The 57,099-nt window shown below is 62.6% G+C and carries 51 protein-coding genes (1 of these 51 only partly in view); 20 read left to right on the forward strand and 31 right to left on the reverse strand.

Annotation, left to right across the window (positions count from 1 at the left end):
• The first annotated feature begins 73 nt into the window (after window positions 1-73).
• The 4 genes from KY379_RS13890 (at window position 74) to KY379_RS13905 (ending at window position 8,254) form a co-directional block, all read left to right on the forward strand.
• Window positions 74-2,929 (forward strand): HD domain-containing phosphohydrolase, encoded by a 2,856-nt coding sequence (locus tag KY379_RS13890; RefSeq protein ID WP_261240485.1) that lies wholly within the window; start codon window positions 74-76, stop codon window positions 2,927-2,929.
• A gap of 215 nt (window positions 2,930-3,144) precedes the next feature.
• A complete protein-coding gene (locus KY379_RS13895) occupies window positions 3,145-4,512 on the forward strand; it encodes a carbohydrate porin (protein WP_306466516.1) in 1,368 nt (455 codons plus the stop codon).
• A 58-nt stretch (window positions 4,513-4,570) separates the two neighbouring features.
• On the forward strand, window positions 4,571-6,976 hold the full coding sequence (locus KY379_RS13900; RefSeq protein ID WP_261240487.1) for a glucose/quinate/shikimate family membrane-bound PQQ-dependent dehydrogenase: 2,406 nt from the start codon (window positions 4,571-4,573) through the stop codon (window positions 6,974-6,976).
• Between the two features lie 258 nt (window positions 6,977-7,234).
• On the forward strand, window positions 7,235-8,254 hold the full coding sequence (locus KY379_RS13905) for an AraC family transcriptional regulator (RefSeq protein ID WP_243744036.1): 1,020 nt from the start codon (window positions 7,235-7,237) through the stop codon (window positions 8,252-8,254).
• Here KY379_RS13905 and KY379_RS13910 read toward each other — a convergent pair.
• On the reverse strand, window positions 8,232-10,145 hold the full coding sequence (locus tag KY379_RS13910; RefSeq protein ID WP_261240488.1) for a tyrosine-protein phosphatase: 1,914 nt from the start codon (window positions 10,143-10,145) through the stop codon (window positions 8,232-8,234). The genes KY379_RS13905 and KY379_RS13910 overlap by 23 nt on opposite strands.
• A gap of 279 nt (window positions 10,146-10,424) precedes the next feature.
• On the opposite strand from KY379_RS13910, the gene gcvA reads away from it, so the two are divergent.
• Both gcvA and KY379_RS13920 read left to right on the forward strand, forming a co-directional pair.
• Complete coding sequence (gene gcvA, locus KY379_RS13915; protein ID WP_261240489.1) at window positions 10,425-11,318, forward strand: transcriptional regulator GcvA; 894 nt, start codon at window positions 10,425-10,427, stop codon at window positions 11,316-11,318.
• A gap of 90 nt (window positions 11,319-11,408) precedes the next feature.
• On the forward strand, window positions 11,409-12,113 hold the full coding sequence (locus KY379_RS13920) for an SDR family oxidoreductase (protein ID WP_261240490.1): 705 nt from the start codon (window positions 11,409-11,411) through the stop codon (window positions 12,111-12,113).
• Window positions 12,114-12,170: 57 nt separating this feature from the next.
• Here the strand turns inward: KY379_RS13920 and KY379_RS13925 are convergent, their stop codons facing one another.
• The 9 genes from KY379_RS13925 to metH form a co-directional block, all read right to left on the reverse strand.
• Entirely contained in the window at window positions 12,171-12,944 is a 774-nt protein-coding gene (locus KY379_RS13925) for an AraC family transcriptional regulator (RefSeq protein ID WP_196172674.1), read from the reverse strand.
• A 37-nt stretch (window positions 12,945-12,981) separates the two neighbouring features.
• Window positions 12,982-14,217 carry an MFS transporter gene (locus KY379_RS13930; protein WP_133326983.1) on the reverse strand — a complete coding sequence of 412 codons (1,236 nt, stop codon included), beginning with the start codon at window positions 14,215-14,217 and terminating at the stop codon, window positions 12,982-12,984.
• A gap of 119 nt (window positions 14,218-14,336) precedes the next feature.
• Window positions 14,337-14,801: a DUF1348 family protein gene (locus tag KY379_RS13935; protein ID WP_196172676.1), complete on the reverse strand. Its 465-nt coding sequence runs from the start codon at window positions 14,799-14,801 to the stop codon at window positions 14,337-14,339.
• Between the two features lie 110 nt (window positions 14,802-14,911).
• Complete coding sequence (locus KY379_RS13940) at window positions 14,912-16,360, reverse strand: alpha/beta hydrolase (protein WP_196172677.1); 1,449 nt, start codon at window positions 16,358-16,360, stop codon at window positions 14,912-14,914.
• A 48-nt stretch (window positions 16,361-16,408) separates the two neighbouring features.
• On the reverse strand, window positions 16,409-17,212 hold the full coding sequence (dkgB, locus tag KY379_RS13945; protein ID WP_261240491.1) for a 2,5-didehydrogluconate reductase DkgB: 804 nt from the start codon (window positions 17,210-17,212) through the stop codon (window positions 16,409-16,411).
• 214 nt (window positions 17,213-17,426) lie between these two features.
• A complete protein-coding gene (locus KY379_RS13950; protein WP_133326975.1) occupies window positions 17,427-17,921 on the reverse strand; it encodes a DUF934 domain-containing protein in 495 nt (164 codons plus the stop codon).
• Entirely contained in the window at window positions 17,905-19,557 is a 1,653-nt protein-coding gene (locus KY379_RS13955; RefSeq protein WP_133326973.1) for a nitrite/sulfite reductase, read from the reverse strand. Before KY379_RS13955 ends, KY379_RS13950 begins: the two co-directional genes overlap by 17 nt.
• A gap of 412 nt (window positions 19,558-19,969) precedes the next feature.
• Window positions 19,970-20,188 (reverse strand): DUF2970 domain-containing protein, encoded by a 219-nt coding sequence (locus KY379_RS13960; RefSeq protein WP_261240493.1) that lies wholly within the window; start codon window positions 20,186-20,188, stop codon window positions 19,970-19,972.
• A gap of 116 nt (window positions 20,189-20,304) precedes the next feature.
• Window positions 20,305-24,012 (reverse strand): methionine synthase, encoded by a 3,708-nt coding sequence (gene metH, locus KY379_RS13965; protein WP_261240494.1) that lies wholly within the window; start codon window positions 24,010-24,012, stop codon window positions 20,305-20,307.
• Window positions 24,013-24,149: 137 nt separating this feature from the next.
• Here metH and KY379_RS13970 point away from each other — a divergent pair, with 137 nt between their 5' ends.
• From KY379_RS13970 to KY379_RS13990, 5 genes are all read left to right on the forward strand, one after another.
• On the forward strand, window positions 24,150-26,489 hold the full coding sequence (locus tag KY379_RS13970) for a fatty acid cis/trans isomerase (RefSeq protein WP_409977273.1): 2,340 nt from the start codon (window positions 24,150-24,152) through the stop codon (window positions 26,487-26,489).
• A gap of 108 nt (window positions 26,490-26,597) precedes the next feature.
• Complete coding sequence (locus KY379_RS13975; RefSeq protein ID WP_133326967.1) at window positions 26,598-27,632, forward strand: acyltransferase family protein; 1,035 nt, start codon at window positions 26,598-26,600, stop codon at window positions 27,630-27,632.
• Between the two features lie 57 nt (window positions 27,633-27,689).
• The gene (nfuA, locus tag KY379_RS13980; RefSeq protein WP_133326965.1) at window positions 27,690-28,274 is read left to right on the forward strand and encodes a Fe-S biogenesis protein NfuA; all 585 of its coding nucleotides are present in this window, start codon (window positions 27,690-27,692) and stop codon (window positions 28,272-28,274) included.
• Between the two features lie 232 nt (window positions 28,275-28,506).
• On the forward strand, window positions 28,507-29,115 hold the full coding sequence (locus KY379_RS13985) for an SCO family protein (RefSeq protein WP_133326963.1): 609 nt from the start codon (window positions 28,507-28,509) through the stop codon (window positions 29,113-29,115).
• The gene (locus KY379_RS13990) at window positions 29,115-29,603 is read left to right on the forward strand and encodes a copper chaperone PCu(A)C (RefSeq protein WP_261240497.1); all 489 of its coding nucleotides are present in this window, start codon (window positions 29,115-29,117) and stop codon (window positions 29,601-29,603) included. Before KY379_RS13985 ends, KY379_RS13990 begins: the two co-directional genes overlap by 1 nt.
• A gap of 42 nt (window positions 29,604-29,645) precedes the next feature.
• Here KY379_RS13990 and KY379_RS13995 read toward each other — a convergent pair whose 3' ends face one another.
• The 8 genes from KY379_RS13995 to KY379_RS14030 form a co-directional block, all read right to left on the reverse strand.
• A complete protein-coding gene (locus KY379_RS13995) occupies window positions 29,646-29,873 on the reverse strand; it encodes a hypothetical protein (protein ID WP_133326959.1) in 228 nt (75 codons plus the stop codon).
• Between the two features lie 74 nt (window positions 29,874-29,947).
• A complete protein-coding gene (locus tag KY379_RS14000) occupies window positions 29,948-30,781 on the reverse strand; it encodes an AraC family transcriptional regulator (protein ID WP_133326957.1) in 834 nt (277 codons plus the stop codon).
• A complete protein-coding gene (locus KY379_RS14005; protein WP_196172690.1) occupies window positions 30,778-31,092 on the reverse strand; it encodes an AzlD domain-containing protein in 315 nt (104 codons plus the stop codon). Before KY379_RS14005 ends, KY379_RS14000 begins: the two co-directional genes overlap by 4 nt.
• Complete coding sequence (locus KY379_RS14010; RefSeq protein ID WP_133326953.1) at window positions 31,089-31,790, reverse strand: AzlC family ABC transporter permease; 702 nt, start codon at window positions 31,788-31,790, stop codon at window positions 31,089-31,091. The genes KY379_RS14005 and KY379_RS14010 overlap by 4 nt, the downstream gene beginning before the upstream one ends.
• A gap of 102 nt (window positions 31,791-31,892) precedes the next feature.
• Complete coding sequence (locus KY379_RS14015) at window positions 31,893-32,570, reverse strand: sel1 repeat family protein (RefSeq protein ID WP_133327216.1); 678 nt, start codon at window positions 32,568-32,570, stop codon at window positions 31,893-31,895.
• 173 nt (window positions 32,571-32,743) lie between these two features.
• Window positions 32,744-33,838, reverse strand: coding sequence for a hypothetical protein (locus tag KY379_RS14020; RefSeq protein WP_133326951.1), 1,095 nt, complete (start codon window positions 33,836-33,838; stop codon window positions 32,744-32,746).
• Window positions 33,839-33,878: 40 nt separating this feature from the next.
• Window positions 33,879-34,508 carry a LysE family translocator gene (locus KY379_RS14025; RefSeq protein ID WP_133326949.1) on the reverse strand — a complete coding sequence of 210 codons (630 nt, stop codon included), beginning with the start codon at window positions 34,506-34,508 and terminating at the stop codon, window positions 33,879-33,881.
• 2 nt (window positions 34,509-34,510) lie between these two features.
• Window positions 34,511-35,287 (reverse strand): YqcI/YcgG family protein, encoded by a 777-nt coding sequence (locus KY379_RS14030; protein WP_133326947.1) that lies wholly within the window; start codon window positions 35,285-35,287, stop codon window positions 34,511-34,513.
• Between the two features lie 160 nt (window positions 35,288-35,447).
• Here KY379_RS14030 and KY379_RS14035 point away from each other — a divergent pair, with 160 nt between their 5' ends.
• The 4 genes from KY379_RS14035 (at window position 35,448) to KY379_RS14050 (ending at window position 44,255) form a co-directional block, all read left to right on the forward strand.
• On the forward strand, window positions 35,448-36,368 hold the full coding sequence (locus KY379_RS14035) for a LysR substrate-binding domain-containing protein (protein ID WP_133326945.1): 921 nt from the start codon (window positions 35,448-35,450) through the stop codon (window positions 36,366-36,368).
• Between the two features lie 106 nt (window positions 36,369-36,474).
• Window positions 36,475-38,835, forward strand: a complete 2,361-nt coding sequence (locus KY379_RS14040) for a DNA polymerase II (RefSeq protein ID WP_261240498.1) — start codon at window positions 36,475-36,477, stop codon at window positions 38,833-38,835.
• Window positions 38,836-38,910: 75 nt separating this feature from the next.
• Complete coding sequence (locus KY379_RS14045; RefSeq protein WP_261240499.1) at window positions 38,911-43,485, forward strand: NEL-type E3 ubiquitin ligase domain-containing protein; 4,575 nt, start codon at window positions 38,911-38,913, stop codon at window positions 43,483-43,485.
• Between the two features lie 215 nt (window positions 43,486-43,700).
• On the forward strand, window positions 43,701-44,255 hold the full coding sequence (locus KY379_RS14050; protein WP_133326939.1) for a DUF4174 domain-containing protein: 555 nt from the start codon (window positions 43,701-43,703) through the stop codon (window positions 44,253-44,255).
• A 102-nt stretch (window positions 44,256-44,357) separates the two neighbouring features.
• Here KY379_RS14050 and KY379_RS14055 read toward each other — a convergent pair whose 3' ends face one another.
• The 5 genes from KY379_RS14055 to KY379_RS14075 all read right to left on the reverse strand — a co-directional run bounded on the left by KY379_RS14055 (window position 44,358) and on the right by KY379_RS14075 (window position 48,484).
• On the reverse strand, window positions 44,358-45,644 hold the full coding sequence (locus KY379_RS14055; protein ID WP_196172696.1) for a sensor histidine kinase: 1,287 nt from the start codon (window positions 45,642-45,644) through the stop codon (window positions 44,358-44,360).
• Entirely contained in the window at window positions 45,641-46,381 is a 741-nt protein-coding gene (locus KY379_RS14060) for a response regulator (RefSeq protein ID WP_261240501.1), read from the reverse strand. Before KY379_RS14060 ends, KY379_RS14055 begins: the two co-directional genes overlap by 4 nt.
• Before the next feature lie 184 nt (window positions 46,382-46,565).
• Entirely contained in the window at window positions 46,566-47,672 is a 1,107-nt protein-coding gene (locus KY379_RS14065; RefSeq protein WP_261240607.1) for a phage integrase Arm DNA-binding domain-containing protein, read from the reverse strand.
• Window positions 47,653-47,895: an excisionase gene (locus KY379_RS14070; protein ID WP_261240502.1), complete on the reverse strand. Its 243-nt coding sequence runs from the start codon at window positions 47,893-47,895 to the stop codon at window positions 47,653-47,655. The genes KY379_RS14065 and KY379_RS14070 overlap by 20 nt, the downstream gene beginning before the upstream one ends.
• Before the next feature lie 37 nt (window positions 47,896-47,932).
• A complete protein-coding gene (locus KY379_RS14075) occupies window positions 47,933-48,484 on the reverse strand; it encodes a hypothetical protein (RefSeq protein WP_261240503.1) in 552 nt (183 codons plus the stop codon).
• Between the two features lie 111 nt (window positions 48,485-48,595).
• On the opposite strand from KY379_RS14075, the gene KY379_RS14080 reads away from it, so the two are divergent.
• On the forward strand, window positions 48,596-48,850 hold the full coding sequence (locus KY379_RS14080) for a hypothetical protein (protein WP_261240504.1): 255 nt from the start codon (window positions 48,596-48,598) through the stop codon (window positions 48,848-48,850).
• A 382-nt stretch (window positions 48,851-49,232) separates the two neighbouring features.
• Here KY379_RS14080 and KY379_RS14085 read toward each other — a convergent pair whose 3' ends face one another.
• From KY379_RS14085 to KY379_RS14110, 6 genes are all read right to left on the reverse strand, one after another.
• Window positions 49,233-49,643, reverse strand: a complete 411-nt coding sequence (locus KY379_RS14085; RefSeq protein WP_261240505.1) for a DUF2591 domain-containing protein — start codon at window positions 49,641-49,643, stop codon at window positions 49,233-49,235.
• Complete coding sequence (locus KY379_RS14090; protein WP_261240506.1) at window positions 49,640-49,963, reverse strand: hypothetical protein; 324 nt, start codon at window positions 49,961-49,963, stop codon at window positions 49,640-49,642. The genes KY379_RS14085 and KY379_RS14090 overlap by 4 nt, the downstream gene beginning before the upstream one ends.
• On the reverse strand, window positions 49,960-50,226 hold the full coding sequence (locus tag KY379_RS14095) for a hypothetical protein (RefSeq protein ID WP_261240507.1): 267 nt from the start codon (window positions 50,224-50,226) through the stop codon (window positions 49,960-49,962). Before KY379_RS14095 ends, KY379_RS14090 begins: the two co-directional genes overlap by 4 nt.
• Window positions 50,226-50,648 (reverse strand): hypothetical protein, encoded by a 423-nt coding sequence (locus KY379_RS14100; protein WP_261240508.1) that lies wholly within the window; start codon window positions 50,646-50,648, stop codon window positions 50,226-50,228. Before KY379_RS14100 ends, KY379_RS14095 begins: the two co-directional genes overlap by 1 nt.
• A gap of 76 nt (window positions 50,649-50,724) precedes the next feature.
• Entirely contained in the window at window positions 50,725-51,021 is a 297-nt protein-coding gene (locus KY379_RS14105; protein WP_261240509.1) for a hypothetical protein, read from the reverse strand.
• Window positions 51,018-51,869 (reverse strand): Lar family restriction alleviation protein, encoded by an 852-nt coding sequence (locus tag KY379_RS14110; protein WP_261240510.1) that lies wholly within the window; start codon window positions 51,867-51,869, stop codon window positions 51,018-51,020. Before KY379_RS14110 ends, KY379_RS14105 begins: the two co-directional genes overlap by 4 nt.
• A 99-nt stretch (window positions 51,870-51,968) precedes the next feature.
• Between KY379_RS14110 and KY379_RS14115 the strand changes: the two genes are divergently transcribed.
• On the forward strand, window positions 51,969-52,253 hold the full coding sequence (locus tag KY379_RS14115; protein ID WP_261240511.1) for a hypothetical protein: 285 nt from the start codon (window positions 51,969-51,971) through the stop codon (window positions 52,251-52,253).
• Here the strand turns inward: KY379_RS14115 and KY379_RS14120 are convergent.
• Window positions 52,250-54,193 (reverse strand): DNA cytosine methyltransferase, encoded by a 1,944-nt coding sequence (locus KY379_RS14120; RefSeq protein ID WP_261240512.1) that lies wholly within the window; start codon window positions 54,191-54,193, stop codon window positions 52,250-52,252. The two genes, KY379_RS14115 and KY379_RS14120, sit on opposite strands and share 4 nt — an antisense overlap.
• A 121-nt stretch (window positions 54,194-54,314) precedes the next feature.
• On the opposite strand from KY379_RS14120, the gene KY379_RS14125 reads away from it, so the two are divergent.
• Window positions 54,315-54,494, forward strand: coding sequence for a hypothetical protein (locus tag KY379_RS14125; protein ID WP_261240513.1), 180 nt, complete (start codon window positions 54,315-54,317; stop codon window positions 54,492-54,494).
• Window positions 54,495-54,525: 31 nt separating this feature from the next.
• Here KY379_RS14125 and KY379_RS14130 read toward each other — a convergent pair whose 3' ends face one another.
• On the reverse strand, window positions 54,526-55,239 hold the full coding sequence (locus KY379_RS14130; protein WP_261240514.1) for a hypothetical protein: 714 nt from the start codon (window positions 55,237-55,239) through the stop codon (window positions 54,526-54,528).
• Window positions 55,240-55,349: 110 nt separating this feature from the next.
• Here KY379_RS14130 and KY379_RS14135 point away from each other — a divergent pair, with 110 nt between their 5' ends.
• Both KY379_RS14135 and KY379_RS14140 read left to right on the forward strand, forming a co-directional pair.
• On the forward strand, window positions 55,350-55,853 hold the full coding sequence (locus KY379_RS14135; RefSeq protein ID WP_215520959.1) for a hypothetical protein: 504 nt from the start codon (window positions 55,350-55,352) through the stop codon (window positions 55,851-55,853).
• 598 nt (window positions 55,854-56,451) lie between these two features.
• On the forward strand, window positions 56,452-57,099 hold the 5' portion of the coding sequence (locus tag KY379_RS14140) for an Abi family protein (protein WP_075948672.1). The gene runs 339 nt beyond the window's last position; 648 of the gene's 987 nt are visible here — the first part of the coding sequence; it begins with the start codon at window positions 56,452-56,454; its stop codon lies beyond the right edge, outside the window.

A 57,099-nucleotide genomic window follows, 5' to 3' on the forward strand; every position in this document is an offset into this window, starting at 1 on the left:
TAAGGGCGCGCAGTTCGCACGCCTCGCTATCCCTCCCCGCACTAAAGTACGGGGTATCTCGCGGAGAAAACCGATGAACCACCCTGGGCGAGGGGTATCTCTGCAACTTGTCGTTGCGCTGGCGATCATGCTCGGCATTCTGTTGCTCGGCGCCGGCCTTGCCTGGCAGGGCTACCAGGGCATGCGCCAGGCGCTGGTGGCAGCTGCCGGGGATGCGGCCCATCAGGTCGCCAAGACCATCGACGAGCGCGCCCGTCGGTTGATCGAGCCTGCGCAGAGCAGCTTGCGCATGCTGGCCTTCACGCCGACTCCTGGCGATCTGGAGCAGCGCCTGGCGCGTTTGCCGCAGTTGGTCGAGAGCCTTCAGGTGAACAAGATGGTCAGCTCCACCTATGTCGGCTTCACCAACGGCGAGTTCTTTCTTGTTCGCCGCCTGCGCGACCCCCAACTGCTGCAGCGCTTCGCGGCACCGGTGGGCAGCGTGTACCTGGTGCAAAGCATTAGCCGAGGCGCGAACGGCGAGTTGCAAGGGGAGTGGCGTTTCTACGATCAGGACGTGAATTTGTTGCAAGTCCAGGCCAAGCCGGATTACCACTACGATCCGCGGCCACGGCCTTGGTTCGTCTCGGCCTCCAATCGTTCCAGCACCGTGTTGACCCGTCCTTACGTGTTCTACACCACCCGCGAAGTCGGCCTGACCCTGGCGCAGCGCAGCGTCGACGGGCGCTCGGTGATCGGTATGGATGTCTCGGTCAACGATTTGGCCCTTGAGAGCCGTGACTTGCGCATGACGGCGGGGACCGAGATCGTCGTGCTCGATGAGCGCGGTCAGGTGGTGGCCTATCCGGATCTCGAGCGGATGATCGTCCGCGAAGGCGAGGCCGTGCGTCTGTCGAGCATCGGCGAGCTGGGGATTGCGAGTCTTGCGCACATCCGGGAGCAGATGCCCGAAAGCGGACAGCCGCAGTTGTATGAGGTGGAGGGCGTGCTCTGGTACGGCATGCGGGTGCCGTTGATGAGCCTGGCCGGGCACAACCTGGAAGTCTTGCTTGCCGTGCCGGCTCGAGAATTGTTGGCAGGGGCGCGCAAGGTACTGTTCGAGCAGTTGCTGTGGACCGCGGTGCTGATGGCCGTGCTGCTGGTGCTCGGCGGATTGCTCGGCAAGCGCATCGGCTTGCCGCTGCGTACGTTGGCAAACCAGGTGCGGGGCCTTGCAGGGTACGATTTCAGCCGTGAAGTGGGTGTCGCTTCGCGGGTGACCGAGGTGCGCGAGTTGAGTCAGGTGCTCAGCCGGATGTCGGGGACGATACGCAGCATGCAGCAGATCACCCTCACGCTCAGCCGTGAGAGTCAGTTGGAGCGGATGCTCGATGGCGTCCTCACGCATCTGGTGCAGGCGGCCGGGGTCAAGGCCGGGGCGGTGTACCTGTTCGATGTCGACGATGCTCGGCTACGCCTGGCCGCCGCCTGCGGCGTGGAAGGCTACCCTGACGAACTCGCCGTGGATACCGAGCACCCCGAAGGTCTCGCCGCTGCCGTCACACAGGCTCTGCAATTGTCCGGCTCAGGCCTGGCGGTCTCGCTCAACGACCGCGATCAGGTGCTGCTGGGTGTCCTCGTGCTGCAACTGGAACAGACGACCGCCAACGAAGAGGTCACCGAGCCGTTCCGACGCTTCGTTCACGAGTTGTCCGGCGCGGCGGCCGTTGCCATCGAGACCCGCCAGTTGGTCGAGGCTCAGCAACGCTTGCTCGATGCCATGATCAAGCTGCTGGCAGATGCCATCGATGCCAAGAGCCCCTATACCGGTGGCCACTGCGAGCGAGTGCCGCAATTGGCGCAGATGCTGCTCGACCGGGCGATAAGTGCCGACAGTGGTCCGTACGCCGATTTCACCATGAACGAGGAGGAGCGCTACGAGTTTCGCGTGGCCGCCTGGCTACACGATTGCGGCAAGGTCACCAGCCCCGAGTACGTGGTCGACAAAGCCACCAAGCTGGAAACCCTGTACAACCGGATCCATGAAGTGCGCACGCGTTTCGAGGTGCTCTGGCGTGATGCCGAGCTTGCCTATTGGCAAGGTCTGGCCAGCGGCGCGGATCGCCAGGCGCTACAGCGGGCGCTGCAGCTCACCCAGGCCGAACTGCAGGAGGAGTTCGCCTTCGTTGCCAAGGCCAACATCGGCGGCGAGTTCATGCAGGAAGACGACATCGGGCGCTTGCAGCGTATCGGCCAGCGTCGCTGGCAGCGGCACTTCGATAACCGCCTCGGTCTTTCCCGTGATGAACAGGAGCGTTTCGCTGGCGTGCCGGCCACGCCCTTGCCAGCCGACGAGACGCTGCTGGCCGACCGCCCCGAGCATCGTGTGCCATGGGGTGAACGCAAGCCGGCGGTAGACAAGTACGATCCGCGTAACCTCTGGGGCTTCGACATGCGCCTGCCTGCCGATGCCAGCAACTACGGCGAGCTGCACAACCTGTCGATTCGCCGGGGCACGCTGACCGAAGAAGAGCGGTTCAAGATCAACGAACACATCGTGCAGACCATCATCATGCTCGAAGCGCTGCCGTTCCCTCGCCAGCTCAAACGAGTGCCGGCGATCGCCGGCCATCACCATGAGAAAATGGACGGCACCGGCTACCCAAGGCGGCTGGGGCGGGAGGCGCTGAGCATTCCCGAGCGGGTCATGGCCATCGCCGACATCTTCGAAGCACTCACCGCTGCTGATCGGCCCTACAAGCCGCCGAAGACATTGTCCGAGTCGGTGAAGATCCTGGTGTCCATGGCCCGTGACAACCACATCGACGGTCAGTTACTGCGGTTGTTCCTCAGCAGCGGTGTGTACCGCCAGTATGGCGAGCGATTCCTGCGGCCCGAGCAGATCGACGAGGTCGACGTGGACTACTGGTTGGCGCAGATACCAGCGTAAAACGCCATCGTGTCGATGCTCATGGGTCTCGGTGCCATTCTCCCGGTCGTGCGAAATTCACAATAATTCCGTGCACAGTCCTCAAGAAATTGCATTGGACAATGTATTACACTTGCGAATGAGCTAGAAATACTTAGTAACATCTGCTGTTCATCCTGATAGCAGATTTCCCTCCCTTACTCATATCCCTATAGAAAACGAGCGTTAATATTTGCATGCAAGACTCAAGACAGCGCTACCTCGGCCCATCCGGCTTGCAGGCCTGCACGTTCACCTTCGCGCTGCTCAGCGGCTTGGCAGTGGTCAGCCCAGCCTCGGCAATGGACGCCTTCGATAGTCAATCGCCTTATATGTTCGGCAACTGGGGCGGCACCCGCGACGACCTCGCGCAGCGTGGCGTCGAATTCAATGCCAGCTACGTGGGTGAAGTCGGCGCCAATCTCGGCGGCGGCTACGACAATAGCCGTGCCACCCGCTACAGCGATCAATTCGCCTTCGGCGCCAAGTTCGATCTGCAGAAGTTGCTGGGCTGGCACGATGCTGCCTTCCAGCTGACGGTCACCGACCGCAACGGCGACAACATCTCCAACGACCGCGTGGGTGACCCTCGGGTCGGCACCTTGAGCTCGTCCCAGGAAGTCTGGGGGCGCGGCTCCCATTGGCGCCTTACCCAGATGTTCTACCAGCAGAAATTCCTCGACCAGCGCCTGGACATCAAGGTCGGCCGGTTCGGCGAAGGCGAAGATTTCAACACCTACGACTGCGATTTCCAGAACCTGGCGTTCTGTGGCTCGCAGGTCGGTAACTGGGGTGGAATCTGGTACAACTGGCCGGTCAGCCAATGGGCGGCGCGGGTCAAATATGCGCTCACCCCTGAGCTTTATGCGCAGATCGGCGCCTACGAACAGAACCCGTCCAATACCGAATCGGGTAATGGCTTCAAGCTCAGCGGCAGTGGCACCGAGGGTGCGGTATTGCCGGTCGAGCTGGTCTGGCAGCCGCATGTCAATGGCCTGCCCGGTGAGTACCGCGCCGGTTACTACTACAGCACCGCCGATGCCAAGGACGTGCTCAAAGACAGCAACGGTCAGCCCGCGGCCATCAGCGGCAACGACTACCGCAGCGCTTCGAGCAAGCATGGTTTCTGGTTCGGTGTGAAGCAACAGGTGACTCAGGTCGGTGCCGATACTTCGCGCGGTCTGAGCCTGTTCACCATGGCCACCGTGCACGACAAGAAGACCAACCTGGTCGATCACTACGTGTCGGCGGGTGCTGTCTACAAAGGTCTGCTCGACGCACGGCCACTGGACGATATCGGCTTCGCCGTGTCGCTCATCCATGTGAACCCTTCCTATCGCAAGAATGCCAAAGCTTCGAATCTGTTCAATGGCGTCTACGATTATGACGACCCGTCCTACACGCCGGTACAGGACACGGAGTACAACGCCGAGCTGAACTACGGGGTTCATGTCACCCAATGGCTGACCGTTCGACCGAACGTGCAGTACATCCGTCACCCCGGTGGCGTGACCCAAGTGGACGATGCCTGGGTCGGTGGCCTGAAGATTCAAGCGTCGTTCTGACGTGATGCACGCCGGCCTGGTCCGGATTTTTTGATCCACTCAAAATGGAGTTTTTTCTATGAGCACTCAGGGTGCTTCGAACCGTAGCCGACTGCTACCGAGCTTGCTCGGTGTCGTCCTGCTACTCATGGGCCTGGCCCTGGTGGCGGGCGGTATCAAGCTTGCGACCATCGGCGGCTCGCTGTATTACCTCATCGCCGGCGTGGGCATCGCCCTGACTGGTATCCTGCTGCTGCTCGGCAAGCCTGCCGCACTGTGGCTGTACGCCTTGGTACTGTTCGCCAGCACGGTCTGGTCGCTGGTCGAAGTCGGCCTGGACTGGTGGCGCCTGGTGCCACGCCTGGCCCTGTGGTTCGTGCTCGGCATCGTGATGCTGCTGCCCTGGTTCCGCCGCCCGCTGCAAAACAGTGAAGCGGCAGGCAAGGGCACCGGCGCGCTGGGCTTCGCTGTCGTAGTGGCGGGCCTTGCCGCACTGGCCAGCCAGTTCGTCGAGCACCGCGAGGTCAACGGTACATTGGAGCGCACCAGCACCGATGTGACCAGCAGTGCCCCGGCCCAGCCCGATGGTGACTGGCAGCACTACGGGCGCACCCCGTTCGGCGACAAGTACTCGCCGCTCAAGGAAATCACCCCGGAGAACGTGCACAAGCTGGTACCGGCCTGGACTTTCCGCACTGGCGATATCCCGACCGAGAACGATCCCGGCGAGACCACAGCGGAGAACACCCCGTTGAAGGTCAACGGCATGCTGTACGTGTGCACGCCGCACAGCCAGGTAATTGCCCTGGACCCGGACACCGGCAAGGAGATCTGGCGCTTTGACCCGAAACTGTCGACGCAGAACGCCGACAACTTCAAGGGTTGGGCGCACATGACCTGCCGCGGCGTCGCTTATCACGACCAGGCCGCTTATGCCGAGACCTCTGCCGAGCAGAGCCCGAGCACTGCCGCTGACGCCAACGCCTGCCCGCGCCGGTTGTTCCTGCCGACCGCCGACACCCGCCTGATCGCGCTCAACGCCGACACCGGCAAGGTCTGCGAAGGCTTCGGCAACAAGGGCCAGATCGACCTCACCACCAATATCGGCACCTTCGCCGCCGGTGGTTACTATTCCACCTCGCCACCTGCCGTGACCAAGGACCTGGTCATCATCGGTGGTCACGTCACCGACAACGTCTCTACCGACGAGCCGTCGGGCGTGGTGCGTGCCTATGACGTGCACGATGGTCACCTGGTGTGGAATTGGGATCCGGGCAAGCCGGATGCCACCGAGCCGATCGCTGCCGATGAGTTCTACACCCGCAACTCGCCGAACATGTGGTCGGTGGCCTCGGTCGACGAGCAACTGGGCATGGTCTATCTGCCCATGGGCAACCAGATGCCTGACCAGTGGGGCGGCAACCGTACCCCCGAATCGGAAAAGTACAGCGCCGGCGTGACTGCGCTAGACCTGGCTACCGGCAAGGTGCGCTGGACCCACCAGTTCACTCACCACGACCTGTGGGACATGGACGTCGGCGGTCAGCCGACGCTGATGGACCTGAAGACCGCAGACGGCATCAAGCCTGCGCTGCTGGCTTCGACCAAGCAGGGCAGCATCTATGTGCTGGACCGCCGCACCGGCGAAGCCATCGTGCCGATCGAGGAACGTCCGGTGCCTCAGGGCGCAGTGGAGGGCGACCATACTTCACCGACCCAGGCCTTCTCTGACCTGAACTTCTCGCCGACCACGCTCAAAGAAAGCGATATGTGGGGGGTGAGCCCGTTCGACCAGATGCTCTGTCGCATCCAGTTCAAGTCGCTGCGCTACGAGGGCATGTTCACGCCGCCTTCGCTGCAGGGTTCGCTGGTGTTCCCAGGCAACTTCGGCGTGTTCGACTGGGGCGGTATCTCGGTCGATCCGGTGCGCCAGGTATTGTTCGCCAACCCGGACTACATGGCTTTCGTATCGCAATTGGTACCGAGCGAGGACGTTGCCGGCGGTCCGGCTCGCAAGTCCGAGACCGAAGGCGTGCAGCCTAACAAGGGCGCGCCTTACGGCGTGATCATGTCGCCGTTCCTGTCGCCGATCGGCCTGCCTTGCCAGGCGCCGGCATGGGGTTATGTGGCGGCGGTCGATCTGACCACCCACAAAGTCATCTGGCAGCACAAGAACGGCACCGTGCGCGATAACTCGCCGCTGCCGCTGGCCCTGCCGATGGGCGTACCGAGCCTGGGCGGCAGCTTCATGACCGCCAGCGGCCTGGCGTTCCTGTCGGGCACCCTGGACCAGTATCTGCGCGCCTATGACGTGCGCGATGGCAAGGTCCTGTGGGAAGGCCGCCTGCCGGCCGGCGCGCAGACCACGCCAATGACCTACCAGGGCAAGGACGGCAAGCAGTACGTGCTGGTCATGGCTGGTGGTCATGGCTCGCTGGGGACCAAGCAGGGTGACTACGTGATCGCGTACAAGCTCGCTGACTGACCTCACCGCCGTCATGAAAATGCCGCTTTCGAGCGGCATTTTCATGTCTGCACCTCCCTCGCAGTGCACCCTCGACCTGTCATTTTTGCCAGTAGGCACCTCAGCCAGCGGGCCTTACGGTATCGGTCAGCCAGAAGGATGGGAAGGCTATGCGCAGCACAGCCGTGTCCAACGAGACGGTTAGTGGCCCCAGTCACCTGTCTGTCATGGCGGGCTGCTAGGGTGCCGGTCCCCACTCTTGGCACAAGGACCGATGCCGTGCATACCGGTACGAACCGCAAGCAGATCATTCTCCGCTCCAACGACATGCGCAGCGATGATTTCGGCGCGTTGTTCACGCAGCTGTTCGGCAACCTGTATGCCGACATACCGCCGCTGGGCGAGGGCATTTCCATCGGCGGCGTCTATGGTCGTTTCGCGGGGATGAGCGTGCGACGCATGCACTACCGGGGTGACTTCACCATCGCCTTGCCCACGCCCCAGGACGAGATCACCTTCGTGCTGCCCACCGCCGGGCGTATCGTGTTCGACCATCGTGGCGAGGCAGTGGGCGGCAATCAGGTTGGCCTTGCGCTCGACAAACTGGATATTCGCTCGGTGCACATTGCCGATGGCCATGCCCAGTGCGGCATGTCGATTCGACGGGGCGTGTTCGTCGAGCGTCTGACGGCACTGTTGGGGCGAGCGCTGGTCAAGCCAATTCGGTTCGCCCCCGTGGTCGACCTCAAGGCGTCCGCCTTCCAGGGCATTCGGGCACTGTTGGAACTGGCCACCGGCAGCGAGTTCGATACCTTGCTCAATTCCGGCCTGCTGCTGCCCGCCAGGCTCCAGGAGATGTTGGTGGATGCGCTGTTGGAGAACTGGCCGCACAATCACAGCGAAGCCCTGGGCAGCACACAGCCCTCGATCGCTCCGCGTCACGTCAAGTTGGCCGCAGCGTACCTTCGCGAGCATCCCGCCAGCCAGGTCAGCGGTAGCGAATTGGCGAGCCTGGCCAATGTCAGCCTGCGTGCCCTGCAGGATGGCTTCAAGCGTTTCACCGGCATGTCGATCGTCGCCTACCAGCGCCAGGTGCGCCTGGAACGGGCGCATGAGCTGTTGCGTCGCGACGACAGCGGCACGGTGGCGCAGGTCGCCCTGGGCTTGGGGTTCAGCAACGCCGGGCGATTCGCCCAGTATTTCCAGCAAGCCTATGGCCTCAGCCCGGCGGATGTGCGGCGGGGTGGCCTGAGCCAGGCCACCCCGAGCAACGGCATCAGAACGCGTAGCTGGCCTTGAGGCTGCCGCTCACGCCGTGGCTGTCGCTGCTGCCGAGGGCCGCGACCTCGGCAGCGATGCTCAGGGCGCCGAGGCTGGCCATCAGGTTGACCCCGCCGCTGAACTGGTCGCGGTCGTCGAATGCGGCGCGCTGCTCGATATCCAGGCCCAACAGCTGAGCTTCGCTGTCGATCTGGCGATCACCGAGAACCCGTTCATAGCCGACTTCGATGCCTGGGACGAGCTGCCAGGCCCCCAGCGGGTAGGGAGCGAACGAGACCTTGAGGTTGGCCAGCGCGGCGCGGCGGGTGGCGTTCAGGTCGTCGACCTGCAAGGCCAACTCGCTGCCTTTCTCATCGAAGTCTGACAGGTCGACATGGCTGATGCGGATGCCCAAGGTCGGTTCCAATATCACGTCATCGGTGGGCAGGCGATAGCCTAGGGCCAGGCTGCCGCCGACCAGGTTGCCGTGAGTGTCGCCCTTGGCCGTGCCCAGCCCGCTGCCGATGTCGCGCTTGCTGCTGTAGTCGAGCCAGCCGCCGCTGGCCTTGGCTTCGACGAACACGCCCCGGTCCAGGCTACTGGGGGCGAAGCGTGCGCCCAGGCTGAGGAAGGTCAGGTCGGTGTCGACGTCGCCGCCAGCACCGCCAACGTTGCCACGGCTGTAGCCGAAGCCTGCGTAGCCACTGAGCTGTTCGTTGAAGCGCTGGGTGAGGCCCATCATCAGGCCCTGGCTGTGCTCGTTGCTGCTCTGGGCCTGTACCGAGCTGTCGGTGCCCAGGTAACTGGCCAGGGCCGTGCTCCACAGGCGTGATTGACCGGCCTTGAGGTCGACACCACTGGTGAAGGGCGCGGCGGCGCGGTCGATCATCGCGTCCTGGCGCAGCAGGTAGCTGGCGGCATCGGCATGCACCTGGCCGCCGACCCGTGATTCGACCCCACCCAGGGTGCCGGCATCGATCGCCGATTGCAGGTAGTAGTTGTAGGCGGTGTAGGCGCCCGACAGCGAGCTGTCCTGCAACTGGTTGAGCAGCCGTGCACCGGCGGCGGCGTTGCCCTGCAGACCCGTCTGGCCCGGCAGCATGGCGTAGCGCACCATCTTGCCGCGCAGCACGTAGAGGGTTTCCTGGGTCAGCCCCAGGCCCTGCTTGAGGTAGTTGTCCATGCTGCCGTATTCGGCTGTGACCTCGTCCAGGCCGGCCTGCAGGTAACTGGCCTCGACGCCCAGCAGCGGTGCGTAGACCTCTGCCATGCTCGCCGGCATGGCGGCGAGAGTGGCGGCCACCCGGGCTGAGGTGTAGTCGTTGGTCGCCAGGTAGTTCTCCATGATCGTCGCATCGTCGACGCCGGCGATGCTCAGCAGTACCGCGGCGGTCCAGCCGGTGCGGTCCTTGCCTGCGGTGCAGTGGAACAGGGCTGCGCCGTCGGCGGCGGCCAGGTCGTTGAACAGTGTGGTGAACTGGCTGCGCACGTTCGCATCGCTGACGAAGCTGCGATTGGCATCCTCCATCATCGCCCGCGCTTCGGCAGCGGTGGTCAATGAAATGTTGGTGAGATTGGCACCTGAGGTGGTGGTGCCGAGGATATCGATGTTGGTGTAGCTGGCACCTTCGGGCAGGGTGTCCGGTGTGCTGGCGATTTCGCTGGCGGTACGCAGGTCGTAGACATCGCTGATATCCAGGCCGTTGAGCACGGCCAGGTCCGAGGCGGTCGGCGTCAAGGCGTTGGAGCGGTAGAAAACCCCTGCGCGCATCACGCCGTCATGGCGGGTGGTGTAGGCCTCGGTGGTGCCGGCGATATCGCGGAAGTTGTCCATGCCAGCCAGGCGCGGAGTGTCGAGCGCGTCGGTGGCGTTGGCGTTGGCAATGGCGAGGGTGAGCAAGGACAGGGAGCAGAGCACACGTTGCAGCACGGGACAGGTCTCATTGTGGTTGGATTGAGCGAGCTACTGTCCGCGAGTTACATGAAACTGAATGTTACAAGGCGTCGCAGGGCGACGATGACTGCGCGTTATGTCCGGGGGCTGCGTGTTTTGTCCTCGAGGAGTAGGTGTGAGGTGCGTTTTTCGAAGGTACGCTGGCTCAGCAAAGGGCTGTGAGCGGGGCCTTGTTCTGGACAGCGCCGGGTTCCCTTTCCCGGCGCCAGCGGCTAGCCTCGGCCGAACTCCCTTATCCGATCGCGTACCCTTGCCATGCCAGAAGGTTTTGCCACGCTCCCCTCGCTCAATGCGCTGCGGGTTTTCGAAGTGGTGGCTCGCCACCTCAACTTCCGCCTGGCGGCCGAGGAGCTAGGTGTCACCCAGGCTGCCGTCGCCCAGCAAATCCGCGGGCTGGAGGCAAGCCTGGGGCTGCCCCTATTCGAACGCCGGGCGCGCGGGTTGGCCCTGACCGACGCGGGCAGGGCATACAGCGGCAGCATCCGCACCGCCTTGGCGATGATCGACGAGGCGACGCGACTGTTGCGACCGGAGCCGGCGCACCTGACGGTCAGCGTGACGCCCACCTTCGCATCGAAATGGCTTATCCCTCGGCTCGGCGCCTTTGCCGAATGCCATCCTGGTATCGATCTGAGGGTGCTGGCCACCGATCGCCTGTCGCATTTCCATACCGATGCAGTGGATATCGCCGTGCGCTACGGCCAACCGCCCTTCGGTCCGGGCCTGGACTGCGAACGGCTGATGGCACAACGAATCGTCGCAGTGGCCAGCCCGGCATTGTTCGCCCAGCACGGTCCGCCGACCAGCCCCGAGTCACTGCAAGGCTATGTAATGCTGCACGATGCCCATGACGATTGGCCCGAATTCACTGCGGCGTTGTTCGCCCAGCATGAACCGATCTCGGCCAGGCACATGCGCTTCAACCAGACCTCCCTGGCCATCGAGGCAGCTATCAATGGTCAGGGGATCGCCCTGGCCGATCAGGCCTTCGTTGCCAGCGACATCGCCGCCGGCCGTCTGCAGCAGGTATTTGGCCAGGTACTGCAGCGTGACAAGGCGTTCTATCTGGTGTGGCCGCGAAAAGCCAGGCAAGCACCGATGCTGGAGATCGTGAGGAACTGGCTCAGACAACAGGCAGACGATAGTTAATCTACTGGCTCAGGCAAGCTTGGGTGTCTCTCTGCTCGCCCGAAAGCACGCTAAGGTAAGGCAAATCCTGAACGAGTGTGTGGAGGTATCATGGCAGTGGAAAAAGTGGCGATCATCACCGCAGGCGGCAGTGGCATGGGAGCGGCGGCAGCGCGACGACTGGCGGCCGATGGTTACAAGGTCGCCATCCTGTCTTCGTCTGGCAAGGGCGAGGCACTCGCGGAGGAATTGGGCGGGATCGGCTTCACCGGCAGCAATCAGTCGCTCGATGATCTGCGTCGTCTGGTCGACACCGTGGTCGCCACATGGGGGCGCGTCGATGTGTTGGTCAACAGCGCAGGCCACGGCCCGCGTGCGCCGATCCTGGAAATCAGCGACGAGGACTGGCACAAGGGCATGGACACCTACCTGCTCAACGTGATTCGGCCGACCCGCCTGGTGACGCCGATCATGCAGCGGCAGAAGGGCGGGGTGATCATCAACATTTCCTCGGCCTGGACCTTCGAGCCTACCGAGCTGTTCCCCACCTCCGCGGTGTTCCGTGCCGGCCTGGCCTCGTTCACCAAGATCTACGCCGACACCTATGCCGCCGACAACGTGCGCATCAACAACGTGTTGCCAGGTTGGATCGACAGCCTGCCGGCAACCGAGCAGCGCCGCGACAGCGTGCCGCTCAAGCGCTACGGCACCAGCGAGGAGATCGCAGCGACCATTGCGTTTCTCGCCAGCGAGGGGGCTGCTTACATCACCGGGCAGAACATCAAGGTCGATGGGGGCGTGACGCGCAGTGTCTGAGCGTAGCTGCCGGTGACCGCGCGCCAGGCGCACGGGGCGTCGTGAGGCGAACCGGGCTCACTTGAAGAATTGGCTGGGGGTGATGCCGAACTGGCGTTTGAACATGCTGGCGAATGCACTCGGGCTGTCATAGCCGAGTGAGCCGGCCACATCGATGATGCGCTCGCCCAGGGCGATGCGTTCCAATGCCAGCATCAGGCGTGCCTGCTGGCGCCACTGGCCGAAGGTCATGCCGGTTTCCTTGCGGAACAAGCGTTGGATGGTTTTCTCGTCCACGCCCAGGCGCTCACCCCAGTCGGCCAAGGTAGAGCCATCGTCAGGCGAGGACTGCAAGGTCGCGCAGATCACCCGCAGGCGCTTGTCGCCGGGTTGCAGCAGCTTCAGCGGCAAGGTCGGCAACACGCAGATCTCGTCGAGGATCAAGCGCATGATCCTGCCCGCGCGCGAATCGGCAGTGAACGGTGTGGTCAGGGTCACCGAAGCCTTGATCAACTCGCTGAGCAAGGGTGAAATGCCAATGGCCTTGCTCTGCAGCGGCAGATCGCTGGCGGCATCAGGACGGACGAACACGCTACGCATCTTCACATCGCCTACGCAGCGGATGGCGTGCACCTGGCCGCAGGGCATCCAGATCCCGCGACTCGGCGGCACGGTCCAGCGTTCGCAGGCCGACTCGACGATCATCAGGCCGTTGATGGCATAGATCAACTGGTGCTTGGCATGTGCATGGGGGGCGATGTACCAGCTCGATGGGTAGTCGGTCGCCCGGCTACCCACCTCCCAGGGGGACGCGTCTACTTCTGCGAGTAAGTCCTGTTGAGATCTGACCATGTTGCCCTCACGCGCCCCCGGATACTGCGCGGCCATGTTAGCAGCAGCGGCTCGGGTGTGCCTTGGAGCGGGTCATCGGCAGCAACGCCGTGGCCAGCCCCAGCAGCGGCAGGTACGAAATCACCTGATATACCCAGACGATCCCGTGCCGGTCGGCCAGCTCGCCCAGCCCGGCGGCGCCAATGCCGCTGATGCCGAACATCAGCCCGAACATCACTCCGGAGACCATCCCCACCCGGCCCGGCACGGCCTCCTGGGCATAGACCACCAGCGCGGCGAAGGCCGAGGACATCACCAGGCCGATGGCTACCGCCAGCACCGCCGTCCACGCCAGGTTGGCGTACGGCAAGGCCAGGGCGAACGGCGCCACGCCGAGGAACGACACCCAGATCACCGCCTTGCGGCCGATGCGGTCGCCCACCGGACCGCCGGCGAAGGTCCCCAGGGCCACGGCGGCGAGGAATACGAACAGGTAGAGCTGGCTCTGCTGCACGCTCAAGCCGAAGCGTTCGATCAGGTAGAAAGTGAAGTAGTTGGTGAACGAAGCGATGTACACGAACTTGGCAAACATCAGCAGGGCAATGACGCCGACAGCGCGCCACACCGCGCCTTTGCTCAGGCCCGGGGCCTGATGGCCGGCCAGGCTCTTGAGCTGGGTCTGGCCGTGGCGCACGGTCCAGCCGGTGACCCGCAGCAGCACGTATACCGCGAGCCCCGCCGCCAACATGAACCAGGCGATGGCCGGCTGACCATGGGGGATGACGATGGCGGCGGTCAGCAACGGGCCGATGGCCGAGCCGGTATTGCCACCTACCTGGAACGTCGACTGGGCAGTGCCGAAGCGCCCGCCCGAAGCCATACGCGCTACCCGCGATGCTTCTGGGTGGAAGGTCGCCGAGCCGACCCCGACCACCGCGGCAGCCAGCAGGAGCATTCCATAGCTGCCGGCGAAGGCCAGCAGGGCGATGCCGACCAGGGTTATCAGCATGCCGGACGGCAACAGGAACGGAAGAGGACGTTTATCGGTGTACATGCCCACCCAGGGCTGCAGCAACGAGGCGGTCACCTGGTAGACCAGGGCGATCCAGCCGATCTGCGCGAAGCTCAGTGCGAAGTCGCTCTTGAGCATGGGATAGATCGATGGCAGCACGGCCTGGATGAGGTCGTTGAGCAGGTGGGCGAAGGCGGCGGCGCCGACGATGCGCACCACGAAGCCCTGGGGCTGGTCGTCGTGCGCCGTCGCTGCGGCCAGAGTGGCGGAAGGCGTCGTCATGGGTAGTGTCTTCTTTCGGGTGGGAACAAGGCATTGCCCAGGCAGGGTAGCCACTGGACGGTTTGCCTGTCTCACGCCGAACAGGCACCCACTAGCGCGAATCGGACATCATCCAGCGATCATAACCCCAGATCGCTGAGCCCCGGATGGTCGTCCGGGCGACGACCGAGCGGCCAGTGGAACTTGCGCTCGCTCTCGAGGATGGGGTGTTCGTTGATGCTCGAGTGGCGATGCTGCATCAGGCCGTCCTCGGCGAATTCCCAGTTCTCGTTGCCATAGGCGCGGAACCATTGGCCGCTGTCGTCGTGGTACTCGTAGGCGTAGCGCACCGCGATGCGGTTGCCGGTGAAGGCCCATAGCTCTTTGATCAGCCGGTATTCCAGTTCGTGGTTCCATTTGCGGGTCAGGAAGTCCTGTACCTGGTCCCGACCACGGGGAAACTCCACGCGATTGCGCCAAACGGTGTCGACGGTATAAGCAAGCGCGACCTTGGCCGGGTCGCGGCTGTTCCAGCCATCTTCGGCGAGACGGACTTTCTCGATGGCGCTTTCGTGGGTGAAGGGCGGCAGCGGTGGGCGGGACATTGCGGTCTCCTCGTGCGGTAGGGGCGGATTTCAAGCGTAGTACGCCCACGGGGCAGGGAGAATATCCGTCCACTGAACATCATAATTGCATCAGGCGAAATAACCCGCGCTCAACGCAGTTGGGCAGTGCGGTCGAGGTTATCCAGCATGAGCTGGAAAAATGGGTTGGAAGTTGCCCGCGAAAAGTTGCCGGCGTCGAGGATCAAGGCTCCGCGTTCGCCGCGCATGCTCAAGGTACCCAGGTGGACGCCGTAGTTTTCCACCTGGCTGGGCTGTTGCCCATAGAGGGCATCATCGAGGGGAAAGGGCAACGCGACATGCGACAGTGAGAACAGTCCGTTGGGGTAGCTGGCAGCGAGCATCTGCTCCGTGGCTGCGGTGCTGCCGGCGGCGTAACGCAGCGAGCGCATTCGGGCATCGCCCTGACCGCGAGCGCCGACCAAGGTCCGCGCGTAGCGGCGGGCGGGCGCAGCGAACAGCTGTTCACGCAGGGCCGCAACGGCTGGACGCAGCATGTCATCGATGCCGAGCGACGTGTTGGTGTCGAAGATCACCAGTTCGCTGCCGTTGGCTGGCAGCCGGTCGTAGAGCTCGGTCTGGATCGCGGCTGTGCTCACCGTGCCATCGACCAGTGACTGGTAGGTGACGATCGGCGCCAGCGCCTGCAGGCGTTGCGGGTTTTTGCCGGCGTCCAGCAACTGCTGGCGCAGCGCTTCGGTCAGTTCGTAGGACTGGCGGGCAGCGTTGACCGGGAACGAGTTGTACTTGAACGGATTGAATTCGGGCAGCACGCTCAACCAGGCTGCCTTGGCGAACGCCGGGAACAGAGCGGGCAGGCCGGCGATGCCGGCGAAGCGGGCAAAACGGCTGACACCGATCATCGGCGAGAGGAGGATCAGATGGTCCGGCCTGCTCAGCTCCGGGCGGGCCAGTGCATCCAGGGCATACTTCACCGCCAGGGCGCCGCCGTTGGAAAAGCCAACCAGATACAAGGGTTGGCCGGGAGCGCGGCGGGTGGCTTCGCGCACAGCCAGGCGGGTGGCGGCCATCCAGTCTTCCCAGTGGGCAGCGCTGAGGCCGGCGGGTACGCTGCCATGGCCTGGCAGGCGGATGGCCACGACCACATACCCTTTGGCCTGGAAGTGGCTGGCCAGGTGACGCAGGCTGTAGGGTGAGTCGGTCAGACCGTGCAGCAGTACCACGGCGCCCTTGGGCGACTGGGACGGCTCGGCGATGTAGGAGCGGTTCCAGTCGCGGGTCAGGTTGCCCGGGTACACCCGACTGCTGGCATCGAAACGGTTATAGGCCGAAGAGCGCTCGGTGGCCAGCTGTTCGCGCATCTCCTGCTGCAGTGCCGCGAACAGCTTGGCCTCGGCATTGACATAGCCTGCCCAGTCGCTGCGGTCGATGGTATTGGCGTCGAGCTCTTCGGGGACATAGGTGTGCCAGGGCTCCAGGCGAAAGTCGGCGATCGCGGTGATGCGAAAACCGAACAGGACAATCAGCATCAGGGCCAGCACCAGCACTACCAGCGAAACCATCAGCCGCCGCATCGGCATCCTTCCTCCTTGAAAACCTGATCTACGTCGGGCTGCGGTTCCAGTCCCTCAGTCCCACTGGGGGGCAAGGTTGTCGGGGCTGACTTCGCGGCCGTTGCGTTCGAGTGTAGCGATCCGCGCCATGTCGTCTGCGTCCAGGTGCAGGTCGCGGGCGAGCAGGTTGCTGGCCAGGTTCTCACGCTTGGTCGACGAAGGGATGACCGCGTAACCCAATTGCATGGCCCAGGCCAGGGCCACCTGGGCGACGGTGGCGTTGTGCTTGGCGGCGATCGCGGTCAGCACCGGATCCTTGAGTACCTTGCCATAAGCCAGGGTCATGTACGAGGTGACGGTAATGCCTTGGGTCTGAAGGAACTGCGCCAGCTTGGTGTTCTGCAGGTAGGGGCTGAGTTCGATCTGGTTGGTGGCGATCTCGCCCTCGCCGACGACCTCGATGGCCTGGCGGGTCAGCTCGATATTGAAGTTGGACACGCCGATCTGCCGGGTCAGGCCTTGCTGCTTGGCCTCGGCCAGCGCTGCCATGTATTCGCCCAGTTCAACGCCATTGCCTGGTGCCGGCCAGTGAATCAGCAACAGGTCGACGTAGTCGGTACGCAGTTTGCTCAGGCTCTCGCGCAGACTCGGAACGAGTTTGTCCTTGGCGTAGTTATTGACCCAGATCTTGGTGGTGATGAACAGCTCGTTGCGCGGTACGCCGCTTTCGGCGATGGCCTGGCCAACGTCGGCTTCGTTCTTGTAGATCTGCGCGGTGTCGATGGTCCGGTAGCCCAGCTCCAGGGCGGTCTTGACCGAATCGATGACGGCCTGGCCGGAAAGGCGGAAGGTACCCAGACCGAAGGAAGGAATGCTCATTGGGCTGCTCCTGCTGAATGATGAAGGAACCAATAGAGCCTAGTCGCTCCAGGCCGGTAAGTGTTCGAGTGAGCAGCAGTGTGCAGGTTTCAACGGGATTGATTAAGGCGGGGGAGTGCGAAGGTCATTTGACCTGGCGGCAAGAGTTGGGCGGGGCAGGTCCTGGAAACGCAACGGCCCGCCGAAGGGCGGGCCGTTGGTCAAGCAGCGACGATCAGCGGCGGCGGAACAGCGGCAGCGGTTCGTCGGCGGCGGCCTGGTAAGTCACCGAGAAGTCCTTCAGACCTTGCAGGGCGTCTTCCGGATCCTTGTCGGCTCGGATGGCGAAGGCATCGAAACCGCAACGGGCCAGGTAGAACAGCTGATCGCGCAATACGTCACCGATGGCGCGCAGCTCGCCCTTGAACTTGTAGCGATCACGCAGCAGGCGCGCATTGGAATAGTTGCGTCCGTCGGTGAAGGCTGGGAAGTTCAGCGCGATGACCTGGAAGTGCTCGACGTCGTCCCCGATTTCCTCGGCTTGCTCGTCGCTGTCCAGCCAGATGCCCAGGCCGCCATCGCGGGCCTTGAGTACGTGGGCATGGTCGCGCCACATCTGCAGCGGAACGATGTAGTCGTCGCAGTTGGTCAGCTCGTCGAACGAGGTTTCCTTGGGCAGCAGGTGCCAGGTTTCGTCGACGATCTGATTGTTCTTAATGATTCGCTGCATAGACGCGCTCCTTGAAGGGGTCGATGCCGATACGCTGGTAGGTGTCGATGAAGCGCTCTTCCTCGGTACGCTGTTCGACGTACACGTTGATCAGCTTCTCGATCACGTCGGCCATTTGCTCCTGTGCGAACGATGGGCCGAGAATCTTGCCCAGACTCGCGTCGCGCGCGGCGTTGCCACCCAGGGAGACCTGGTAGAACTCCTCGCCCTTCTTGTCCACCCCGAGGATGCCGATGTGGCCGACGTGGTGGTGACCGCAGGCGTTCATGCAGCCGGAGATGTTCAGGTCGATCTCGCCGATGTCGAAGAGGTAGTCCAGGTCGTCGAAACGGCGCTGGATGGACTCGGCGATCGGGATCGACTTGGCGTTGGCCAGCGAGCAGTAGTCGCCACCTGGGCAGCAGATGATGTCGGTCAACAGGCCGATGTTCGGCGTGGCGAAACCGCTTTCGCGCAGTTCCAGCCAGAGCGCGTGCAACTGGCGCTGCTCGACGTCGGCGAGAATGATGTTCTGCTCGTGGGAGGTCCGCAGGAAGCCGAAGCTGTAGCGCTCGGCAAGGTCAGCCACGGCGTCGAGCTGCTTGTCGGTCAGGTCGCCCGGGGCTACGCCGGTGGGCTTGAGCGACAAGGTCACGGCCACATAGCCTGGGCGCTTGTGGGCGCGGGTGTTGCGCGAGCGCCAGCGGGCGAAACCTGGGTTCTCGGCGTCCTGGGCGGCGTAGTCGACGTTGTCCAGTGCCAGGTAGTCGGGGTCGACGAAGTGACGCGAGACGCGCTGCACTTCCTGTTCGGTCAGCGTGGTGTTGCCGCCACGCAGGTGGACCATTTCGGCCTCGACCTTTTCGGCGAACACTTCAGGGGTGAGCGCCTTGACCAGAATCTTGATCCGCGCTTTGTACTTGTTGTCACGGCGGCCGTAACGGTTGTACACGCGCAGGATGGCGTCGAGGTAGCTGATCAGGTCCTGCCAGGGCAGGAATTCGTTGATGAACGAGCCGACCACCGGGGTACGGCCCAGGCCACCGCCGACCAGCACGCGGAAGCCCAACTCACCGGCAGCGTTGCGCACCGGCTCCAGGCCGATGTCGTGCACTTCGATGGCAGCGCGGTCTTCCTTCGAGCCGTTGATCGCAATCTTGAACTTGCGTGGCAGGTAGGCGAATTCCGGGTGGAAGGTGGTCCACTGGCGGACGATCTCGCACCACGGGCGTGGGTCGATGATCTCGTCTGCAGCAACCCCTGCGAACTGGTCGGTGGTGGTGTTGCGCAGGCAGTTGCCGCTGGTCTGGATCGCGTGCATCTGCACGGTGGCCAGTTCGGCGAGAATGTCCGGGATATCTTCCAGGGCCGGCCAGTTGAACTGCACGTTCTGGCGGGTGGAGATATGGGCGTAGCCCTTGTCGTAATCGCGGGCGATCTTGGCCAGGGTGCGTACCTGGCGTGCGTTCAGCTGGCCATAGGGCACGGCGACGCGCAGCATCGGGGCGAAACGTTGGATATAGAGGCCGTTCTGCAGGCGCAGAGGGCGGAATTCTTCTTCGCTCAGCTCACCGGCCAGGTAGCGGCGGGTCTGATCACGGAACTGCTTGACGCGGTCCTCGATGATCCGCTGATCGTACTCGTCGTATACGTACATAAAAGTCCTGTCTCAGGCTGCATGCAGCTATTCGCGCGCACGGCCGCGCACTCCGGTTCGGAGCCCGGGAACGATAGCAGGTTGCGTTTATGCGCTAAAGTGATGTTTTTGCATATGAAAAGAACCAAACGAACTAAGTGAGATTGACTGCCATTTGTAGCGTTCGTCGGCGCTCAAAGACCCTGCTTGAGGGAAGGGCATTGCTCGTCTTTACTGGGGTGTGAAGTGCATTCCCCATAACACTACAAGAGGCAATGCAATGGGCAACTCAACCAAGGTCCGCAAAGCTGACAGCAGCGTCGACGCCTGGGCGATCCTGTGCCTGATCGTACTGGTGGTGGTCACTGCCGTTTACTGGGTCAGCCATCAGTAGCCTTATCCTGCCACCGTGACGTGCCTGTGCCGCCGCTGTTCAGCGAGCGGTCAGGTGCACGGCCAGTTGCACCAACCCGATCAGCACCAGGATGAACACCAGGGTGAACAGGGTGCCGAGCACGATGAAGTGGCTCGCCTTGCCATGGGTGAAATCGCGCGCGCGATTCTTGCCGCTCTGTACGCCGAAGGCGGCGGCGAGAATGCTGTGCAGCATTTGCCAGAAGGTTGGCCGCTTGTCTTGGCTGGAATCGTCCATGGTGGCTCCCGAGGTAATCAGAGGCGATCAAGGACAGTGTAGGCCCAATCGCCGCCAGGCCGGCTCCAACAGGGCGGTGAAAAACCCGTGGGAGCCGGCTTGTCGGCGAAGCGCTGTCAGCTCTCGTAACCGAGGTTCGGCGCCAACCAGCGCTCGCTCACGCTGACTTCCTGGCCCTTGCGTGCGCTGTAGCGCTCGATCTGGTCCTTGTCGACCTTGCCCACGGCGAAGTACTGCGCCTGCGGATGGGCGAAGTACCAGCCACTGACCGCCGCCGCCGGGAACATCGCGAAGTGCTCGGTGAGGAACACGCCGCTTGGCCCGGTTTCGCCGATGGCGCTGCCATCGAGCAGGCGGAACAGGGTCTCTTTCTCGGTATGGTCAGGGCAGGCCGGGTAGCCTGGCGCCGGACGGATGCCGCTGTACTGCTCCTTGATCAGCGCCTCGTTGTCGAGCTGTTCGTCGCGGGCATAGCCCCAGTGTTCTTTACGTACCTGCTCGTGCAGCCATTCGGCGCAGGCCTCGGCCAGGCGGTCGGCCAGGGCCTTGACCATGATCGAGCTGTAGTCGTCGCCCTTGTCCTGGTAAGCCTTGGCCACTTCCTCGGCGCCGATGCCGGCGGTGGTGATGAAACCACCCACGTAGTCGGTCACGCCGCTTTCCTTTGGCGCCACGAAGTCGGCCAGCGACAGGTTCGGCTTGCCGTCGGGCTTGATGGTCTGCTGGCGCAGGTGGTGCAAGGTCGCCAGCGGTTGGCCGTCTTCGCCATACACCTCGATATCGTCATCGGCGACCTGGTTGGCCGGCCAGAAGCCGAACACTGCGCGGGCGCTGATCAGCTTCTCGTCGATCAACTTGTCGAGCATCTCGCGGGCGTCCTTGTACAAGGCGGTGGCCGCTTCGCCGACCACTTCGTCGGTGAGGATGCGAGGGAACTTGCCGGCCAGGTCCCAGGAAATGAAGAACGGCGTCCAGTCGATGTATTCGGCCAGGGTCCGCAGGTCGATGTCTTCCAGCACCTTGACGCCGGTGAAGGAGGGCACCGCAGGCTGGTAGCCTGCCCAGTCGTACTTGGGCTTGGCCGCTACCGCCTGCGCGTAACTCAGGCGCTCGGTACGGGCGCTGCGGTTGGCGGTGCGGTCGCGGACTTCGACGTACTCCTGGCGGGTCTTCTCGACGAAGCCAGGCTTGAGTTCCTTGGACAGCAACTGGGTAGCGACGCCCACCGCACGCGAGGCGTCGGTGACGTAGACCACCGCGTCGTTGCTGTACTTGGGCTCGATCTTCACCGCCGTGTGGGCCTTGGAGGTGGTGGCGCCGCCGATCATCAGCGGCAGGTTGAAGCCCTGGCGCTGCATTTCACGGGCGACATGGACCATTTCGTCGAGCGACGGCGTGATCAGGCCGGACAGGCCGATGATGTCGCATTTCTCGTCGCGGGCGGTTTGCAGGATCTTCTCCGCCGGCACCATCACGCCGAGATCGACGATGTCATAGCCGTTGCAACCGAGCACCACACCGACGATGTTCTTGCCGATGTCATGCACGTCGCCCTTGACCGTGGCCATGAGGATCTTGCCCTTGGCCTCGGGTTTGTCGCCTTTCTCGGCTTCGATGAAGGGGATCAGGTGAGCCACGGCCTGTTTCATCACCCGAGCGGATTTGACCACCTGGGGCAGGAACATCTTGCCGGCGCCGAACAAGTCACCCACCACGTTCATGCCGCTCATCAGCGGCCCTTCGATCACCTCGATGGGGCGGGCGCACTGTTGGCGACACGCTTCGGTATCCTCGACGATGAACGCGGTGATGCCTTTGACCAGTGCGTGCTCCAAGCGCTTTTCCACCGGCAGCGAACGCCACTCTTCGTTTTCCACTTCCTTGGCCGCGCCGCCGCCCTTGTAGTCATCGGCAATCGCCAGCAGGGCGTCGGTGCCGTGCGGGGTGCGGTTGAGCACCACGTCCTCGACCTTCTCGCGCAGGGCGGCCGGGATCTCGTCGTAGATCTCCAGCTGGCCGGCGTTGACGATACCCATGGTCAGGCCGTTCTGGATGGCGTGGTAGAGGAACACCGAGTGGATCGCTTCGCGTACCGGATTGTTGCCCCGGAACGAGAACGACACGTTGGACACCCCGCCCGAGCTCAGGGCGTAGGGCAGGTGGTCACGGATGTAGGCGCAGGCCTCGATGAAATCGACGGCGTAGTTGTTGTGCTCTTCGATGCCGGTAGCGACCGCGAAAATATTCGGGTCGAAGATGATGTCTTCCGGTGGGAAACCGACTTCGTTGACCAGGATGTCATAGCTGCGCTGACAGATTTCCTGTTTGCGTGCGGCGGTGTCGGCCTGGCCGACTTCGTCGAAGGCCATCACCACCACGGCGGCGCCGTAGCGTTTGCACAAGCGGGCGTGGTGCTTGAACTGCTCGAGGCCTTCCTTCATGGAGATCGAGTTGACGATGCCCTTGCCCTGGATGCACTTGAGGCCTGCTTCGATCACTTCCCACTTGGACGAGTCGATCATGATCGGCACGCGGGAGATATCCGGTTCACCGGCGATCAGGTTGAGGAAGCGGACCATGGCGGCCTGGGAATCGAGCATCCCTTCGTCCATGTTGATGTCGATCACCTGGGCACCGGCCTCGACCTGCTGCAGGGCGACTTCCAGAGCCTCGGTGTAGTTCTCTTCGCGGATCAGCCTGGCGAACTTGGCCGAGCCGGTGATGTTGGTGCGCTCGCCGACGTTGACAAACAACGACTGGCGATCGATGGTGAATGGCTCCAGGCCAGACAGACGGCAGGCCTTGGGGATTTCCGGGATTTCCCGTGGCTTGTATTTGGCCACCGCTTCGGCGATGGCCTGGATGTGGCCTGGGGTGGTGCCGCAGCAGCCACCGATGATGTTGAGGAAGCCGCTGGCAGCGAACTCTTCGACCACTGCGGCCATTTCCGCCGGGGTTTCGTCGTACTCACCGAAAGCGTTGGGCAGGCCGGCATTGGGGTGGGCCGAGACGTGGGTATCGGCCTTGGTCGACAGTTCTTCCAGGTAGGGGCGCAGGTCCTTGGCGCCCAGGGCGCAGTTCAGGCCGACGGAAATCGGCTTGGCGTGGCGCACCGAGTTCCAGAACGCTTCGGTGGTCTGGCCCGACAGGGTGCGGCCGGAGGCATCGGTAATGGTGCCGGAAATCATGATCGGCAGTTCGATGCCATCGTCCTCGAACACCTGTTGCACGGCGAAGATCGCTGCCTTGGCGTTGAGGGTATCGAAGATGGTTTCGATCAGCAGCAGGTCGGCGCCGCCTTCGATCAGGCCGCGGGTGGCCTCGATGTAGTTTTCCACCAGTTCGTCGAAGGTGACGTTGCGGTAGCCGGGGTCGTTGACGTCTGGGGAAATCGAGCAGGTGCGGCTGGTCGGGCCGAGCACGCCAGCGACGAAGCGCGGCTTGTCGGGGGTTTCCAAGGTCTTGGCATCGGCGACCTGGCGGGCGATGCGGGCACCCTCGACGTTGAGTTCATAGACCAGCGATTCCATGCCGTAGTCGGCCTGGGAAATCTGCGTGGCGTTGAAGGTGTTGGTTTCGAGGATGTCTGCGCCAGCATCCAGGTAGGCCTTTTCGATGGCCGCGATGACATCGGGGCGGCTCAGCAGCAACAGATCGTTGTTGCCCTTTACATCGCTTGGCCAATCGGCGAAGCGCGTGCCACGATAGTCGTGTTCCTCGAGCCGGTAGCTTTGGATCATAGTACCCATGCCGCCGTCGAGGATCAGGATGCGCTCCTTGAGTGCGTTCTGGAGTGCTTGGAGACGAGCGCTGCGGTCGGACATAAGAACTACCTGGTCGGGCAAATATCAGAAGGTGCGGAATCATAACAAAGCTGCGCGGTTTTTAGGCGCGTCGGCCTTTTCCATGAATTATGCTCATGTTGGCAAACACGCACTCAGGGACGACCAGGCACACCGTGATGGCATTCAAGAACCAGGACTTTCGGCACATGTTGCATCGTTGTTTTCTTGCCTGGGCAGGCGCATGCGCGCTGCTCATGAGCGGCATGGCTGGCGCGCAATCCCCCCAGTCGAGCCCGGCAATTTCCTATACCCGCGACATCCAACCGATCTTCACCGAGAAATGCGTCGCCTGCCATGCCTGCAATGACGCTGCCTGCCAGCTCAAGCTGGAGAGCCCCGAAGGGGCGGTGCGCGGCGCCAGCAAGGTCCCGGTCTATCAGGGCGAGCGGAGCAAGGCGGTGCCCACCACGCGCCTGTTCTACGACGCCCAGACCGAAGAGCAATGGCGGGCCAAGGGCTTCTATTCGGTGCTCGACAACCAGGGCAGCCAGGCGGCGTTGATGGCGCGCATGCTCGAACTGGGGCACAAGACACCGATCACCCCCAATGCCAAGCTGCCCGACGAGATCGTCCTGGGCCTGGAACGCAACAACATGTGCCCGATGCCCCAGGAGTTCGACGCCTACGCTGGCGCGCACCCCAAAGAAGGCATGCCGCTGGCGGTCACAGGCCTCACCGACAAGCAATACCAGACCATGCAACGCTGGCTGGCGGCAGGCGCGCCGGTCGAATACCAGCCGATCCAGCCGAGCGCGGCAGAGGCAAGGCAGATCGGCGAGTGGGAGGAGCTGCTCAACCGCCCGGGCTCGACCGAAGCACTGGTGGGGCGCTGGCTGTACGAACACATGTTCCTGGCGCACATCTATTTCGTCGGCGGCGAACAGGGCCACTTCTTCCAGTGGGTACGGTCGCGCACGCCGAGCGGCAAGCCGGTCGACATCATCGCCACGCGCCGGCCCAACGATCCGCCTGGCACCGACTTCTATTACCGTCTGATTCCGGTGCAGGGGGTCATCGTACACAAGACTCACATCACCTATCCGATGGGGCCGCAGAAGCTCAAGCGGGTCAAGCAACTGTTCTACGCCGGCGACTGGCACGCCACATCGCTACCAGGCTATGGGCCGCGGCACCGGGCCAATCCGTTCGAGACGTTCGAGGCGATTCCAGCAGTGGCGCGCTACCAGTTCATGCTGGATAACGCCGAGTACTTCGTGCGCACGTTCATCCGCGGCCCGGTGTGCCGTGGGCAGATCGCCACCGACGTGATCCGCGACAACTTCTGGGCGCTGTTCCAGGAACCGGCCTTCGACCGCTACGTCACCGATGCCAAGTACCGGGGCGAGGCCACGCCGTTGCTGGCCATGCCCGGCCAGATCGATGATGTCGGCAGTGTGCTGACCCTGTGGCATGCCTACCGCGACAAGCGCAATGAGTATGAAAAACTGCGTCGTGCGGCCTATGCCGAGATGCCAGTGCCGACCTGGTCGACACTTTGGGCCGGCAACGACAACGCGCTGCTGACCATCTTCCGCCACTTCGACAGCGCCACGGTAAGCAAGGGGCTGATTGGCGATGTGCCGTTAACCATGTGGCTGTTCGATTACCCGCTGCTCGAGCGCACCTACTATCAATTGGCGGTCAACTTCGACGTGTTTGGCAACGTTTCGCACCAGTTGCAGACGCGCCTGTACTTCGACCTGATCCGCAACGGCGCCGAGATCAACTTCCTGCGCCTGATGCCGGCGGACAAGCGCGGAGCGATCCTCAGCGACTGGTACCAGAACGGTGGCAAGGTGAAGATGTGGCTCGACTACGAGGACATCGACGACGACACGCCAAGCGGCCTGAAACTGGACAAGCACGACCCCAAGCGCGATTTCGGTCTGAAACTGCTGCAACGGACCAAGAGCATCAACGCCTCACCTGACCCGATCAATCGCTGCACGGGCGCCTACTGCTCGCGGCCGGAAGTAAGCGAGGAGTTCCGCGATGCCGAACAGTCGTTGAGTCGTCTGGTGTCGCGTCCGGCGGCTGGGCTGAAGGTGATCGACCAGTTGCCCGAGGCGACCTTGTTGCGTATCGAAGGGCAGGGTGGCGAGCGCCAGATCTACAGCCTGCTGCGCAACCGCGCCCATAGCAACGTGGCTTTCCTTCTGGGTGAAGCACGTCGTTACCAGCCGGGGCTCGATACCCTGACCTTGTACCCAGGCGTGCTCACCAGCTATCCGAACTTCATCTTCAATGTGCCCGCCGCCGATGTGCCGGAGTTCGTCGAGGACCTGGAGTACGCCGGCGACGATGCCGAGCGCTTCGAGCGCATCGTCATGCGCTGGGGGATCCGCCGCAGCCATCCGCAGTTCTGGCACTACTTCCACGACCTGAACACCTACATCAAGGAGACCCAACCGGTAGAAGCTGGTGTACTGGACATGAACCGCTACGAAAACCTCTGATCGGTTCGGCTGATCTTTCCACCAGCACTGCGGTCGGAAACGGTAGGTGGTCCCAGGGCGGCGATATCGCCCTGGGGCCTCAATGCACCGGCAATCGCAGGGTATTCCATGCTGTATTCGCTCCAAGCGCTGCGGGCGTTCGCCGCCTGGGTGGTGGTCTGTCACCACTTCATGCAGATCTTCTTCGACTTCCATGCCACCGGCCCCATTGGCCAACTGTTCAGTGATCGAGGGGCGGTGGGCGTCGATATCTTCTTCGTCATCAGTGGCCTGGTGATCTACCTCTCGACGCGAGACAAGGTCATCGAGCCACGCCAGTTCCTGCTCAATCGCGCCCTGCGGATCGTCCCCGCGTACTGGTTCTATACCCTGATCATGGCGGCACTGATTCTGGCGTTCAGCCGTTGGATGCCGCATCAGGTGTACGACGGCCAGCACCTGCTGCTGTCGCTGTTGTTCATTCCGGCGGAAAACCCCGGCGGCTATGGGTTGTATCCCACCCTTAATGTCGGCTGGACGCTGAATTTCGAAATGTTCTTCTATCTGTTGTTCGGCCTGGCATTGCTCGTGCGCCGCCGCCATCAGCTGTTGCTGGTCACCGTGGCGTTGCTGGTGACCAGCGAAGTGCTCGGACGCATGGGCGTGCTGAGCCGCTTCTACCACAACGGCATCATCTACGAATTCCTGCTCGGCATCGGCCTGGGCGTGTTGTACCGGCGTGGCCTGGTGCGTGAAGGGCGGGTCCTGCCCCTGATGGTGCTGCTGGCCGCAGGCTTTGCCATCTATCACCTGGATGCCTCGCAGCGCCTGCTGCATTGGGGTATACCCAGTGCCTTGATCGTCCTGGCGTTCGTGTCGCTGGAACCCTGGTTGCGTGGCAATCGGCTGCTCAAGACACTAGGCGATTGTTCGTATTCGGTGTACCTGATCCACGTGCTGGTGCTGTATGCCGGCTGGTTCGCCAGCCAGCGCCTGGGCCTGAATCCGTACCTGACCTTCGCCTTGTGCGTGCCGTCCATTGGACTAATGTCCTGGTTCAGTTACCAATGGCTCGAACGTGGCTTGTACCACCGGATGCAGGCATGGCTGGCGCAGCCGAGGGAGACCGAGACGGGTTATGCGCTTTCCCGAGTCAAATACTAGGACTTTGTTCGAGGGCCGGGTTGGCGTACACTTGCCGCAAGTCTGTGAGGAACCTACATGAGCGCTATAACCATTACCGACGCCGCCCATGACTACCTGGCCGATCTGCTCTCCAAGCAGAACACGCCTGGCATCGGCATCCGTGTCTTCATCACCCAGCCGGGTACTCAGTACGCCGAAACCTGCATCGCCTACTGCAAACCGGGTGAAGAAAAGCCCGACGACATCGCCGTGGGCCTGAAAAGCTTCACCGCCTACATCGACGCCGTCAGCGAGCCGTTTCTCGAGGATGCCCTGGTCGACTACGCCACCGATCGCATGGGCGGCCAGCTGACCATCAAGGCGCCCAATGCCAAGGTGCCGATGGTCAACGAGGACAGCCCGATCAACGAGCGCATCAACTACTACCTGCAGACCGAGATCAACCCGGGGCTGGCCAGCCACGGCGGTCAGGTGAGCCTGGTCGATGTGGTCGACGACGGCATTGCCGTGCTGCAGTTCGGCGGTGGTTGCCAGGGTTGTGGCCAGGCCGATGTGACCCTCAAGGACGGCATCGAGCGCACCCTGCTCGAGCGTATTCCCGAACTCAAGGGTGTGCGTGACGTGACCGACCACTCGCAGAAAGAGAACGCTTACTACTGATCAGGCGAAGCGTTGCATTCGATGGCTGGAAGCGGCGCTGATTCTCTTCGCTCTAGCAACAAAGTGTTACGGATTCAAGCCCTGCGACAACAGGCCGCAGCCCGTAAACAAAGGGCTGCAGGCCATCCGCCCCAAGGTTGGGTAGCTGCCCTGGGGGTGTCATGCCAGAATGCCCCGGTTTTTCGGCCGACCCGTCCCGAGGGTCGGCACCTTCCCTGTAAAGGATGGTTCCATGAATGATCTGTTGACCCGGCGCGCCGTTGTGGCCGGGATGGGCGTTCTCGGACTTGGCTTGTTGGCGGGCTGCAGTCCGGCGCGTGGGCTCGAGTTCAAGTACGGCAAGAACATGAGCAACGAAATCCTCGGGCGCAAGTTCCGCCTCAAGGATACCCAGGGCAACGAGCGTACCCTGTCGAGTTTCTACGGCTCCATGCCGATGATCTTCTTCGGTTTCACCCAGTGCCCGGCGGTCTGCCCGACCACCTTGGCGCGTGCGGTGCAAATCAAGAATCTGCTCAGGGGGCGAGACCGCGAGCTGTTCCAGGTGGTGTTCATCACCCTGGATCCGGAGCGCGACACCCCTGAAGTGCTCGACGCTTACCTCAAGGCCTTCGACCCGTCGTTCACCGCCCTGACCGGCACCCCGGAGGAAATCGCCGAGGTGGCCAAGGAATTCAAGGTGTTCTACGAAAAGGTCCCGGCCGGCGACACCTACACCATCTCTCACTCTTCCACCAGCTACGTCTACGACACCCGTGGCACGCTGCGCCTGAGCCTGGGTCATTCCCTGAACGCCAAGGAATGCGCCGAAGACCTGGTCACCCTGATGGAGATTTGCTAATGGCTGTTTCACTGCAACCGATCAAACGCGGCCTGGCCGCCATTGCCTTGCTGGGCATGGCTTTGCCAGCCTTGGCCCAGACCACCGTGAGCGAAGCCTGGGTGCGTGCCACCGTGCCGCATCAGCCTTCCACCGGTGCGTTCATGACCCTCACCGCCAGCAGCGACAGCAAGCTGGTGAGCGTCGCCTCACCCGTTGCCAAGACCGTGCAGGTGCACGAGATGACCATGAACGGCGACGTCATGGGCATGCGTGAGGTCAAAGCGGTCGAGTTGCCCGCTGGCAAAGCGGTGAACTTCGACCCCAGCGGTCTGCATGTGATGCTCATGGGCCTGAACCAGCAGGTCAAGGAAGGCGACAAGGTGCCGCTGACCCTGACCATCGAGGATGCCGAGGGGAGCAAGCAAACCCTGGACGTGCAAGCCGAGGTGCGCCCGCTCAACACCGAAGCCGGCGGTGGTCACGACCACATGCACATGAACCACTGATGCACGAGGGGCCGCGCAATGCGGCCCCGTTCGTTTCACGGCTCAGCTGCGAAAGCGCGGCAGCGGCCGATCCAGGTTCAGCGACGTCAGCGTCCTGCGGACCTGGGCTTCGTCGGCCTCGATAGCCTTGAGGCTGGCACGGATCTTACCGGCTGCAGGCACGTCGCCCTGCCGGTCGATCCAGTCGGCGATCTCCTTGCAGGCACTGCTCAGGCAGGCCTGGCGCTGGGTCATCAGCGTCAGGAGGGTGGTGATTTCTCGTTCGGACATGGCAGGAACCTCCGTTCAGCCATCTCAGTGTAGCAGTGCTGTGTGGCTACGCCTGCGGCATACCGTCGCTTGGCCTAGCCCTGCAGACAGGCGTTTCGGTAAGCCCCTGGGGTGACTCCGAAGGCCTGCTTGAACTGGCGGTTCAGGTGGCTCTGGTCGGCGAAACCCAGGGTGAAGGCAACATCGCTGGCAGCCAGGCCACTGCGCAGGAACTCCCTCGCCCGCGCCAGGCGCCGCTGCTTCAACCAGGCATGGGGCGGCAAGCCAGTGGCCTGGCGAAACACCCGGGCAAAGTGGAAGGGGGACAGGTTGACCGCTGCTGCCAGCGCCTCCAGCGAAGGTGGGTCGGCAAGGCGGCTTTCCAGCAATTCGCGGGCGCGGGCCACGGCCAAGGGTTCGTTGCCCGCCGCGGCCGGCTCGGCGCAGTGCCCATGGCGCTGGACCAGCGCCAGCACTGCGTGGCGCCACGCGGTCTGTTGTTCCAGAGCGCTGGCTGCAGATTCCGACAACCTGTGCAAATGGCTGAAGGCGCCGGCCAAGGCCGGATCGTGGATCACGCTGGCCTTGAAGTGGGGTATGTCACGACGACCCAGCTCCAGCTCATCCAGCACCCCGCTGACCCTGGCCTGCTCGGGATAGAAGCCACGGTAGCGCCAGCCGGCTTCGTCGGCCGTGGCCCCGGTGTGTAGCTCATCGGGATTGATCAGCACCATGCTGCCTTGCGGCGCCAGGTGCTCGCTGCCGCGGTGCCAGAAGCGTTGGGCGCCGGACTCGATCACGGTGAACACATAGCCTTCGTGCACATGGGGGGCGAAGCGTTGCTGGTAGTAGCGGGCATGCAGCATCTCGACATCGCCGAGGGCGGGCGCCTGCCAGAGGTGGGTTTGTTCGCGCAGGGGGCGGGTCATGTCAGCCAGCTACGCAGCAGGAAGAAAATCAACATGCTCACCAGCATGCTCAGCAACACGCGGCGGGTCAACAGCACCAGCACCACGGCGGCGACCGCCCCCAGCAGATAGGGGTTGAGCGGACTCAGATTCAGCTGATGGTCGGGCAGGAAGATGATCGGGCCACAAATGGCGGTGAGCATACCGGGCACGGCAAAACCCAGGAACTGTCGTGCATTGGAGCTCAGGCGCAGTGGTAGGCGCGGCTCCAGGAAGGCATAGCGGTTGAGGAACACCACCGCGCCCATGGTGAAGATCAGCAACCAGATCATTGGCGGGCCCCCGAGAATTTCTGACAGACGAAGCCCGCGGCCATGCCCAGCAAGCCGGCGCTGACCAGGGCGGTGTCCCAGTGCCAGTGACTGAACAGCACCGAGCAGAACAACGACACGGCCACGCACACCAAGGTGGCCAGGTTACGCACTAGCGGCGCGATCAGCGCTACGAAGGTGGCGACGATGGAAAAATCCAACCCCAGTTGGTCCAAGTGTGGAATGGCTTTGCCGAGCATGATGCCGGCGAAGGTGAACAGGTTCCAGGCGACGTAGAAGGTCAAGCCAACACCGAGCGCGTACCAGCGATTGAATTGCTGCTGATCGTGCTGACTGGTCAGGGCGAAGAACTCATCGGTCAACAAGAAACCCAATCCCAACCGCCAGCGCAGGGGTTGGCTGGACAGCAGAGGGCGCATGGACAGGCCATAGAGCAGGTGCTGGGACGTCAGCAGCAGGGTCGTCAGCAGGATCGATACCAGGTTGGCGCCGCCCTTGAGCATGCCGATGGCCACCAGTTGCGCCGCCCCGGCGAAGACGATGGCCGAGAGCCCTTGGCCTTCCCAGGCGCTGAGGTTGGCCTCGATCGCCATGGAGCCTGCCAGAAGGCCCCAGGGCGCAACGGCGAGCGAGAGTGGCAAGATGGCAATGGCACCCCGCAAGAAGGCGTGACGAGCAATGGACGATGGGCTGGACATGGTGGCGAGGTCAAAGCATGGATGGGTCGGACTGCCAGCATGCCAGAGCGGCCATCGGGTGGCTTGAACGATCTTGCTCAGCGCATCAGCGCCCAGGCAGGCTCAGCGATGGCTGGTCAGCCGTTGCTGGGCGGCGGCGCAGCCGTTGATGTCCACGGCTTTCTGCAGCAGGGCCTGGCGCTGCGACGGGTCGAGGTCGCCGAGCAGGCGGTAGACCTCGGCCTGGTAATCGCGCTGGCGCCCCCATTGCATCTCCAGCCCTTGCGGTTGGCTGCGGCTGCAGGCCAGGCGTGCGGCGGGTTGCGGATAATAAGGCGCATACAGGGTCGCCATGCTGGGGATTGCTTCGAGGTCGCTGCGGTAAGCCGGGCTGGCATTGTAGGGGGGGCACCAGGTGGCGATCGCCGTAGCCGGCGGCGCGAAGCCTTGCTTGAGGCTCGACTCCAGCAGCGGGCAGGCGGCATCGGGGATCTGGGCGGCCGGCAGGTAGGTCATGTAGTACAACGCCAGACGATACTGCGCTACCGGGTGGCCCAGTGCCACGGATTTCTTCAGCAGCGCCACCGCGGTGGGCAGGGTACGCGCCATGGCCTGGCCCTGGCGGGTGAGTTCGGGGTCGGTGCCAATAGCGGTACGCAGAGTGCTCGGTGTGTCGTCCTGGGCATCGGCCTGCTCGAGCAACGGCAGGGCCTGGCGGTACAGCAGGTCGGCATGGGGGTCGATATGCACTTCCAGCGCGCTGGCGCTGCAAGGAGCCAGGGCCAGGAGCAACGAGCCCATCAGGTGGACGCGGCTCACAGGCAGACCTCGTTCAGCCCAGGGGCGAGGCAGGCAGTCAGCTGCGGATGGACGACTTCGATGTTCATGCAGATACCCGTTGGCCTCAGGCGAAACAAGACGACGGCGTATTCTAGCCATGGGCGGGGGTGCGCTGAAAGGCTTATGCGACATTGTCAGACGAGCTTGATCGGCGTCACCTTGCGCTGGGCGTGCTTTTCCTGGGCCAGACCGAGTTTGGCGGTGATCACCTTGGCCAGCGCATTGTTGCCCAAATCGTTCAAATGCAGGCGGTCGACGAACAAATCGGCACCGAAGACCGGAGAGCTGCTGAGCATGCTGTTCATGTCGTAGCACGGCACAGGGTCGGCCTGCTGCTTGATGCGGCGGAAGAAGGCGGTATGCAAGTGGCTGTCGAAGACGCCGTCGAGCAGCCGGTCGAAATTGGCCGGCTCTCGCTCCAGCGCCTCGAGGGCCGCCTGTTCGCCGGCAGGCAGCGTATCGCGGCACCAGGGTAGCAACGGTTGCAGGATGAAGGTCAGGCTGGTGTGGCTACCTGCCAGCAATCGGTCCCATTGCAGGAGCGTGCGGCCGATACTGTCGGCGGCGCGATTCAGGCGCTTGCTCGGCGCTGACAGCGACCACGGTACCGCGGTGGGTGCTGGACGCGGTGCCAGGGTCTGCAGCAAGCGGCGCCAGAGCGGTTTGCGTGGTTGCCCGTCGGTGCCTGTGACGCCTTCATTGAAGCTGTTGAGAAAGTCCTGATAGGCCGCCGCCTGCAGCGGTTGGTTGGCAGCTCCCAGCACTTCGCCCAAGGCCTCGTGGGCGAGGCTGTTCAGGCCGCTGAGCACGACCACGTGGCCGACCTTGCCGAAGCGATGCTGGTGACTGAGGAACAGCAGCAGTTCCTGGCTCGCGTTGAGCCCGCAGCCGGCCAGGCTCAGCCACACCTCGCCGGTCAGCATCGACAGGTGCGAGGCTACCGTGTGCTCGTCGCCGCTGGCACCGATGCCCAAGGCCGTAGAGCCACCGACCAGCAAGTTGACCCGCGGCGCGCCACCCCGTTCAGCGGCGGAGAAGCGCTTGCCCGCGCAGTGGCTGTAGCGCAGGCCGAGGGCGTCGGTGTTGATGGTGCCGGAGCGGTATCCGCTTTCGTGCATATGCAAGGTATGGGGGAGCCGGCGTCGACCGAGCAACAGAAAATGCTGGTAATCCTGTTGCAGAGGCGACGGGTTCTCCGGTAACGAGCGGGTGGTGTCGGTCGGTCGCATGAGACTCCGTGATGGCGGGCGTGGTGTCGGCGCAAGACCGTCAGCCCGCCAACTCCTTGATGTTGTAGGCCAGCCCGCCTGCGGCGATCAGCAACAGCGCGACCCCCGAGGCCAGCGAGATGAGACGGCTGCTGCGCTGCGAGGCGATCTTGCCGATGGCGAAGATGTAGAGACTGAGCACTGCAAAGTCGATGGCGACCCACAGCAGCGATAGGACCACCATGCTCTTGCCGAACGACTCGGTGATCTGGATGAACTGCGGGAAGAAGGCGATGAAGAAAATGATGTCCTTGGGGTTGGAGATGCCCACCATGAAGCCTTGCCACAAGCCGCCGCCGCGCACCGCGCGGGCGACCTCGCCCGACGCTTCGGGGGACGGTGCCTGAAGTGCGTCTTTCAGGGTGCCGATGGCGATGTAGCCGATGAACAGGCAGCCCAGCAGGCTCATGCCGCTGAGCCAGGTCCTGTCGATGGCGGCGCTGGTCATGATGATCCACGCTGCGGCGCCGATCAGCACCAGGGAGGCCCAATTGGTGCCGACGGCGGTGAAAATGGCCTTGCGCGAGCCAGAGGCGGCGGCCGTGTTGACGATCAGTGCCACGACCGGGCCGGGCGTGGCGATCAGCAGCAGGACGGTCAGGGCGTAGGTAGCGGTCAGTGCGGTATTCACGGTCAGTTCTCGATCACGGTATCGGTTGTCGCATGGGCGTGGAAGGGGCAGCGCGAAGGGTTGAGCGAACCCTGTTCCTGCAGCTGGTACTGCTTCCACTCGTAGTTGTCCCGGTCGCCGAAGGCGCCCAGGGTGTCGGGCACCACGCCGTCGTTATAGTGGCGGACCCGGTCGCGGATCCGCGCACGGATACGCCTGCCGCTCTCGGTCGCGGCATTGGCGACTTCGTCGAAGTTTTCCCGTGGGTTGATGACGAAGGTGATGTGCGGCCCCAGGTTGCGGCTTTTCATCTGCTGGTGGCCTGGAAAGTTCATGTTGATAAACAGGGGCATCCCGGCATAGCAGAACGACCAGTCGCTGTCTTGTGGGTCGGTGGGCATGGCTTGTGGCCAGGGCTGCGGGTCGCGCGCGTGCACGCCCTCCAGGACCTTCCAGGCCAGTGCCTGCTGCTGTGCCAAGGTGCTGTCGCCAGGGGTTTCGAGAAACACCACCAGCGGGCTGCCGATGCGCTGCTTGAGCGGGATCGGCTTGATGGTAGCGACGTAGTCGGACAGGCCGCGGGCGATATCGTCGGCCAGATGCTCGGCGCGGGCGAAAAGAATATGGCAGCTTTCTCCAGCCACGGCCTTGCGCCCGAAAAGGCACGGAAAGTCGGGATTGGCAAGCACCCCGCGAAAATGTTGTATGGTCTGGTAGGTCCAGTGTTGGCAGTGCCGGACATGTTCAGAGTTGAGCTCTAGCGCGTCCAGGCGATAGCAATTTCCATAACCCGTAAACATGATTTCCCCAGGCGTTTTGTTAAGTGGGTGATCCAGTCATATGCAGGCAAGATGGTTAATTATCTTGGTTTTTTACCTGCATTTTCTGGAACGCCTGTCAGCTTGTAAAACGCGTGGAACTATGACCTACTATTAGTCTTACTCATGCTGCGAGGGCTTCATGTCGGAACGGATTCAGGCTTTGCATGCCCTTCGGGCCTTCGAGGTGGCCTCGCGCTACGGTTCGTTCACGCGCGCGGCTGAAGAACTGGCCCTGACCCAGGGCGCCGTCAGTCACCACATCAAGACCCTCGAATCGATGTTCGGTTGTGACCTGTTCGAGCGTCGTGGCCCCAAGCTGCGGCTGACCGAGCACGGGCGACTGCTGGCCCAGGAGCTCAAGGTCGGCTTCAAGATCATCGAGAATGCCTGCGCACTGCTGCGCCAGGACCGCTACGGACTGCGCCTGAAAGCGCCCTCGACCTTGACCGTGCGCTGGTTGCTACGGGCGCTGGACGGTTTCAAGAGGATCGACGACAACTGCAGTGTGCAGTTGTCCAGCGTGTGGATGGATATCGACACGGTGGACTTCTACTCCGAACCGTACGACTGTGCGATCTTGCTGGGCAATGGGCGGTTTGCCGCCGACGTCGAGAGCTTCAAGCTGTTCGACGAGTGGCTGATCCCGGTCTGCCAACCCGACTACATGACCCAGGCCCAGCCGGAGCTGGCCGACCTGCGCCAATGCGAATTCCTTCACCCCTCGCCGGACAGGCGTGATTGGCGGCGCTGGCTGGCGCGTATGGATGCATTGGACATCAGCATCGACAAGGGGCAGGTGTTCGACACCCTCGACCAAGGCATTTCCGCGGCGCAGCAGGGCCTGGGCATCTCGGTGGTCGACCTGACGCTGGTCAGTGCCGACCTGGCGGCCGGCCGCCTGGCCACGCCGTTCAAGCATGCGGTTGCAACGGGCGACGGCTATTACATGGCCTGGCTCAAGTCCAGCCCCAAAGCGCGACAGATGCTCAAGCTGCGTGAGTATCTGCTCAGCCAGGTGCCGCCGTTGGCGCACAAGGACATCCACTACCTGTACGACTGAGACCAGGGTAGGGCCGTTGCCTGGTGCCGCTCGCGCAGCTGAACCGGCACTGCCCGGCTGAGGTAGAATCCAGCTTTTGCCCCAGGGCGTTTCGAGGAATACCGCAGTGGAGTTGCAGCAGGGCTTCGTCCTGACCCGGCATTGGCACGATACGCCCCAGGGTACCTGTGTGGAATTCTGGCTCGCCACCGACCAGGGCCCGCGTTTGCTGCGCCTGGCTCCCCAGGAGTCGGTGGCCTTCCTGCCGCAGGCCCAGGCCGCACATGCTCGGGCGGTGTTGAACGATGAGCCCGGCGTAGCGCTCAAGCCGTTGCAGCTGCGCGATTTCGACCAGCGTCCGGTACTGGGCCTGTATTGCCGCCAGCACCGCCAGTTGCTGCAGCTGGAGCAGCGCTTGCGCAGCGCTGGCATCGAGGTGTTCGAAGCCGATATCCGCCCACCGGAGCGCTATTTGATGGAGCGCTTCATCACTGCCCCGGTGCGTTTCACCGGGCGGGAAGACGGCGAGGGCGTGCTGTGCGACGCTCAGCTCAAGCCTTCGCCAGGCTATCGACCGCCGTTGCGGCTGGTCTCGTTGGACATCGAGACCAGCGAGCGCGGCGAGCTCTACAGCATCGCCCTGGAGGGCTGCGGCCAACGCCAGGTGTACATGCTCGGGGCAGACGAGGGCATGGCCACCGAGCTGGACTTCGACCTGCACTACTGTGCCGACCGCGCCGCATTGCTCGAATGCCTGAACCGATGGATGGCCCGCCACGACCCGGATGCGATCATCGGCTGGAACCTGATCCAGTTCGATCTGCGCATTCTCCACGAGCACGCCCGTCAGTTGGACATACCGTTGGCGCTGGGACGCAAGGGCGCTCCAATGACCCTGCGCAGCCACGCCAGTCGTGGTCACGTCTTCGCCGATGCCCCCGGACGCCTGCTCATCGATGGCATCGAGGCACTGCGCTCGGCGACCTGGAGTTTCCCTTCGTTCAGCCTGGAAAATGTCGCGCAGACGTTGCTGGGCGAGGGCAAGGCCATCGATACGCCTTACCAGCGCATGGACGAGATCAATCGCATGTTCGCTGAGGACAAGCCGGCCCTGGCCCGCTACAACCTCAAGGACTGCGAACTGGTCACGCGGATCTTCGCCCATACTCGTCTGCTCGAGTTCCTGCTCGAAAGGGCTTCGGTCACTGGTCTGGCGGCAGACCGCAGCGGTGGATCGGTCGCCGCGTTCTGCCATCTGTACATCCCGCACATGCACCGTCTGGGTTTCGTCGCCCCCAATCTTGGCAGCCGGCCAGAGGAGGCCAGCCCCGGCGGCTTCGTCATGGACTCGCGGCCAGGGCTGTACGACTCGGTTCTGGTGCTCGACTACAAGAGCCTGTATCCCTCGATCATCCGCACCTTCCTGATCGACCCGGTAGGCCTGATCGAGGGCCTGCGTCAACCGGACGACGATCACTCGGTGGAGGGTTTTCGCGGGGGGCGTTTCTCGCGCAGTCAGCATTGCCTGCCGGCTATCGTCGAGGACGTATGGCAGGGGCGCGAAGCGGCCAAGCGCGCCGGCAACGCGCCATTGTCGCAAGCGCTGAAGATCATCATGAACGCTTTCTACGGCGTGCTCGGCTCCAGTGGTTGTCGCTTCTTCGACCCGCGCCTGGCTTCGTCGATCACCATGCGCGGCCACCAGATCATGCGCCAGACCCGTGCGCTGGTCGAGGCGCGCGGGTTCGATGTGATCTACGGCGACACCGACTCCACCTTCGTCTGGTTGAAACAGGCCCATGACGAGGAGGGCGCCGCCAGCATCGGTCGGCAGTTGGTAGCCGAGATCAACCAGTGGTGGCGCGAGCATCTGGCGCAGGAGATGGGCCTGGCCAGTGCCTTGGAGCTACAGTACGAAACCCACTATCGAAGGTTTCTGATGCCGACCATCCGCGGCACCGACGAGGGCAGCAAGAAGCGTTATGCCGGGCTGGTACAGCGCGCCGACGGCAGCGACGACATGGTATTCAAAGGTCTCGAGTCGGTGCGTACCGACTGGTCGCCGCTGGCGCGACAGTTCCAGCAAGCGCTTTACGGACGGATCTTCCGTGGTCAGCCGTACCGGGAATACCTGCGCGAATACGTCCGTAGCACTCTGGCCGGTGAACAGGATGAGCTGCTGGTCTACCGCAAGCGCTTGCGCCGGCCCCTGGCCGACTACCAGCGCAACGTGCCACCGCATGTGCGTGCGGCGCGTCTGGCCGATGACTACAACCAGCAGCTGGGGCGGCCCCGGCAGTACCAGAATGGCGGTTGGATCAGCTACGTGATCACCGTGTCCGGGCCTGAACCGCTGGAGAACAGCCGCTCGCCCATCGACTATCAACACTACCTCAGTCGCCAGTTGCAACCGGTGGCCGATGCCATTCTGCCGATGATCGGCGACAGTTTCGCGGCCTTGATCGACCAGCAACTGGCGTTGTTCTGAAACAGGTGGTATCACTCTGTCACCGGCCTTCGTGTCGCCCGTCTAGCCTGCGCTTTTCTTGCAGGGAACCCCAGGATGAGCAGCGACGGTCAGCAGTACACCCCTTCCAACCCACCCACCTTCCATGAGGCCTACCAGGATTGGCTGATCGCCCAGCGGCTACCTGACTGGCTGCGCACGGCCAGCGTGCAGCACCTACGTGCGCTGGGCGAGGCGATGAGCCTGAGCTTGTATTTCAATGAGCGCGTCAGGGGCGTGCTGGGCAGAGTGACGGATATCGCCGACTTCGCTCGGCCACGGCTGCAATTGGCCATGGACCAGGCATTCGGCAGTGGCCACGATGTCACCACGCTGCGTCTGCGCTGGGGCCATCGGGAGCCGGTGGTGACATCGCAACCGATCGGCTACCCGGTCACCGTGCCGGTCTATACCGAGGTGCCGCTGCTGGAGGCGGCGCTGCGCAACTTCACCGAGGCCGAGGGCCAGGCCAACGGCCAGTTGGTCGGCAACCGACTGGTCGCCCCGAAGCCGTCCAGCGACGAGCAGGGCGAATCCGATCAGCCTGCCGCCGGGGCGTTGCCCAGCGCGACTCAGTTCGCCGCCGTGTGCCGCAAGCTGGACCTCGGCGGGGCATACCAGAAGCATCTGGCCTCGGTGCTGCGAGCCACCGGTCACGCCGATGGTGACGAGTCTGGGGCTGAGCCGACGGTGTCCTCGCTGTTCGCCCGCGGCCATCGCTACGCCATGCTGGCGGATGCCCATGTGGCGCTGATCAAGGGCGAGGTCGATGCTGACGAACATGCACTGCTGGTTGCCCTGTGCGGGCTGCATACCTCGCTGAAGCTGCACGGTCACCGGGTCGAGGTCAAGCAGCTCGACCTGCTTGGCTGTCATCTCGAACAGATTCTCGTACTCGATGCTCGGGATGAGACGTACAGCCCCCTGCATAGCGCCTCGCACCGGGTGCTGGTGCACATTCCTGGTGACCCGCAAGCGCCCTGGCGTGCCTACCCGGACCTGCGCCATTTCGCCAACGCCCTGGGCAAGCGTCTGCGCACCGCCGAGTACCAGCGGTTTTTCGCACGGTTCGTGCGGCGACGTAGCAGTCAGGCCTTTTTCACTGCCGTGGTCGAAGGTTATGACGGCGTCACGGACTTGGCCAACATCAACCTGCAGGAGCGACTACGCGAGTGCCCGACGCCTTGGTTCGACACCCTGGGCACGGCGCGCATCCGGCAGATCGAAGACGACGCGGCAATGATTGCCGTGCCGGTCGCCCAACTGGACAGGGCCGTGCAGCACGCCCATGACCAGCGCCTGCTGGCCGAAGGCTGGGCGCTGATCAACCTGGCCGGCTTCTTCATCCCTGGTGTGGGATTGGCGCTACTGGCATACACCGCGTGGCAGTTGCTCGATGAAGTGTTCCAAGGCATCCAGGCTTGGCACGATGGGTATGGCGCAGAGGCCCTCGAACACTTGGTGAATGTGGCCATCGATGTCGCCACCGTGGCAGCCACCGGTGCGGCGGTCGCCGTGGCCCGGGCAGCCTGGTTGCGATCGAGTTGGGTAGACAGCATGGTGCCGACGCAACTCGACGATGGCGTGCGCAAGTTATGGCAGCCCGACCTGAGCCCGTTTCGCGTTGCGGCACCCCCGACCGAAGCCATCCGTGACGAGGCCGGTGTGTACCGGGCGGGAGACCAGGCATGGGTCGAGATGGACGGGCATCACTATGCCGTCGAGCAACGTGCCGTCGATGGTCAATGGCAACTGCGTGCCCAGGCAGGGCACGCTCCTGGCCTTTGCCACAATGGCGCGGGTGCCTGGCGGTTGTGGTCCGATCACCCGGGCGATTGGGAGCAGGTTCCCCGAATGTTTCGCCGCCTGGGCGGCGCATTTGCCGAGGTGGACGATCGACAGGTCGACCTGCTGCTGTTCATTCACGATCTCGATGCCGATCGATTGCGTGCCTTGCATGTCCACGGGGAAGCGCCGACTGCCGAGCTGCTCGACAGCGTCAGCCGGTTCCTCATCGACAAGCGGATCGGCCAATTGATCGAGGCCCTGCACCACGGCGGGGTGAGCACCGATCGCCAGGCCATGCAGCAGTTGTTGGCCATGAGCGATGGCGTGCTGCGCAGTGACCAGACACTGGCCGAACTGGCCGAGCTGCGTCGTGAGGCCTTGTTTCAGGCGCTCTATGTTGCCCAGCAGCAAGACGATGAAGCCTCGGTGGCGACCTTGCGTCGCATGTTCCCGAGCCTGCATGTGCGCGCTGCCAGGGCATTGCTGCAAGCGGCCACGCCGGGCGAGCGACAGGCTGTCGTCGAGCAGGGACGTGTACCGTTACGGTTGGCGCAGGCTTCACGTGATAGCGTGCGCGGGATACGCCTGATCAGGGGGTTGGAAGGGTTGTACCTGGACGCCCCACAAAATGCGGACCTGGCGCGGATCACCCTGAGCCTGCTCGAAGACTTGCCGGGTGCCCCCGTCAGCATACGCTGGCGGCTGATGGAGGCGTCGCGGCAGGGGCCGCTGTTGCTGAGCGTCGGTAGCCCGGATGCGCAGCGCGTGCTCGAACTGGTGCACAACAACGGCGCTTTCCTGCTCATGGAGCAGCAGCGTGTGGTGGCAGGGCCGGGCGAATTGTTCGAAGTACTGGTGACTGCCTTCGATCATCACCAGCGCCAGTCCATCGGTTTGGCCCACCCCGCGGCGGCCAGCCTGCGCGCGCTGCTGGGCGGGATGGCCGGGCAACGCCGAGCTCGCTTGGCCAGCTTGTTCGAGAGTGGGCGTACGGACTCATGGTTCAACGCCCCGCAGCGTTTGGCGGACGGGCGCTTGGGCTATCCCTTGAGCGGTCGGGGCGGCCTGCGCGACCGACCGCGTGCATTGTATGCGCTGGTTCGTGCCCTGTATCCGACGTTCGATGATCATCAGGTCGAGAACTGGCTGGCCCGGGTAAGCCAGGCTGGGCGTAACGTCGAGACGGAGCTCGCTCGCCTCGGCGCTGAACTGGAGGCGCTCGATGGCTACTTGCAGGCTTGGAGTCGCTTGGCCAGCAATCGCCGGCAACGGGCGGACCGGCGCGAACTCGCGGCAGGTCTGCGGGCGTGCTGGCAGCGTCGCGCCATCAGGGCCAATGTCGATTTGCCAGACGCCTATCGCCTGACCATCCGCCACCTGGAACTGAACGGTCTGCCTGACCTGCCGGACCAGATCAACTTTAGCCATGTGCGCGAGCTTTCGTTGATGTCGATCGGTATCAGCGATGTGCCTGCCGGTTTCCTCCGGGCGTTTCCCGCTGTGCGTACGCTGGAGTTGGCCAGCAACGGCTTGACGCGAATTCCTTCCGCTTTGACGCGCCTGCCCGCGCTTCGCGAACTGGACCTGTTCGACAACCAGATCGTGATGGACACCTTGCAGAGCAGGATGCTCGCGCGCCTGCATCAGCTGGAATACATCAACCTGTCGCACAATCCCTTGGGGCAAGCGTTCTCGGTCAGTGGCATGCCGCGCCTGCGTCGCCTGCACTTGCGCGCAACCGGCATCGAAGAGCTGCCCATGGGGTTGCTGACGCGTCTGGACCTCACCGTTGCCGACCTGCGGGACAACCGGATCCGCCGCTTGCCGCAACGGTTCTTCCTGGCGCCGGCCTGGGTCAGTGCCAGTATCCGGCTGGACGGGAACCTGTTGTCCGAGTCCGACCAACAGCGCTTGAGCGTGTTCATGCAGTACCACGGCTGGTCGGCAGATATCCAGGCCGAGAACATCGACCAGAGCAGTGCCCGGCAGCATTGGCTGGACGCAGCCGACACGCTTCAGCGGACGCTGTATTCATCCATGTGGGACGAGTTGGAGGTTTACGATGGTAGCCAGGACTTCTTCCGCGCGTTGACTCGATTGTTGCAGACCGCCGATTTCCAACAACGGCCGGTGGTGCTGGCAGGGCGCGTGTTCGCCATGCTCAGGACGATGTGCGAGCACGAGTCGCTGCGCTTGGAACTGTTTGCCCAGGCCAGTTTGCCGGTCACCTGCCAGGACAGTGCGGCCCTGGCGTTCAGTGGCCTGGAGCTGCGCATGCTGGTCTGGCAGGCGCGTACCGCGGTCGGTGGAGATGGCGAGGAAGCGGCGCTGCTACGCCTGGGGAGGCAGCTGTGGCGCCTCGATGAGGTCGACCGCATCGCCCAGCGTGACTATGAGGCGCGCCGCGCAGGTGGCGCCGATCCGGACCAGATCGAAGTGGTGCTCGCTTACCGTGTGGGGTTGCGGGAAGTGTTGGATCTGCCGGCACAGCCTACCGACATGTTGTTCGCCGAAGTCGCGGGTCTGGACCAGGAGCACATCGATCATGCCCGCGACGAGGTACTGGTCTTGGAAACCCCAGAGCGTCTGAGTCAGGCGCTGGTCGACCGGGACTTCTGGCAGGAGTACCTGGTACGGGCCAACGGCGATCGGTTCGAATCGGTGGACGCCGCGTTCCATGCACGGGTCGACGCGTTGATGACGGCCGCGCCTACCATGCCGGAGGGCGACTACCTGAGCGAAATGAACCGGGTTGGCACTGAGCGTGATGTGGCGCGACGGGCGTTGATGCTGCGTCTGACCCGGCAAGTCATCGGCGATTTGCCTGGACCTTCGACGTCGTGATCAGGGCGGCCCGACGCCATCATCTGTGCATCGGCTATGCTCAAGGCAGGCGGTAGGGCCATTCCCTAAGTGCTGTAGGCCGAATCCGGAAATGCCAGGAAACGGTATGTTACTGTTAACCCGAGCGCGAAACGCTCGGGTGCATTAGGCTCGCAGCCCGGATCTTTCTCCCTGATCCGCAGTCTTAGGTTTCATTGAACAATAAGGAGATGCGCATGCTCGTTCGGTCACTGACCCTTGCTACTTTGTTCGCCGTCGCGGGGCCGTTGTTCGCTGCCGACAGTGATGCACCGCTGGCCAAGGAGCAGGGCAGGTCCAGGCCCTTGGTGGTGATCGCCCCCAGTACTGCCGACCCTACCCTGCGTGGACTGGAAGAGGCACTGAAGGACCCGACCGTCCAGGCCGGTTTCAAAGAGCGCGATCTGGTGTTGTTCAGCGTGGCGAAAATGGTTGGCAAGCGTGAGGACAAGAACCTCGAACAGCAGACCACCATGGCCTTGATCCGCGAGCTCAAGCTCGGTGCCAGCAAGGGCACCAAGGTCATTCTCGTGGGCAAGGATGGCGAGCGGCACGTGCTCAAGGATGACGACAGCGGCGAGAAGATCGACCCACAGGTGATCTTCAAGGCGGTGGACGAGCTGCCTGCCAGCGAAAAGGCGGTGACGGCGGCCGAGCCTGTGTCGGCGGCGACGCCCGAGCCCAAGGCCAAGGAAAGCAAGCCAGGCAAACCTGCTAAACCGGCAGCGCCGCCCAAGCCGCTCGAAGACTGATCCGTCGCTGAGAACAACTCGATCGAGTTTGGGCCGTGAGCGACTCCGCAACTCTCCAGCGCATGCCACGTGCAGCATCGCTTGGCGGCGCTGCAGGGGTGGTCAGGGCAGTTCGATCTGTGCGCACAACCCGCCTGTGGCGCGATTGCTCAGGGTCAGGTGGCCGCCTAGCGCCTGGGTCAACTGCTGAGCGATGGCCAGGCCCAGGCCGGTGCCACCGGTACTGCGGTTGCGTGAACTTTCCACTCGGTAGAACGGCTTGATCACGTCCGCCAGTTCGACGTCGGGAATGCCTGGCCCTTGGTCGAGAATGCGGATCACCGTGCGGCCTCGTTCATTTGCCACCTCCAGCTGCGCGGCGCCGGCGAACTTCAGGGCGTTGTCCAACAGGTTCACCAGGACCCGGCGCAGAGCGTGCGGGCGGGTTTCGAGCGAGCTGGCGCTGCTGCCAAGACGCTCGACCTGGGCGCCACTGTCCTGGTAGTCGAACACCAGGCTGTCGAGGAACGCATCGAGGTTGATGCGGCAGGGCGCCTCGGTGTTGATGTCCATGCTCCGGGCATAGGCCACGCCTTCACGCACCAGGTGTTCCATGGCATCCAGGTCGTTGCACAGTTTGTCCTTGTCCGGACCATCGTCCATGACCTCGACGCGCAGTTTCATGCGTGTGATCGGGGTCTGCAGGTCATGGGAGATCGCCGCCAGCAACTGCATGCGTTCTTTGAGGTAGGCTGCGATGCGCGCCTGCAAGGCGTTGAACGCGACCGCCGCGTAGCGCACCTCGCGGGGCCCGCTTTCATCCAGTTGCACGCCGGGCTTGTCTGGGTCGAGATCGTCGACGGCCTGTGACAGGCGCGTCAGTGGACGTATGGCCAGACGCACCGCAAGCCAGGTGCACAGCAACAGGACCATGAGCTGAATCAACAGCACCAATGGCAGCCAGCGCGCTGTCGGTACTCCCATGGGGGTCACGTCGATGGTCAGAGGAGCGCCGTCGGCCAGGTGCATGTGGACCTGGAAATGTGTGTTGGGGCCAGGGATCTCCTCGACCGTCAGGCGGTAGTCCTTGCCGATCGCCTTGACGATCGAGGCGGCGGCCATGGGAGGCGTTTCGCTGGACATCGCATCGCCTGACAGTCCTTCGTCCAGCCGGTAGCGATAGCTACGCCGCTCCAGGCGCGGCAACCAGGCCGCACGTTCGGCGGCTGGCAAGCGGTCGAGGATCGCCACCGAGGTCGCCACATCCTGCTCCAGGTTGTTGAGCATCATCGAACGGCTGCTGACATAGCGCTCGTAGGCTTGCAGGCTGAAGGACAACCCATAGGCGAGCACCAGCCCGGTGAAGAAGATCAGGGCCAGGCGCGAAGCGAGGGTAGACGGCCACTTCATGAGGGCGACTCGAGCAATTGCACCGGGAGCGAGAACACGTAGCCCTCGCTGCGCACAGTCTTGATGCAGGCAGGTTCGCGGGCGTCATCTCCCAGGCGCTGGCGCAAGCGGCTGACCAGCAGGTCGATGGAGCGGTCGAAGATGTCCGCCTCGCGGCCCTGGGTCAGGTTGAGCAGTTGCTCGCGGCTGAGTACTCGCTGGGGGTGATCGAGGAATACCCGCAGCAAGCGGTACTCGGCGCCGCTGAGCGCCACCAGGGTGCCTTCGCTGTCGAGCAGGTGACGCGCAGTGGTATCCAGCCGCCATTGGCCGAAGCCCAGCAGGCGGCTGCTTTCGCTGATGCTCAGGTTGGGTGGCAACATGCGGGTGCGCCGCAGCACGGCATTGATGCGGGCCAGCAGTTCGCGGGCGGAGAAAGGCTTGGTCAGGTAGTCGTCGGCGCCCATTTCCAGGCCGATGATGCGGTCGGTTTCGTCGTTGCGCGCGGTGAGCATCAGCACGGGTGTGTTGCGGTGCTTGCCAGCACGCAGCTCACGACACAGGAGCAGGCCGTCGTCGCCCGGCATCATGATGTCGAGGACGATCAGATCGACGCTGTTGGCTTCGAGGAACCCGCGCATCTGTCGCCCGTCGGCGACGATACTCGTGCGCAGGCCGTTCTTCTTCAGGTAGTTGCCGACCAGCTCGCGGATTTCGCGATCGTCGTCGACGATCAGGATGTGATCGACGTGCTCCATTCGTTGCCTTCCTGTATGGGTGGATAGGGCGCAGTGTACCGAGCGTTCGTAGGCGTGCCTGCCTGGCTTTGTATTGCAGTGTATCTGCCTGATAAACAGGGAATTATTTAACTATATGAATTAACAGGGATTTTTAATCATCCCCGAAACCTCCCCAATACTTCCCAAAAACTAAATTACAAACCTACGCAACGTTGATCCACTCGGAGCCGCGACTGTCGAGGTACACATCAGTCATTCTGGCCGTCCGGTGACCCAGCAGCCGCTGTGGATCTCGGCCTTCTTCCTCATGCAGTCGCGCAGCCAGCGACCTCTGCTCATGGAACGATGGCGGGTTTTCGCCGAGGTCTAGATTAAGCTTCGCGGCTGCGCGGTCCCGAGCTGCAGCGAACTCTTTGCTGACGGTATCCGGCATGAGTGGAGTTCCAGCCTTTGCCCGCGCGACAGTCCGATGGTGGTGTATCAGGTTTTTAGAGATAACTCTGTCACGACAACGTCGTATCACCTCACCCAGGTTCAGGCCGACGCATTCCAGCGTGACGCTGGTGCTAATCCTGAGCCTGGCTCCTGTCTTCGCTTGGACGACTTGAAGAAACCCGTCCACCTCATCCTTGAACACGAAAGAGATGATGTCTTCCCGGCGCTGCCCGGTGAGGATGGCAAGTTCCATAGCTCGTTTAAGCCACGGGTGCTTCGCCTCTTCGTAAGTCGCCTTCCAAAGCTCTAGGGTCAGCCTCTGGCGCTTGACCTTCACCCTAGCCGATCGGGTTGCATCAACCGGGTTTCTGTCGACCCATCCCCTTGCCATCGCCTCCATGAAGATATCCTTCAATTGAGAGCGCATACCCTTCGCCATCTGTGCCTTCCCGGCTTTGACAAATTCCGACAAGTAATCAGCAACATCCATGGTGGTAATTGACCGCATGCCTTTGTCGCCAAAAGCATTCACCAAGCGGACAAGAATGTAGCCAACGGTACGCATGGTAGCGTCCGAAAGCTCCCTCTCAACCAGGACCAGCCGATACTCATCTATCCAATCGCGGAACGTTCTATCTTTGACCTTTGGTTCTGGCGCTATCCGTGCGGCCAAAGTGGGCAAAGCTTTTTGCAGGGCCATGTTTGCTGCGACCGCTTCCGCGATCGCTTTTGCCTTATCACTGCCGAGGCCGAACATGCGGTTGCTCACGGGGTCGCGGTACGTGTAGTAGGTGACCCCGTTTCGCTTGTCGGTCTTTCTGTAGAGGTTGGGCGGTAGGTCCTTTGATCCAGGATTACGCGGCCTGGGCGCCATATCGTGCACTCGCTATTCGATTTACAAGGGAGCTGCCCACAGGGGCGCGGGGCAGCGGCTCGGGCTCCCGGTAGCAGGCGTCAGCCTCAACATAGTAGCTGCGCCCGTGCTTTACAGGGGCTGGCGTGATCAGGCCCTCGCGGGCCCAGCGGCGAAGGGTGTTGCTGCTGGGCGGCGTTCTGAAGTGATCGTGCGCCCATTCGTCGAGTGTGACTTTGCACATGATGGTCTCCACGCCGCCGGTGGCGGCAGGTTGATGGTCAGGCCAGAAGCACATCGCGCACGACTTCCCAGAGCCTGGCAGCTGGCCACTGGAAGCGGTCGAAGTCGCTGTCAGGCTGGATGCCGTAGCGGCAGGTTGAGTGGGCACCGGCCGGGTACTCGCCGCGCTTCTGCATGATGGTGGCAACTCGGCCGTCACCGCCTGGCTCGGTCCGGTGGTACTCGTAGGCCCTGGTGGTGTACACGTCGCCGGCTGCAATCGTGCAAGTCGAGTGGTGCACCATGTTGGCCCTGCCGTCCGGCGTCCAAGGTCTACCGCCGCCAGTCTGACGCGGCCCCTCATGCAGGTAGAGAACGAATTCGCCATCATCAAGCCGGCGCATGTCGTAGCAGTGGTTGATCTGTTTGCCGACCAAGATCCGCGAAACGAAATTGAAGCGATGGTCGTGGATTGCCGAGTGCTCGAAGCAGGTGCGGCGGGGCAGTTCTGGGTGCCACACGTGTAGGCGCTGCTCGCCCTGCAGCTGAACCTGGACGAAGCCCAGGCCGTGAAGCGTAATCTTGTCGGTCATCACGTCGTCGATGATCATGGCAATAGCTCTCCATGCCCGCTCATGTCTGCGGGGAATGTGACGGGAAGTTGATTTACTGAATCGAAATGGTGTTATCTGCCTGCGAGTACCCAGTGAGCAGGTGGATCTATGGTTGTAGGTATCCGAGTGATAGGGACCAACGATTGCAGGCTCTCGGGCTGCAATATCGAGGGTTTTGATGTTGGGGTTGATGCTACCGATTCAACTGGTCTGCAATTCGAGAATAATCGCATAGTTGCAGCCACTGCTTTGAAGGGAGCACGGGTGAACGACCTTGCAGCCAAAAATATCCAGCATTACTTCATTCCTAAATTAAGTTACTTGTCTTCCGCAATTCGGAGAGCGATCAATGGCTATGTTTGACCTCGAAGACTCCAAGGGCATTAATTTGGAAAGGTGCAGGACAGACGGAGAGACTCTGGTAAAAGGCAAAGGGCTTTCAGGTCTGAGGGCAACTGATTGTGAGTCGGCTGAAGCAACCGAGTTCAATAGGCCGTCAGAGCCTGCAGTAAAGAAAATGTTCGGAAAGTCTTTCAGCTGGATCATGGGTGTGGTCGCAGCAGTTTTAGCCGCCGCAATAGCAAGTTGGCTCGGCCTCTCTTAGCTCATTGTCATCTCGCGACTCTGGCTGGGAGCAGGCCATCCCAAGCAAGGATCATGGCTTTTCCCTCTGTTCGCGCAGTGCAGTGCGTTCGATGATGGCGATCGCCGGATTTCGCCGCCTCGATTATCTCGCAAAGGGTCTTCATGGCATCAGCGCTCTCGGCACCTGGGCGGTATCGCCGATCTTGGCCGCGACGTAGGCACGGCAGGCGGCGATAATGCGGCTCTCTCCCCGGGCAAATCCGACGCTGGCGTCGCCGTTTCCGAGGTCAATCCATACTTCTGCAGTCCGGCCACCGCCTAGCACTTTGGGGAATCGCTGTTCATGCGGGTCGATGCGATCAATCAAGGGTCCGCCGAGCGCCCAGTCTTCCCACGGGTTGTAGCGCTTGGTGTGCTCGATGGCCTCGCCCTGGTAGCGGGCGAACACCCGCCAGGGGTTTCCGTACTGCGGCGGGGCCAGGAACACGTCCAAGCCCTCGGCCTTGCCGACAGCCCACCCCAGCGCCTCGCCGGCCAGGTCGGCCGTCTTCACTTCGATCAGGTCGGTCATGCTCGCCTCCGCTCAGGGTTGCCGTAGATGTCGTACTCAGGTCGCTCTGGCGGATACGCTTCAGCAGTCAGGGCTTGGTCGATGGCGGCGCGCAGGTTCTCGTTGTAGTTCTCGCCCATGACCCGCTCGTGCGGCTTACCCTCGTAGTGACCGATGATCTCGATGCTGATGCTGTAGTCACCGTCCATTCCGTTGGAATGGCTCTCGAAACGCACATCCCAGCAGCACGACTCCAGAGCGCTCAATCGCTCACGGTCCCGCCGCAATTCCTCCAACTCGGCGCTGGAGACGATGGTGAAGTGGGTTTTCTTCTTGCTCACAGCTGATACCTCTCATCAATCCAGCGCCCAGGCGCCAGTGCGGGTGTAGGTTCGGGTTGTGTTTCGTGCGGGGAGAGCTGGCGCTGGTTGCCGGCCTGCAGCTGGCTGTCGGGGATGCAGCTGATGCCGCCGGCGTAGCCGCGCTTGAACGCGTAGCAGGTCACGCCGCGCTCCTGGTCCCGGACGACCTCGATGTCGTCGCTCAGTTGTTCTGCGCTGGCGCCGGTGGCCAGCAGCAGGAGGCAGAGGGCGAGGCGGGTCATCAGCAGTCCACCCAGTTGAGCTCTTTGATGTAATCACCGCCGGCGCACAGGTGCTCGTCGTTGATCGCTTCCAGATCCTTGATATCTGCCAGAGCGGCCTTAGCGCGCTCCAGAGACAGCTCGGCATGGCTCAGCTGATGGCGTTTGCGGGCCTTGTAGCTGCGCAGCGCCTCCTCTTTGCCTGGGTAGGCGAACCGGCGCCAGGAGTCTTTCGATACGCGCTTGGCGTTGCCCGAGACCTTCCCGGTGGCTTCCTGGCGCGCCATGGCATAGCCCTCGCTGCCTTCGGGCACAAGCCAGTAGCAATGCTCGCTTTCGCGGATCACGACGTAGCGCCGACACACGATTGTGACGCCTTCGGGGCCGATGGAATCGATGTAGCGGAAGTGGTCCGGCCAGGCTTGTTGCTTTCCTTCAGACATGACTTCGTCCTTCTGCCATATCGCGGCAGTGAATAGAGGGGAGAGGGGTTACAGAGGAGTGGAGTACAAATGTGCTCTACGCGCCAGGACGGCTCTTGAAAGCTAACCAGATGTAGTGCCGGCCCTTGGCGCTGATCTTGATTTTGTCCTTCTGCCTGTTCCAGCTGATAAGCCGGAGCTCTTCGAGGATGCAGGTGATGGTGTGGCCCTGGTGCCAGCCGGCCAGAGCCTTGAGGTAACCTTGAGCCAGCAGCCCGCGGTGGTCGTCATGGCCGAAGTTCGTTCCGACGAAGCAGTTCTGCATTTGCTCGTCGCTGACCAGGTCAGTAACGGCATTGATCTTCGGGTCTCGGCGGTAGCAGGTATGCGTCATAGCTTGCGCTCCAGAGCGGCGCGGGCAACTGAGCCATCCTCGATGAAGTCCGGCTCTTCACCGCACCAGAGAATGTTCAGCGGCTCGCCGCTTACGGTGTCCCAGTTACCACTCTCGAAATGGTAATGCTCGCGGTCGGCGTAGAACCTAAGGGCAGCGCGCAGCCGCTCAACCTCGCCAGGATCGGCGTGGGTGTAGAGAGGAATCGCCTTATCCCCAGGCGGGAATCCATTCACGCCGACCATTATCAGCGCTTGACCGTGTGATCGAATGGCGTCGATGGATGCCTGATTCATATAACCCACCGGCTCGCCCCGCACAGGGTGTGTGTATCGCGGCCCCAACTTGGCGATTTCGTCCAGGCAGGCGTTCCAGCCTTCAGCCTCGCTATCAAGGGCCGTCAGTCCATGCGCAGTTATAGCTTTGCGCTCAGGCAGCGCCGCCGGCTCGCCCTGGTGCTCTTCGGCAGGCGCGATACCGGACATCGGCCCAATCGGTGTGATGGTCTTGCCAGTCTCCGCCGCATCCCTCTCTGCCTCTTCTTTGGTCCACCAGAAGGCAGTACCAACCATCCAGGCTATTGGCTCGGGGTGGTTCTGTGCAGCAGCGCGCTTATTCCACTCTTTCACTGCCTGGTCATGGCCAGGCTGGTCCTCGCTTTCTTGCTGCTGGACTCCTACTGGCCCGCGAGCAAGGCAGGCAGAGTACTCATCAATTCGGCCTTGGCAGATGACGACAGAGGCATCGCTATCGAGTTGCTCGACGAAGGCGTCTTGCTGGCCGCAGAAAGGGCACGGGCTCAGCTTTGCGGCAATCTCTGTATTGCTGGATCGGTTTTCTGTGGGCATGGGGATACCTCGGGGCGACTGCATGTGAGTCGCTTTTTTTGGTCTAGTCTTAAGTGGTTAGGCCGTTGCCAGCGGCCCTTTCACTTTGGGGGTGTTCTCATGGGTCAACAGAAGCACGCAATGATGAAGGCGGAGGACCAAGAGACGGCCGCTCTCCGAATTGCAAAGAGCGCCGGTGTTCTTGACTACTGCGAAAACCACGCCGTCTACTCTCATGACGGCGATGACATTCAGCCTGCCTACATGCTCGGAAATTCGCTGTTCTCAAAAGGAGAGCTTGATGGCATTTTCGACGATCGCCGGGAAATGACTGACGCTATCAAGGCTGCCGTCGATTCGTGCATGCCAGAGTGTTATGCCTGCCAACAAGATGATGACGATTAAGCAGCCTTCGACTGGCTGGCAGCTACTTTCCATGGGTCGTTGGCTCGCGCTAAGGCTGCCATTGGCGGCGGGCTGACGCTGTTGCCGCACATGTGCACCTGCTCGGTCTTGGTGAACGGCTTGCCGTCTGCGCCCTTGTCTATGATGTAGCTGGCCGGGAAGCCCTGGGCGCGGTAGAGCTCGTGCGGCTGCAGCATGCGCAGGCAGATGTCGACGATCACATACGGGGTGCTCTTCACGAAGACCGTGACCAAGCCCAAGCGGTCCTTGGTGGTTACGGTCGGTGCTGGCGCGTCTGCTGCGCTGGTGTTTTCGGTGCCGTAGTAGCTGATCAGGAATGCCGCGACGCGCAGGGCGCCGGCCTCATGTTCTGGCGACAGCTTATACTCGACCAGGCCGTGGTGTGTGCCGCCTGCGCTGACGGTGTGCAGCGGCTCGTCGATGGCGCGGGCGTCGCAGTTGCCGCGCAGATGCAGCAGGTTTGCCCCCACCAGTGCATGATGCTCGCCTGCAGTCACGGTGCCGAGAGGATCGCCTACCTGCTGTCCGGTGCTGCCATTGCGCAGCGTTGCGAGGTGCGCCGTCACCAGACGCTGCTGGCTGCCGGTGTTGGTGACCGTGCTCATGGGGTCGACCATGCCGCGGGCTGGCGTGGCGTTGAAGCCGCCGTTGGCCTGCTCGATGAAGGCGGTGCACACGCCCATTGCATGCGCTGCGCCGGCCGGGCGCTTGTAGTTGCCTCCGCTGGTGATGGTCGGCACGGGGTCTGTTACGGGAGAGCCGTCACTGTTGAACCGGAACTTGACCAGGTGCGCTGCTGCCAAGGCATGTTTAACCCCTCCGGCAACGACGGTGCCAAGTGGCTGATCCAGACCAGGCACACGGGGCTGCTGGCCGGTACGTTCTCCGTATCCGGTCTGCACCAAGGTTGGACTGGCCATGGCGAATGATCCGCCGCGGGGCCAAGAAGTGACGGTGCGCAGCGGCTCATCGGCTGACTGGGCCAGCTCACCCGACCAGTTCGCGATCGGCACGATGAACGGCTGGGGGTTATCCAGCACGAATTTCTTCATGCCCTTGGCCACCCGGCGCAGCGTGGCGTCGGCCAGCTCCTTCTTGCGCCCGAAGATGCTCTTGCTCGGCACGCTCCAGTCGATGCAGTCGGCTGCGGTGCGCCACTTCTGCTGACCCTTGGCGGGGTTCTTGGCGTGGGTCGGCTCTGGCCACACGATGGGCTGTCCGTCGCAGCGGGCGATCATGAACAGGCGCTCGCGGCTGGTCGGGGCGCCGAAGTCGCAGGCCTTGATCACGCGCCATTCCACCTGGTAGCCCATGTCTTCCAGCAGCTGCACGAAGCGGCGCCAGGTGGTACCGCGGCGCTTGGGGTCAGGCACCAGGAACTGCTGCTGCACCGGCACGCGCTCGCCGACAGCCCCCACGGACCCATCCAGTTTCATGACTCGCCCGGTGGCCTTGTCGCGCTTGGCGATCAGCGGGCCCCACTGCAAAATCTGCTTCACGTTCTCCAGGCTGACGACCCGAGGCTTCTTCTTGCCCGCCCACTTCAAGCCGATCCACGACAGGTTGCGGATCTCGCGCTTGCGCGGCTGGCCGCCGGCGGCCTGGCTGTGGTGCGTGCAGTCCGGACTCATGTGAAACCAGCCCACGGCACGGCCCTGGCATTCTTCGTCAGGGTCGCCCTCGAAAACGTCGGTGGTGAAATGGCGCGCCGCTGGGTGGTTGGCGGTGTGCATGCTGATGGCAGCAGGGCTGTGGTTCTTGGCCACGGTCACCGGTCGGCCCAGGCCCATTTCCAGCCCGGTACCGGCGCCGCCGCCACCGCAGAAGAAGTCGACCACGATCTCATCGTCCTGAGGGTCGAAGCCAAGGCCGTACTGAGTTTTGAAGTCGAGGGGGTTCTTTTTCTGAAATGCAGACATGGGCGGTCCTCGCCTGGGTGGCGTGATTCGTTATCGTTTGAGAGGGGAAGGCGCCGTAGCTGGCGCGCAGTGTTCTGGTGAGCTATCAGTTCATAGCTGACTCGACCTGGTGGAGGTCGCCATGACACTGAAAAGCGATACCGAGGCCCTTGCCTCGATTGAGGAAGAAGCCCAGGCAATGCTGAAAAAGATCGGTCTGCCGGACGACCAGATGAAGAAAGACATGGTCATCTGTCTGCGCCAGATCATCGAGATTGCTCGGTACCGAAGAGGCCTGGGCGCCGACCCTGTTGTTGGATAGGGGGAAGGCGCTGGCTGGCAGCGGCGGAGGGTCAGGCGGCCGCGGCCTGCTCTTTGATCGCCATGATGGCGCTGGCAGCGTGGCGGACGTAGTACAGGCTCGCCATTACCTTCGGGCACGGCCTGCTGATTGTGGTCTCCCACAGATCGCTTCCGCCGATCAGCGACTCGTTGTTATGAAGAAAGTCGTAGGCCAACACGATCTCTGCGTCCCGGCCCTCTGCGAAGGTCTCGACTTCTTCAATCACGTCAGCCAGGTCGCTGAACGGCAGCCGATCATCATCGGACTCGTCGCGCTCGCGCAACCATTCACCCAGCTGCTCAGCCTGCTCCAGCGTAGCGCCCTGGTCGGGGATACCAGCCATCCACGCGGGGATCTGGTCGGCGCCGAACTCCTCCTCGATCCGGCCGACGATGCAGGTGCAGACCGTGTCGCGGACGCTGTCGAAGTCGATCACCTGTCGCCTGCTGGATTCGTCCAGCTTTTCGTAGAGGTAACCGTCGCTCTGATGGCGCAGGAAGTTGATGCCGTAGCTGGCGCCGACATTCCAGATGAGCCCGCCGATGTCGCCGAACATCGACATGCCGTAGGCGGTCACGCAGATATCGAAGTGGTAGACCCGGGTGCCAGGCTGCTGGCAGCGCCAAACCTCGACGCCGTTCTCATTCACCAGCTGGGTGTATTGGTGCTGGGCCAAGTCCTCAGCGACGCGGGCGGCGAGTTCGGAGCGTTCTTGGTCTTTCATGGCTTTCTCCATGCATGCGCCGCCCTCCGTGGCCGGATGCGGCATGGTGGCAATTTGGTTTTGGATGGGGTATTACGGGTGACCGGCATTGGACCTAAAGGAGCTAGCGTATGGCAGGTGATACCAGCAACATGACTACGTGGATGCGGAGCGCGGACATTCGCTCCTCGATCTCTCGATGCCAGGAAATATTCAATAGCGGGATAATCTCGCAGCAGAACAGTTCAGGCGCGCTATTCGAGTCAGCTATCACCCTGCTTTTGATTAACCTCAGCGACTTATTGGCAAAAGCGTCGCAGGACGGTCATCGTGTTAGTTTCAGCGACGATGTGCGAGAAACTGAAAAGATCAAGGATGTGACCGACCTAGTGCGGACATGCCGGAATGCTGCATGTCACATCGGCAGCGGGGAGCACAAGATTGACTTTGGAAAGTTTACCTTCTGCGTCATCGGCGGCTATGCACCGGGAGCTTTTCACATCAATGGCATCGAACGCGGTTCCGATTACCACGATGATATCGCTATTTATTATGGCGACAATCGGTTGTATGTGAGGCGGCATTTGCTGAAAAGCTTTGAGCTGGTAGCTGCGATTTTTGCGGAAGTGAGATAGCAATTTTTTTTGTGGGCAGACAGCGGACAAGCTCCATATCTCGGTCATGCCAACCAGCAAGCCACCAGCCGCAGTCCACCGTCATCCATCCGTATGGCTGGGCATCGCGTGACTGGCTGTTGTCGCGGCATGAGCGACCGAGGTAGTACGCGGCGGGGTGGGCGGCTGATAGCGCATGGTTACGCCCCCGTGAGGTGGTGCGCTGGCGCGAACGGTTCTATTCACCAAAAAAGCGTCAACAAAAAATTTTCCCTTATAAATCAGTAAACTAGAAATCCGGCACGGATCAGCTTCAGAGAAGCGTAAACATAAACAGGATTGAAGGGCGGGTTGTTTACATTTTCCTGATTCAGCACATCGCTCTGCTAGTCCGCAGCCGGGCCGAGGCCCAGTCAGGCTGTCAGGTCTGGACGGTCCTCGACAACCAAGATGCGCTCATGCCCGCCAAGTCCCTGACCTGCTCAGCTGCACGGTAGGCCACGAGATCCGGTTGACACGCCTGTCAACTGCAGGCAAGATTATCTCAACAGCGCCTGATCCTATGTTGCCGGCTTGACCGGCATTACGGTCAGGCCTTCTTGTTTCTGGAACATGGAAGTTGAACCAGCCCATCCCTCCCAAGCCGTTCCTCGCCTACGTTGATCTTGTCGCGCTACTAGCCAGCCGCGGCATGAACATTGTCGACGTAAACGCAGCTGAGCGAGAGATCGCCCGACTGGGCTACTACCGTTTGAGCGGTTTCTGGTACCCAGCTCGTAGATTCGCCCGGGATGGCGCAGGCAATAAAGTCAGTTGCCCACAAACCAATAAGCCAGTTCGCCTGGAAGACTTCCAGCCAGGGACTCGATTCGACAGAGCCGTTGAGCTTTACAAATTTGATAAAGCGCTTCGCTTGCTCATGCTCGATGCAATTGAGTCGATCGAGGTCCACCTCAAGACCGTCGTAGCGCACGAACTAGGCCGAAACAATGAGATGGCGTATACCTCGGCCTCCTACATAGAGCCGAAATGGACAATCGTCAATCGTGGCTATGCCAATAGCAAATGGGATAGCTGGACGATTCGTGAACAAAAGAAACAAGCCGAGTGTCATGAGGAGTGCTTCACATCTCATCGGTTGAAGAATCGCTCTGTGCCGTTCTGGGTGGCTGTTGAAGCTTGGGACTTCGGTACACTGTCTCTTTACTACCAGATGCTCAAGCGTAAACCCCAGGGGTGGATCCTGGCGAGGCTGGGGCTTCACGAT

Source organism: Pseudomonas sp. HD6422 (assembly GCF_025377065.1).
In the GTDB taxonomy this organism is placed as follows: Bacteria; Pseudomonadota; Gammaproteobacteria; order Pseudomonadales; family Pseudomonadaceae; genus Aquipseudomonas; species Aquipseudomonas putida_U.

What these genes read in the sequence shown, in the direction of transcription:
- KY379_RS13940 (WP_196172677.1), bottom strand. Translation starts at nt 16,360, where the DNA reads ATGCCGATGCGGCGGCTGATGGTTTCGCTGGTAGTGCTGGTGCTGGCC.
- KY379_RS14100 (WP_261240508.1), bottom strand. Translation starts at nt 50,648, where the DNA reads ATGTCTGAAGGAAAGCAACAAGCCTGGCCGGACCACTTCCGCTACATC.
- dkgB (WP_261240491.1), bottom strand. Translation starts at nt 17,212, where the DNA reads ATGAGCATTCCTTCCTTCGGTCTGGGTACCTTCCGCCTTTCCGGCCAG.
- KY379_RS14005 (WP_196172690.1), bottom strand. Translation starts at nt 31,092, where the DNA reads ATGATCTGGTTGCTGATCTTCACCATGGGCGCGGTGGTGTTCCTCAAC.
- KY379_RS14000 (WP_133326957.1), bottom strand. Translation starts at nt 30,781, where the DNA reads ATGACCCGCCCCCTGCGCGAACAAACCCACCTCTGGCAGGCGCCCGCC.
- KY379_RS14095 (WP_261240507.1), bottom strand. Translation starts at nt 50,226, where the DNA reads ATGACCCGCCTCGCCCTCTGCCTCCTGCTGCTGGCCACCGGCGCCAGC.
- KY379_RS14065 (WP_261240607.1), bottom strand. Translation starts at nt 47,672, where the DNA reads ATGGCGCCCAGGCCGCGTAATCCTGGATCAAAGGACCTACCGCCCAAC.
- KY379_RS13950 (WP_133326975.1), bottom strand. Translation starts at nt 17,921, where the DNA reads ATGCAGCGAATCATTAAGAACAATCAGATCGTCGACGAAACCTGGCAC.
- KY379_RS13925 (WP_196172674.1), bottom strand. Translation starts at nt 12,944, where the DNA reads ATGGTCAGATCTCAACAGGACTTACTCGCAGAAGTAGACGCGTCCCCC.
- KY379_RS13890 (WP_261240485.1), top strand. Translation starts at nt 74, where the DNA reads ATGAACCACCCTGGGCGAGGGGTATCTCTGCAACTTGTCGTTGCGCTG.
- KY379_RS14070 (WP_261240502.1), bottom strand. Translation starts at nt 47,895, where the DNA reads ATGTGCAAAGTCACACTCGACGAATGGGCGCACGATCACTTCAGAACG.
- KY379_RS14045 (WP_261240499.1), top strand. Translation starts at nt 38,911, where the DNA reads ATGAGCAGCGACGGTCAGCAGTACACCCCTTCCAACCCACCCACCTTC.
- KY379_RS14030 (WP_133326947.1), bottom strand. Translation starts at nt 35,287, where the DNA reads ATGTTTACGGGTTATGGAAATTGCTATCGCCTGGACGCGCTAGAGCTC.
- KY379_RS14020 (WP_133326951.1), bottom strand. Translation starts at nt 33,838, where the DNA reads ATGCGACCGACCGACACCACCCGCTCGTTACCGGAGAACCCGTCGCCT.
- KY379_RS13970 (WP_409977273.1), top strand. Translation starts at nt 24,150, where the DNA reads ATGGCATTCAAGAACCAGGACTTTCGGCACATGTTGCATCGTTGTTTT.
- KY379_RS14060 (WP_261240501.1), bottom strand. Translation starts at nt 46,381, where the DNA reads ATGGAGCACGTCGATCACATCCTGATCGTCGACGACGATCGCGAAATC.
- KY379_RS13955 (WP_133326973.1), bottom strand. Translation starts at nt 19,557, where the DNA reads ATGTACGTATACGACGAGTACGATCAGCGGATCATCGAGGACCGCGTC.
- KY379_RS14115 (WP_261240511.1), top strand. Translation starts at nt 51,969, where the DNA reads ATGGGTCAACAGAAGCACGCAATGATGAAGGCGGAGGACCAAGAGACG.
- KY379_RS13985 (WP_133326963.1), top strand. Translation starts at nt 28,507, where the DNA reads ATGAATGATCTGTTGACCCGGCGCGCCGTTGTGGCCGGGATGGGCGTT.
- gcvA (WP_261240489.1), top strand. Translation starts at nt 10,425, where the DNA reads ATGCCAGAAGGTTTTGCCACGCTCCCCTCGCTCAATGCGCTGCGGGTT.
- KY379_RS14010 (WP_133326953.1), bottom strand. Translation starts at nt 31,790, where the DNA reads ATGTCCAGCCCATCGTCCATTGCTCGTCACGCCTTCTTGCGGGGTGCC.
- KY379_RS14135 (WP_215520959.1), top strand. Translation starts at nt 55,350, where the DNA reads ATGGCAGGTGATACCAGCAACATGACTACGTGGATGCGGAGCGCGGAC.
- KY379_RS14050 (WP_133326939.1), top strand. Translation starts at nt 43,701, where the DNA reads ATGCTCGTTCGGTCACTGACCCTTGCTACTTTGTTCGCCGTCGCGGGG.
- KY379_RS13895 (WP_306466516.1), top strand. Translation starts at nt 3,145, where the DNA reads ATGCAAGACTCAAGACAGCGCTACCTCGGCCCATCCGGCTTGCAGGCC.
- KY379_RS14035 (WP_133326945.1), top strand. Translation starts at nt 35,448, where the DNA reads ATGTCGGAACGGATTCAGGCTTTGCATGCCCTTCGGGCCTTCGAGGTG.
- KY379_RS13960 (WP_261240493.1), bottom strand. Translation starts at nt 20,188, where the DNA reads ATGGACGATTCCAGCCAAGACAAGCGGCCAACCTTCTGGCAAATGCTG.
- KY379_RS13975 (WP_133326967.1), top strand. Translation starts at nt 26,598, where the DNA reads ATGCTGTATTCGCTCCAAGCGCTGCGGGCGTTCGCCGCCTGGGTGGTG.
- KY379_RS14110 (WP_261240510.1), bottom strand. Translation starts at nt 51,869, where the DNA reads ATGCCCACAGAAAACCGATCCAGCAATACAGAGATTGCCGCAAAGCTG.
- nfuA (WP_133326965.1), top strand. Translation starts at nt 27,690, where the DNA reads ATGAGCGCTATAACCATTACCGACGCCGCCCATGACTACCTGGCCGAT.
- KY379_RS13935 (WP_196172676.1), bottom strand. Translation starts at nt 14,801, where the DNA reads ATGTCCCGCCCACCGCTGCCGCCCTTCACCCACGAAAGCGCCATCGAG.
- KY379_RS14105 (WP_261240509.1), bottom strand. Translation starts at nt 51,021, where the DNA reads ATGACGCATACCTGCTACCGCCGAGACCCGAAGATCAATGCCGTTACT.
- KY379_RS13920 (WP_261240490.1), top strand. Translation starts at nt 11,409, where the DNA reads ATGGCAGTGGAAAAAGTGGCGATCATCACCGCAGGCGGCAGTGGCATG.
- metH (WP_261240494.1), bottom strand. Translation starts at nt 24,012, where the DNA reads ATGTCCGACCGCAGCGCTCGTCTCCAAGCACTCCAGAACGCACTCAAG.
- KY379_RS13930 (WP_133326983.1), bottom strand. Translation starts at nt 14,217, where the DNA reads ATGACGACGCCTTCCGCCACTCTGGCCGCAGCGACGGCGCACGACGAC.
- KY379_RS14125 (WP_261240513.1), top strand. Translation starts at nt 54,315, where the DNA reads ATGACACTGAAAAGCGATACCGAGGCCCTTGCCTCGATTGAGGAAGAA.
- KY379_RS14075 (WP_261240503.1), bottom strand. Translation starts at nt 48,484, where the DNA reads ATGATCATCGACGACGTGATGACCGACAAGATTACGCTTCACGGCCTG.
- KY379_RS14080 (WP_261240504.1), top strand. Translation starts at nt 48,596, where the DNA reads ATGGTTGTAGGTATCCGAGTGATAGGGACCAACGATTGCAGGCTCTCG.
- KY379_RS13995 (WP_133326959.1), bottom strand. Translation starts at nt 29,873, where the DNA reads ATGTCCGAACGAGAAATCACCACCCTCCTGACGCTGATGACCCAGCGC.
- KY379_RS13990 (WP_261240497.1), top strand. Translation starts at nt 29,115, where the DNA reads ATGGCTGTTTCACTGCAACCGATCAAACGCGGCCTGGCCGCCATTGCC.
- KY379_RS14055 (WP_196172696.1), bottom strand. Translation starts at nt 45,644, where the DNA reads ATGAAGTGGCCGTCTACCCTCGCTTCGCGCCTGGCCCTGATCTTCTTC.
- KY379_RS14085 (WP_261240505.1), bottom strand. Translation starts at nt 49,643, where the DNA reads ATGACCGACCTGATCGAAGTGAAGACGGCCGACCTGGCCGGCGAGGCG.
- KY379_RS13900 (WP_261240487.1), top strand. Translation starts at nt 4,571, where the DNA reads ATGAGCACTCAGGGTGCTTCGAACCGTAGCCGACTGCTACCGAGCTTG.
- KY379_RS14015 (WP_133327216.1), bottom strand. Translation starts at nt 32,570, where the DNA reads ATGGGCTCGTTGCTCCTGGCCCTGGCTCCTTGCAGCGCCAGCGCGCTG.
- KY379_RS14120 (WP_261240512.1), bottom strand. Translation starts at nt 54,193, where the DNA reads ATGTCTGCATTTCAGAAAAAGAACCCCCTCGACTTCAAAACTCAGTAC.
- KY379_RS14130 (WP_261240514.1), bottom strand. Translation starts at nt 55,239, where the DNA reads ATGAAAGACCAAGAACGCTCCGAACTCGCCGCCCGCGTCGCTGAGGAC.